52 protein-coding genes and 1 pseudogene are annotated in these 50108 nt (G+C 58.1%); 21 read left to right on the forward strand and 32 right to left on the reverse strand.

The window, feature by feature from the left end:
* The first annotated feature begins 102 nt into the window (after positions 1 to 102).
* Positions 103 to 438: pseudogene (locus UN63_RS17475) on the forward strand (bifunctional adenosylcobinamide kinase/adenosylcobinamide-phosphate guanylyltransferase).
* A gap of 193 nt (positions 439 to 631) precedes the next feature.
* Here the strand turns inward: UN63_RS17475 and dxs are convergent.
* Genes dxs through xseB form a run of 3 tightly spaced genes read right to left on the reverse strand, consistent with a single transcriptional unit; the run spans position 632 to position 3653 of the window.
* Positions 632 to 2497, reverse strand: coding sequence for a 1-deoxy-D-xylulose-5-phosphate synthase (gene dxs, locus UN63_RS10125; protein WP_104486641.1), 1866 nt, complete (start codon positions 2495 to 2497; stop codon positions 632 to 634).
* Positions 2498 to 2518: 21 nt separating this feature from the next.
* The gene (gene ispA / locus UN63_RS10130; protein ID WP_229793569.1) at positions 2519 to 3409 is read right to left on the reverse strand and encodes a (2E,6E)-farnesyl diphosphate synthase; all 891 of its coding nucleotides are present in this window, start codon (positions 3407 to 3409) and stop codon (positions 2519 to 2521) included.
* 1 nt (position 3410) lies between these two features.
* Positions 3411 to 3653 carry an exodeoxyribonuclease VII small subunit gene (gene xseB / locus UN63_RS10135; protein WP_181068224.1) on the reverse strand — a complete coding sequence of 81 codons (243 nt, stop codon included), beginning with the start codon at positions 3651 to 3653 and terminating at the stop codon, positions 3411 to 3413.
* Between the two features lie 317 nt (positions 3654 to 3970).
* Here xseB and thiI point away from each other — a divergent pair, with 317 nt between their 5' ends.
* On the forward strand, positions 3971 to 5419 hold the full coding sequence (gene thiI, locus UN63_RS10140) for a tRNA uracil 4-sulfurtransferase ThiI (protein ID WP_104486644.1): 1449 nt from the start codon (positions 3971 to 3973) through the stop codon (positions 5417 to 5419).
* A 273-nt stretch (positions 5420 to 5692) separates the two neighbouring features.
* Here the strand turns inward: thiI and UN63_RS10145 are convergent, their stop codons facing one another.
* A complete protein-coding gene (locus UN63_RS10145; protein ID WP_104486645.1) occupies positions 5693 to 6583 on the reverse strand; it encodes a ketopantoate reductase family protein in 891 nt (296 codons plus the stop codon).
* 127 nt (positions 6584 to 6710) lie between these two features.
* Here UN63_RS10145 and UN63_RS10150 point away from each other — a divergent pair, with 127 nt between their 5' ends.
* Complete coding sequence (locus UN63_RS10150) at positions 6711 to 7193, forward strand: YajQ family cyclic di-GMP-binding protein (RefSeq protein WP_104486646.1); 483 nt, start codon at positions 6711 to 6713, stop codon at positions 7191 to 7193.
* 197 nt (positions 7194 to 7390) lie between these two features.
* Here the strand turns inward: UN63_RS10150 and UN63_RS10155 are convergent, their stop codons facing one another.
* From UN63_RS10155 to UN63_RS10170, 4 genes are read right to left on the reverse strand one after another with little or no spacing between them, the layout of a single operon-like run.
* Complete coding sequence (locus UN63_RS10155; protein ID WP_425320322.1) at positions 7391 to 8764, reverse strand: AmpG family muropeptide MFS transporter; 1374 nt, start codon at positions 8762 to 8764, stop codon at positions 7391 to 7393.
* On the reverse strand, positions 8760 to 9329 hold the full coding sequence (locus UN63_RS10160; RefSeq protein ID WP_104486648.1) for a peptidylprolyl isomerase: 570 nt from the start codon (positions 9327 to 9329) through the stop codon (positions 8760 to 8762). Before UN63_RS10160 ends, UN63_RS10155 begins: the two co-directional genes overlap by 5 nt.
* On the reverse strand, positions 9330 to 9908 hold the full coding sequence (locus UN63_RS10165; protein WP_104486649.1) for a YajG family lipoprotein: 579 nt from the start codon (positions 9906 to 9908) through the stop codon (positions 9330 to 9332).
* 16 nt (positions 9909 to 9924) lie between these two features.
* Positions 9925 to 11070 carry a methyltransferase gene (locus UN63_RS10170; protein WP_104486650.1) on the reverse strand — a complete coding sequence of 382 codons (1146 nt, stop codon included), beginning with the start codon at positions 11068 to 11070 and terminating at the stop codon, positions 9925 to 9927.
* Positions 11071 to 11127: 57 nt separating this feature from the next.
* Here UN63_RS10170 and UN63_RS10175 point away from each other — a divergent pair, with 57 nt between their 5' ends.
* From UN63_RS10175 to dinB, 11 genes are all read left to right on the forward strand, one after another.
* The gene (locus tag UN63_RS10175) at positions 11128 to 11712 is read left to right on the forward strand and encodes an alpha-ketoglutarate-dependent dioxygenase AlkB family protein (protein ID WP_104486651.1); all 585 of its coding nucleotides are present in this window, start codon (positions 11128 to 11130) and stop codon (positions 11710 to 11712) included.
* Between the two features lie 61 nt (positions 11713 to 11773).
* The gene (locus UN63_RS10180) at positions 11774 to 12091 is read left to right on the forward strand and encodes a BolA family protein (protein WP_104486652.1); all 318 of its coding nucleotides are present in this window, start codon (positions 11774 to 11776) and stop codon (positions 12089 to 12091) included.
* 351 nt (positions 12092 to 12442) lie between these two features.
* Positions 12443 to 13786: a Na(+)-translocating NADH-quinone reductase subunit A gene (locus UN63_RS10185; protein WP_104486653.1), complete on the forward strand. Its 1344-nt coding sequence runs from the start codon at positions 12443 to 12445 to the stop codon at positions 13784 to 13786.
* Between the two features lie 3 nt (positions 13787 to 13789).
* Complete coding sequence (locus UN63_RS10190; protein WP_104486654.1) at positions 13790 to 15028, forward strand: NADH:ubiquinone reductase (Na(+)-transporting) subunit B; 1239 nt, start codon at positions 13790 to 13792, stop codon at positions 15026 to 15028.
* Positions 15021 to 15791 (forward strand): Na(+)-translocating NADH-quinone reductase subunit C, encoded by a 771-nt coding sequence (locus UN63_RS10195; RefSeq protein WP_104486655.1) that lies wholly within the window; start codon positions 15021 to 15023, stop codon positions 15789 to 15791. The genes UN63_RS10190 and UN63_RS10195 overlap by 8 nt, the downstream gene beginning before the upstream one ends.
* A complete protein-coding gene (locus UN63_RS10200) occupies positions 15784 to 16416 on the forward strand; it encodes an NADH:ubiquinone reductase (Na(+)-transporting) subunit D (protein WP_104486656.1) in 633 nt (210 codons plus the stop codon). Before UN63_RS10195 ends, UN63_RS10200 begins: the two co-directional genes overlap by 8 nt.
* Before the next feature lie 3 nt (positions 16417 to 16419).
* The gene (gene nqrE, locus UN63_RS10205; RefSeq protein ID WP_104486657.1) at positions 16420 to 17016 is read left to right on the forward strand and encodes an NADH:ubiquinone reductase (Na(+)-transporting) subunit E; all 597 of its coding nucleotides are present in this window, start codon (positions 16420 to 16422) and stop codon (positions 17014 to 17016) included.
* A 26-nt stretch (positions 17017 to 17042) separates the two neighbouring features.
* Positions 17043 to 18266: an NADH:ubiquinone reductase (Na(+)-transporting) subunit F gene (nqrF, locus tag UN63_RS10210; protein ID WP_104486658.1), complete on the forward strand. Its 1224-nt coding sequence runs from the start codon at positions 17043 to 17045 to the stop codon at positions 18264 to 18266.
* 6 nt (positions 18267 to 18272) lie between these two features.
* Entirely contained in the window at positions 18273 to 19307 is a 1035-nt protein-coding gene (locus tag UN63_RS10215; RefSeq protein WP_104486659.1) for an FAD:protein FMN transferase, read from the forward strand.
* Position 19308: 1 nt separating this feature from the next.
* Positions 19309 to 19533, forward strand: a complete 225-nt coding sequence (gene nqrM / locus UN63_RS10220) for a (Na+)-NQR maturation NqrM (protein WP_104486660.1) — start codon at positions 19309 to 19311, stop codon at positions 19531 to 19533.
* 109 nt (positions 19534 to 19642) lie between these two features.
* Entirely contained in the window at positions 19643 to 20698 is a 1056-nt protein-coding gene (gene dinB / locus UN63_RS10225) for a DNA polymerase IV (protein ID WP_104486661.1), read from the forward strand.
* A gap of 5 nt (positions 20699 to 20703) precedes the next feature.
* Here dinB and UN63_RS17085 read toward each other — a convergent pair whose 3' ends face one another.
* The 3 genes from UN63_RS17085 to UN63_RS10235 all read right to left on the reverse strand — a co-directional run bounded on the left by UN63_RS17085 (position 20704) and on the right by UN63_RS10235 (position 22954).
* On the reverse strand, positions 20704 to 20871 hold the full coding sequence (locus UN63_RS17085) for a hypothetical protein (RefSeq protein WP_181068225.1): 168 nt from the start codon (positions 20869 to 20871) through the stop codon (positions 20704 to 20706).
* Positions 20872 to 21000: 129 nt separating this feature from the next.
* Positions 21001 to 21342, reverse strand: coding sequence for a hypothetical protein (locus UN63_RS10230; RefSeq protein WP_104486662.1), 342 nt, complete (start codon positions 21340 to 21342; stop codon positions 21001 to 21003).
* A gap of 154 nt (positions 21343 to 21496) precedes the next feature.
* Positions 21497 to 22954: an aminoacyl-histidine dipeptidase gene (locus UN63_RS10235; protein ID WP_104486663.1), complete on the reverse strand. Its 1458-nt coding sequence runs from the start codon at positions 22952 to 22954 to the stop codon at positions 21497 to 21499.
* Between the two features lie 336 nt (positions 22955 to 23290).
* On the opposite strand from UN63_RS10235, the gene gpt reads away from it, so the two are divergent.
* From gpt to UN63_RS10265, 6 genes are all read left to right on the forward strand, one after another.
* The gene (gpt, locus tag UN63_RS10240) at positions 23291 to 23761 is read left to right on the forward strand and encodes a xanthine phosphoribosyltransferase (protein ID WP_104486664.1); all 471 of its coding nucleotides are present in this window, start codon (positions 23291 to 23293) and stop codon (positions 23759 to 23761) included.
* Positions 23762 to 23925: 164 nt separating this feature from the next.
* On the forward strand, positions 23926 to 24324 hold the full coding sequence (crl, locus tag UN63_RS10245) for a sigma factor-binding protein Crl (protein WP_104486665.1): 399 nt from the start codon (positions 23926 to 23928) through the stop codon (positions 24322 to 24324).
* Positions 24325 to 24438: 114 nt separating this feature from the next.
* The gene (proB, locus tag UN63_RS10250) at positions 24439 to 25542 is read left to right on the forward strand and encodes a glutamate 5-kinase (protein ID WP_104486666.1); all 1104 of its coding nucleotides are present in this window, start codon (positions 24439 to 24441) and stop codon (positions 25540 to 25542) included.
* An 8-nt stretch (positions 25543 to 25550) separates the two neighbouring features.
* A complete protein-coding gene (locus tag UN63_RS10255; protein ID WP_104486667.1) occupies positions 25551 to 26807 on the forward strand; it encodes a glutamate-5-semialdehyde dehydrogenase in 1257 nt (418 codons plus the stop codon).
* Between the two features lie 65 nt (positions 26808 to 26872).
* A complete protein-coding gene (locus UN63_RS10260; protein ID WP_104486668.1) occupies positions 26873 to 27301 on the forward strand; it encodes a hypothetical protein in 429 nt (142 codons plus the stop codon).
* Between the two features lie 196 nt (positions 27302 to 27497).
* Positions 27498 to 30071, forward strand: a complete 2574-nt coding sequence (locus UN63_RS10265) for a DUF2339 domain-containing protein (RefSeq protein ID WP_104486669.1) — start codon at positions 27498 to 27500, stop codon at positions 30069 to 30071.
* Positions 30072 to 30466: 395 nt separating this feature from the next.
* Here UN63_RS10265 and UN63_RS10270 read toward each other — a convergent pair whose 3' ends face one another.
* The 8 genes from UN63_RS10270 to UN63_RS10305 form a co-directional block, all read right to left on the reverse strand.
* On the reverse strand, positions 30467 to 31834 hold the full coding sequence (locus UN63_RS10270; RefSeq protein ID WP_219821132.1) for an FAD-dependent oxidoreductase: 1368 nt from the start codon (positions 31832 to 31834) through the stop codon (positions 30467 to 30469).
* A 348-nt stretch (positions 31835 to 32182) separates the two neighbouring features.
* The gene (locus UN63_RS10275; protein ID WP_229793568.1) at positions 32183 to 32701 is read right to left on the reverse strand and encodes a protein disulfide oxidoreductase; all 519 of its coding nucleotides are present in this window, start codon (positions 32699 to 32701) and stop codon (positions 32183 to 32185) included.
* Positions 32698 to 34746: a protein-disulfide reductase DsbD family protein gene (locus tag UN63_RS10280; protein ID WP_229793567.1), complete on the reverse strand. Its 2049-nt coding sequence runs from the start codon at positions 34744 to 34746 to the stop codon at positions 32698 to 32700. The genes UN63_RS10275 and UN63_RS10280 overlap by 4 nt, the downstream gene beginning before the upstream one ends.
* 52 nt (positions 34747 to 34798) lie before the next feature.
* Positions 34799 to 35176: a hypothetical protein gene (locus tag UN63_RS10285; protein ID WP_104486671.1), complete on the reverse strand. Its 378-nt coding sequence runs from the start codon at positions 35174 to 35176 to the stop codon at positions 34799 to 34801.
* A 20-nt stretch (positions 35177 to 35196) separates the two neighbouring features.
* Entirely contained in the window at positions 35197 to 35799 is a 603-nt protein-coding gene (locus tag UN63_RS10290) for a LysE family translocator (protein WP_104486672.1), read from the reverse strand.
* 193 nt (positions 35800 to 35992) lie between these two features.
* Positions 35993 to 36538: a YceB family lipoprotein gene (locus UN63_RS10295; RefSeq protein ID WP_104486673.1), complete on the reverse strand. Its 546-nt coding sequence runs from the start codon at positions 36536 to 36538 to the stop codon at positions 35993 to 35995.
* A 59-nt stretch (positions 36539 to 36597) separates the two neighbouring features.
* Entirely contained in the window at positions 36598 to 37035 is a 438-nt protein-coding gene (locus UN63_RS10300) for a YaiI/YqxD family protein (protein WP_104486674.1), read from the reverse strand.
* Positions 37035 to 37436 (reverse strand): DUF2750 domain-containing protein, encoded by a 402-nt coding sequence (locus UN63_RS10305; protein ID WP_104486675.1) that lies wholly within the window; start codon positions 37434 to 37436, stop codon positions 37035 to 37037. Before UN63_RS10305 ends, UN63_RS10300 begins: the two co-directional genes overlap by 1 nt.
* Positions 37437 to 37792: 356 nt before the next feature.
* Between UN63_RS10305 and aroG the strand changes: the two genes are divergently transcribed.
* Positions 37793 to 38848 carry a 3-deoxy-7-phosphoheptulonate synthase AroG gene (gene aroG / locus UN63_RS10310; protein WP_104486676.1) on the forward strand — a complete coding sequence of 352 codons (1056 nt, stop codon included), beginning with the start codon at positions 37793 to 37795 and terminating at the stop codon, positions 38846 to 38848.
* A gap of 99 nt (positions 38849 to 38947) precedes the next feature.
* Here aroG and lipA read toward each other — a convergent pair whose 3' ends face one another.
* From lipA to UN63_RS10375, 13 genes are all read right to left on the reverse strand, one after another.
* Positions 38948 to 39913 carry a lipoyl synthase gene (gene lipA, locus UN63_RS10315; RefSeq protein ID WP_104486677.1) on the reverse strand — a complete coding sequence of 322 codons (966 nt, stop codon included), beginning with the start codon at positions 39911 to 39913 and terminating at the stop codon, positions 38948 to 38950.
* Positions 39910 to 40563, reverse strand: a complete 654-nt coding sequence (lipB, locus tag UN63_RS10320; RefSeq protein WP_104486678.1) for a lipoyl(octanoyl) transferase LipB — start codon at positions 40561 to 40563, stop codon at positions 39910 to 39912. Before lipB ends, lipA begins: the two co-directional genes overlap by 4 nt.
* A 9-nt stretch (positions 40564 to 40572) precedes the next feature.
* The gene (gene ybeD, locus UN63_RS10325; protein WP_104486679.1) at positions 40573 to 40836 is read right to left on the reverse strand and encodes a DUF493 family protein YbeD; all 264 of its coding nucleotides are present in this window, start codon (positions 40834 to 40836) and stop codon (positions 40573 to 40575) included.
* Positions 40837 to 41017: 181 nt separating this feature from the next.
* Positions 41018 to 42184, reverse strand: coding sequence for a serine hydrolase (locus tag UN63_RS10330; RefSeq protein WP_373294606.1), 1167 nt, complete (start codon positions 42182 to 42184; stop codon positions 41018 to 41020).
* Between the two features lie 73 nt (positions 42185 to 42257).
* On the reverse strand, positions 42258 to 43085 hold the full coding sequence (locus UN63_RS10335) for a septal ring lytic transglycosylase RlpA family protein (RefSeq protein ID WP_104486681.1): 828 nt from the start codon (positions 43083 to 43085) through the stop codon (positions 42258 to 42260).
* Positions 43069 to 44040, reverse strand: coding sequence for a lytic murein transglycosylase B (mltB, locus tag UN63_RS10340; protein WP_104486682.1), 972 nt, complete (start codon positions 44038 to 44040; stop codon positions 43069 to 43071). Before mltB ends, UN63_RS10335 begins: the two co-directional genes overlap by 17 nt.
* Positions 44041 to 44052: 12 nt before the next feature.
* A complete protein-coding gene (gene rodA, locus UN63_RS10345) occupies positions 44053 to 45159 on the reverse strand; it encodes a rod shape-determining protein RodA (protein ID WP_104486683.1) in 1107 nt (368 codons plus the stop codon).
* Positions 45152 to 47044, reverse strand: a complete 1893-nt coding sequence (gene mrdA, locus UN63_RS10350; RefSeq protein ID WP_104486684.1) for a penicillin-binding protein 2 — start codon at positions 47042 to 47044, stop codon at positions 45152 to 45154. The genes rodA and mrdA overlap by 8 nt, the downstream gene beginning before the upstream one ends.
* Positions 47045 to 47046: 2 nt before the next feature.
* On the reverse strand, positions 47047 to 47517 hold the full coding sequence (gene rlmH / locus UN63_RS10355; RefSeq protein ID WP_104486685.1) for a 23S rRNA (pseudouridine(1915)-N(3))-methyltransferase RlmH: 471 nt from the start codon (positions 47515 to 47517) through the stop codon (positions 47047 to 47049).
* Complete coding sequence (gene rsfS, locus UN63_RS10360) at positions 47517 to 47858, reverse strand: ribosome silencing factor (RefSeq protein WP_104486686.1); 342 nt, start codon at positions 47856 to 47858, stop codon at positions 47517 to 47519. The genes rlmH and rsfS overlap by 1 nt, the downstream gene beginning before the upstream one ends.
* 34 nt (positions 47859 to 47892) lie before the next feature.
* Positions 47893 to 48540: a nicotinate-nucleotide adenylyltransferase gene (gene nadD, locus UN63_RS10365; protein WP_104486687.1), complete on the reverse strand. Its 648-nt coding sequence runs from the start codon at positions 48538 to 48540 to the stop codon at positions 47893 to 47895.
* The gene (holA, locus tag UN63_RS10370) at positions 48537 to 49559 is read right to left on the reverse strand and encodes a DNA polymerase III subunit delta (protein ID WP_104486688.1); all 1023 of its coding nucleotides are present in this window, start codon (positions 49557 to 49559) and stop codon (positions 48537 to 48539) included. The genes nadD and holA overlap by 4 nt, the downstream gene beginning before the upstream one ends.
* Positions 49559 to 50044 carry an LPS-assembly lipoprotein LptE gene (locus tag UN63_RS10375; protein WP_104486689.1) on the reverse strand — a complete coding sequence of 162 codons (486 nt, stop codon included), beginning with the start codon at positions 50042 to 50044 and terminating at the stop codon, positions 49559 to 49561. Before UN63_RS10375 ends, holA begins: the two co-directional genes overlap by 1 nt.
* Positions 50045 to 50108 lie beyond the last annotated feature (64 nt).

The raw sequence follows: 50108 nt of genomic DNA on the forward strand, positions 1-50108 counted from the left end.
CCGCCGCGCCCTCCCTGGCGCGGAGGGTCGGCGGAGCAGATCCCTTCATCCTCCTTGATGCCAGGGAGTCGCCTGTTGGCGTCGTCTATGTAGTGGCACACCATAGAGGCGCCTATCGCTCTTGCTGAAGCACTGGCTGAGCTGCAGGATTACGATGCGGTAATGATAGATTGCCTCACCCTGTGGCTGAGCAACTGTCTGCATCAAGGCAACTAGCCACAACAGCGGCAGGATTTTTTAAACGCGCTGGAAAGTTTTAACGGCGAGCTGATTATCGTGAGTAATGAAGTCGGCATGGGCATAGTACCCTTGGGCGAACTTTCGCGCCGCTTTGTCGATGAAAGCGGCTTCTTGCACCAGGCTGTGGCTGCGAGCTGCCAGCGGGTTATTTTTACTGCGGCAGGCTTGCCACTGGTAATGAAGGGCCCCGGTTTATAAACAGCATGTCTGTAGCCGTCGCTTTAGCCGACGGAGCCTGCGTAGCAGGCCTTTGTTCGCTTGCCAGCTTCTCTGGGCAAACAAAAAAGCGAAGCCGATTGCTTCGCTTTTTGGTCTGGAGTGCTATGCAGGAAGATTCCGGCTCAAGGCCGGAATGACGCATGTATTTTTCCGGAGTGACGTATGTTGAAACTCAGCGCTGCTGATATTCCCGGATGGACTTCACCATGCCGTTGGCATCCAGGCCCAGCTTGGCCAGTATCTGCTGCTGGCTGCCCTGTTCGACAAATACATCGGGCAGGCCCAGGTTCAGTACCGGCACCAGCTTCTTGTGGCGCATCAGGCACTCAACTACTGCCGAGCCGGCGCCGCCCATGATGGCGTTCTCTTCTACCGTTACCAGCAGCTCGTGATCGGCCTGCAATGACAACAGCAGGGCTTCATCCAGCGGCTTCACGAAGCGCATGTCCACCAGGGTGGCGTCCAGTTGCTCGGCGGCCGCTTCAGCCTCAGCCAGCAGGGTGCCAAAGTTCAGCATGGCGACTTTGCTGCCCGTACGAATCGTCCGGCCCTTGCCTAGTTCAAGTGCAGTCATCTGCTTCTGGATCTCGGCACCGCTGCCGTTGCCGCGCGGGTAACGCACCGCCGCTGGTCCCTGATGCTGGTAACCGGTGTAGAGCATCTGCCGACATTCATTTTCGTCCGCCGGCGTCATGATCACCATGTTGGGAATCGTGCGCATAAAGCTCAGATCGTAGGCACCCTGATGGGTGGGGCCGTCGGCACCGACGATGCCGGCCCTGTCGATGGCGAACAGCACGTCCAGGTTCTGCAAGGCGACGTCGTGGATCAGCTGATCGTAGGCTCGCTGCAGGAAGGTGGAGTAAATGGCCACCACCGGCTTTCTGCCTTCGATGGCCATGCCCGCAGCCAGGGTCACCGCGTGTTGTTCGGCGATGGCCACATCGAAATAGCGTTTGGGAAATTCCCGCGAAAAACGCACCAGCCCGGAGCCTTCGCGCATGGCCGGGGTAATGGCCATCAACTGCGGGCAGGCTTTGGCCATGTCACACAGCCAGTTACCGAAAATGGCGGAATAGCTGGGGCCGGAGGAGGGGGCCTTCGGCAGCACGCTTTCGGCCGGATCAAATTTGGGTACACCGTGGTAGCCGATGGGATCCTGCTCGGCTGGCAGATAGCCCTTGCCCTTGCGGGTCATGATATGCAGAAATTGCGGGCCCTTGAGCTTGCGCATGTTGCGCAGGGTCTCGACCAGAGTATTGATGTCGTGGCCGTCGATGGGGCCGACGTAATTGAAGCCGAATTCTTCAAACAAGGTGCCGGGAATGACCATGCCCTTGAGGTGCTCTTCGGTGCGACGGGCCAGCTCCTTCAGCGGTGGTAGTATTTCCAGCGCCTTCTTGCCGCCTTCGCGCAGGCTGCTGTACAGGGAGCCGGACATGATCCGCGCCAGGTGATTGTTGAGTGCGCCGACATTTTCCGAGATAGACATCTCGTTGTCGTTGAGGATCACCAGCATGTCTTTGTGAATGTCGCCGGCGTGGTTCAGGGCTTCGAACGCCATGCCGGCGGTAATGGCACCATCACCGATAATAGCGGCCACCTTGCGGCCTTGCTGCTCCTGGTCGGCGGCGATGGCCATGCCGAGCGCCGCCCCTATGCTGGTGCTGGAGTGACCGACACTCAGGGTGTCGTATTCGCTCTCGTCCCGCCAGGGAAAGGGATGCAGCCCCTGATACTGACGGATGCTGGCCATGCGTTCGCGCCGACCGGTGAGGATCTTGTGCGGATAGGCCTGATGGCCCACATCCCACACCAGGCGGTCGAAGGGGGTGTTATAGACGTAGTGCAGGGCCACGGTCAGCTCTACCACACCGAGGCCGGAGGCCAGATGGCCGCTGCTGCGGCTTACCGAGTGCAGCAGATAGGATCTCAGCTCGTCGCACAGGGCGGGCAGTCGCTCCTTGGGCAGGCTGCGCAGCTCATCGGGCAGGTTGGCCAGCGCCAGGGTCGGGTAATCGGCAATATTCAGACTCATAAGCTTATTATTGTCCTCGCCCTAGTAATCGCGTTTCACGATGTAATGAGCGAATGCTTCCAGTGTTTGAGTAGGATGGGAGATATCAGTCAGCGCCGACAACGCTTGCTGTAGTAATTCGTCCGCAAGCCCACGGGCGCCGTCGAGGCCGAGCAGGGCCGGGTAGGTGCTTTTTTGCTGCACCAGATCCTTGCCCTGGGTTTTGCCCAGGGTCTGGGTGTCGGCGGTGATATCCAGAATATCGTCCTGCACCTGAAACGCCAGGCCGATGGCCTCGGCATAACGGCTGAGCGCGGTCAGGTGCGCTTCCTCCATGTTCTCGGCACAGAGCGCACCCAGACGGACGGCGGCGCGGATGAGTGCCCCTGTCTTGTGACGGTGCAAACTTTCCAGGGTGTCGCGGTCTATGGCTTTGCCTTCGCACTGGATATCCAGCGCCTGGCCGCCGCACATGCCGTTATAGCCGCTGGCTCGGGCCAGCTCCTGCACCATGCGCAACTGGCGTTCGGCACTCAGGCCGTTCTGATGCCGGCTGATCAGCTCGAAGGCCAGCGCCTGCAGGGCGTCACCGGCCAGAATGGCGGTGGCCTCGTCAAAGGCTTTATGCACCGTGGGCTTGCCCCGGCGCAGGTCGTCGTTATCCATGGCCGGCAGATCGTCGTGGATCAGCGAATAGGCGTGAATGCATTCCACTGCGGCGGCGGCGGCGTCCAGCGCCGTGGCATTTGCCTGTCCCAGTACTTCGCCACTGGCATACACCAGCATGGGGCGCACTCTTTTACCGCCCTGCAGCAGGCCGTACTCCATGGCGGCTTTAAGCTCGGGGGCCAGGTGGTCGAGGCCGGAGATGGCCGTGATGAGTACTCGCTCTATACGCTCATGGTAGTGCTGCTGCAATTGAATAAACCCCACCTCAGCGCTCCTCCTGACCAGAAGTAAAGGCCACCAGCTGTTCATCATCCTGCAGCAGTACCTGTACTTGCTGTTCGGCCTGAGTCAGCCGTTGCTGGCCGGCGCGCACCAGTTGAATGCCCCGTTCGAAGGACTTGAGCGACTGTTCCAGGCTCAAGTCACCCTCTTCCAGCTGGTTTACCAGATTTTCCAGTTCTGCGAGGGCGCTTTCAAAATCCATATTTTCAGGTTTTTTGGTAGCCACGGGCATCCTCTGTAATTAGGCGGCAAAATGGGGGGCAATAGTACCATTGCCATCCCGCTTTTGGCGAAACATATAGACTTGGTTGACCGCCGGTCGTGCCTCGGTAAAACATGGGATAAGTGAGGCGTTAGGGGGAAAAACCACACTGAACACGGGGATTTCTGGATGCAGCTGTTTTCCACCTCACGCCTTACTCTTCCCGCCTCACCTCCTGGCAGCCGTCATTATTTGAGCAAAGTCCCGCCATTGTTGTGTATAATGCCGGGCTTTGTTTTTTGTTGTCTTATTTTTTTTGTTGTCCTAGGCGTACCGAATTTATGAAATTTATTATCAAGCTGCATCCAGAAATCACCATCAAGAGCAAGTCGGTGCGCCAGCGCATGAGCAAGATCTTGCAGAGCAATATTCGTAATGTGCTCAAGCCTCTGGATGAAAACATCAAGATCCGGTCCGACTGGGACAAGTTGATCGTACGTACCAATATTTTTACCGAATCTCACCGTCTGGCCCTGATCGAGTTATTGGCCTGTATTCCGGGTATTCAGTCGTTTCTGGAAGTGGTGGAGCATAAAGTTGAGTCACTGGACGAGATCCTGACCCTGACTCAGGAGATGTTTGGTGACCAGCTGGCCGGCAAGACCTTCTGCGTGCGCGCCAAGCGCCGTGGTCAGCAGTCGTTCAGCTCGCTGGATGTGGAGCGTTACGTGGGTGGCGGCCTGAATCAGCGTTGCGAAACCGGTGGGGTGAAGCTGAAAAATCCGGATATTCAGGTCAACCTGGAGCTGGACGGCGAACGCCTCTATCTGATCAGCCAGCAGCATGCGGGCCTGGGGGGCTACCCTATCGCCACCCAGGAAAGCGTGCTCAGCCTGATGTCCGGCGGTTACGACTCCGGGGTCTCGTCCTATCAGTTCATCAAGCGCGGCAGCCGGGTCCATTACTGCTTCTTCAACCTCGGTGGAGCGGAGCACGAGGCGGGCGTACGCGAGGTGGTGTACTACCTGTGGAAGAAATTCGGCTCATCGCACCGGGTCAAGTTTATCTCGGTTCCCTTCGAGGAAGTGGTCGGCGAAATACTGGAGAAGGTCGATAACGGCCATATGGGCGTAGTGCTGAAGCGGATGATGATGCGCGCTGGTGCCGCCGTGGCCGAGAAGCTGGCGATCAACGCCTTGGTCACCGGTGAGTCCATGGGCCAGGTGTCCAGCCAGACGGTCACCAACCTCAACGTGATCGACCGGGTTACCGATACCCTGATACTGCGACCGCTGATTGCCGCCGACAAGCAGGATATCATCGATATTGCCCGCAAGATTGGCACCGCCACCTATGCCGAAAAAATGCCGGAATATTGCGGTGTTATTTCTCAGAGCCCCACCATCAAGGCGAAGCTGGGCAAGGTGGAGCATGAAGAAACCAACTTCGATTTTGCCGTGCTCGACACGGCCATTCAGGCCGCCTTTGTGGAAGACGTGCGCAAGTTGGAACAGAAGTGGGAATTGCCGGAAGTGGAGTTCAGCCAGGGTGAGGATCTGGCCGAGGTGATCCTCGACATTCGCTCTCCGGAAGAAGAAGAAGAGGCGCCGCTGACAGTACCCGGTCATAAAGTCGTTACCATGCCGTTTTTCAAGCTGTCGAGCCAGTTTACCGAGCTGGATTCGGACAAGACCTATCTGTTGTATTGCGCCCGTGGGGTCATGAGCCGTTTGCAGGCTATCCATCTCAAGGAGCAGGGCTTCGATAACGTCAAGGTGTACAAGCCTTAACAGCAGCTTAAAGCGGTAAGCTATAAGTTGTAAGTAAAACAGAAAACGCTGACACCCCACCCAGCCTCCCCCTGGCGACACCCCGCTGTGTTGCCTGTTTCCCCACTGTTTAGGGGGAGGAGCAGAACGACGCCGATTTTTGAATCCGGTGCCGTTTTTCTCCCTCCCCTTTAACGCTGCATCAATAGAAGAGCCGTGGGGTGCAACGCAAGGGGAGGGTGGGGGGTGGGGTTTCTGTTGGTTCAATTGTCTCACCCCTCACACTCCCTCGTCTTATCCGCCCCGACGTTTTATTTCCTGATAAAGCTGGCTGCTGACCGGTACCGGCTGTGTGCCCGCATGGGCCAGGATATAACCGGTGATGTATTCATTCTCGGTTTTTCGGCCGTGGATAAGATCCTGGTGCATGGACGAATAATTAGTAGCGGTGAGTTCAATCACCTGCTGCAGACGTCGGCGGAAATCTTTTTGCTCCTCGGTGTCGCCGAGGTTCGCCATGACCTGAAACACCTCTTCACTCAGTTGTTCCAGCACATCGGCATAGCGGGGCTCCAGCAGCTGGCCGTTGTAGATATTGTTGCAGGCGGTCAGCGGGTTGATCACCGCATTAATGGCCAACTTGCGCCGCTGGTGTAGCGTAATGTCGTTACTCCACTCTGCATGCCCCAGCGCCGCCGCCAGCGGCTTGACCAGATGAGCCCAGGATTTGGCGGCTTCATTCTGCGGCCCCAGCCAGGTTTCGCCCTTGCCGGTATGACGCACCAGCCAGTCGCCTTCTTTCATGGCACCGTGGCTGCTGACGCCGGCAATCAGCGGGTTGTGGGGAAACAGTTCCTGTACCTGCTCTGCCACGCCCAGGCCATTATGAAACAGAATGATGGGCGTAGTGGTCGGCAGCCCTTGCAGCCCTTTTAATGCTTCCAGCACCTGATAGGCCTTGGTGAATACCAGTAGACACTCCACCTGCCGGGCCTGCTCGGGAAAGCGGGGCTGGCTCTGGATCAGCTCATGGCGACCACTGAGGGTGATCAGGTCCAGGCTGGGATGAAAATGGCCGCGGTGACGCGCCGACAACATGAAGCTGACCCGCTCGCCTCGCTGGCGCAGCAGACCTGCCATTACACAACCCAGGGCGCCAGCCCCGAGAATGGTCCATTCCGTCATCACTCTATCCCCTGAATTTTGTTATTATTACTCTTTGTTTGAGCCTATACGTTAGCCGTGAAGCGTCGTTGTTACCAGTGTGTTTTTTTGTCGCTACCGGTTAACAAAACCGTTTAAAGGAGTCAGGATGCCGTCTTTTGATATTGTGTCTGAAGTTGAGATGAATGAAGTGCGCAACGCGGTGGAAAACGCCAATCGGGAGCTGGATACTCGTTTCGATTTTCGCGGGGTCGAAGCCAGCTTCGAACTGAAAGACGAGAAGGTGAAACTGAGTGCCGATGCGGAGTTTCAGCTGCAGCAGATGCGGGATATGCTGCGGGGGGCCTTGATCAAGCGGGGCATCGACACCCGGGTGCTGGATCCGGGTAGCATAGTGCGCTCGGGCAAGCGTCATATTCAGGAGCTGGGTTTCATGCAGGGAATCGACAGCGCTCTCGCCAAGAAGCTGGTCAAGCAGATCAAGGACAGTAAAATCAAGGTGCAGGCGTCCATTCAGGGTGAGCAGCTGCGGGTTACCGGCAAGAAGCGTGACGATCTGCAGCAGGTGATGGCACTGCTGCGCCAGGGCGAGCAAGAGCAGCCGCTGCAGTTCAACAACTTCCGCGATTGATTGAATAGCGCCGAGCATTCGGCGCCCGGCACGAATACTGGCATATAGCACGAATGTAGTCGCGTGCTTTAGCCGCGAAATCCGGCAACGCCGGATCCCATGCACAGGTTCATCCCTGTACGATGAATAGAGCAGGGATGTGGCTACGCCACATTGCGAAGCTGAAGCATCGCCTACATCCGTGCAGTATGTTGGTCTTATAGGTTTTGTTGGGCGCTGGGCGCTGTTTTCCCCACCTTTCTGATCAACCACAGCACCGGCAGGCCGATGGCGGCGGAGCCGACAAAGAAGGTCGCATAGCCGTAGGCGTCCACCGCCATGCCCGAGAAGCCGGCCAGAAACTTGGGCAGCAGCATCATCACCGAGCTGAACAGCGCATACTGGGTGGCGGAAAAAGCTACGTTGGTCAGGCTGGACAGATAGGTGATAAAGGCGGCGGTGGCGATACCGGCACTGAGGTTGTCCAGCGAGATGATCAGCGTAAGCAGCCGCACATCCGGGCCCATCTGACTCATCAGCGCAAACATCAGGTTGGTGCCTGCCGCTAGTACCGCCCCCAGCATCAGGATGCGCAGGGTGCCGAAACGACTGACCATGATGCCACCCACAGCCGCACCCACCAGGGTCATGATGACCCCGTACACCTTGGTCACGGTGGCAATCTGCGACTTGCTGAAGCCCATGTCCACATAGAAGGGATTGGCCATGACGCCCATCACCACATCCGACACCCGGTAACAGGCGATCAACGCCAGTATCACCAGCGCCTGTCGGCCGAAGCGATGAAAGAACTCGGCAAAGGGCGCCACCACGGCACTGGCGAAAAAGGCCATCAGGCCGGCCAGAAAACGAGGGTAGCCTCTGTCTATCAGTTGCCGGCGATGGTCGGCCTGCTCCTGCTGTTGCTGGCGCAAGTCGACCTCGGGCTCGTGCAGCAGCAGGCAGGTGATCACCCCCACCAGCATAAAACCCATCATGCACAGGTAGGCGGCTTGCCAGCCGACGGGGTCGTAACCCAGATCGGAACCGGCCCAGGCGGCAATGGCCAGGGCACCGGCGCCGGCCATGATCATCGCCAGTCGGTAGCCGGTCATGTAGGCGGCGGCCAGAGCCCCCTGCAGCCGTTCCGGCGCGGACTCGATGCGATAGGCATCGATGACAATGTCTTGCGTTGCCGAGGCGAAGGCCACGGCCAGTGCAAAGAGCGCCAGATTAACCATCTGGGTGGTCGGATCGGAATAAGCCATGCCGGCCAGCGCCGCCATGATGATCAGCTGAGACAACAGCATCCAGCTGCGGCGACGCCCCATGCGGCGTGACAACCAGGGCAGGGGCAGGCGATCGACCAGCGGCGACCAGAGCCACTTTACCCCGTAGGCCAGGGCAACCCAGCTGAAAAAACCGATGCTGGTGCGGCTGACGCCGGCTTCTCGCAGCCAGAACGACAGGGTGCCGAACACCAGCAGCAGCGGTAGGCCGGAAGAAAAGCCCAAGGCACACAGGGTCAGCACCCGGCGCTCGGCATAGAGCGCCAGTTGCTGTGTCCATCTGCCTTTACTCAAGACGTTAATGCGCCGCTCCGGCGTCATCCAGTCGGCGAACCTGTTGCAATATTATGTCCTGCTCCGGCACGTCCCGCGCCCGCAGCTTGAGGTTCATGCCGGTAGGGACCTGCGCCATCTTCTGCAGCACCTGCTCGCCGTTTATCACCTTGCCAAACACGGTGTAACCGGCTTTGCGGCCGCCATCGAGTGAATGGTTGTCGCTGAGGTTGATATAAAACTGGCGGGTGGCGCTGTCGGGATCCTGGGTGCGGGCCATGGCGATGGTGCCGGTCAGGTTCGACAGGCCATTGCCGGACTCGTTGATCACGGGGGCGTAGGTCGGCAAGGATTCATGGTCGGTATTGAAGCCACCGCCCTGAACCACAAAGCCCGGGATCAGCCGGTGAAAAATACTGTTGTTATAGCTGCCGTCATCCACATAGCGCAGAAAATTGGCCACGGAGGCGGGCGCGGCGGTGTCGTTCAGCTCGACTTCCAGCGTGCCCAGGTTGGTGACCAGCTCGACGCGGGGGCCGGCCAGCGCAGAGCCGGCCATCAACAGCCCGGCGGCCAGCAAGATAAAACGCTTCATTTAGTTACCCCCGATAAATTGCTGTACGTCGCGGTCGGCCAGCATGTCCTGCATCAGTAGCGACAGCTGTTCGTTCAAGGCTTCTTTTACCTTGTCCAGCTCCGGATGCAGACGACCGGGAAACTCGGCCTGGGCGCTGCGGCGATACTGTTTGGTGATGGTGCGGCCATCGCGCTTCAGGGTCAGCTGTATGCGCAGCTGTTGCACCACGTCGTAGCTGATGTGACCGCGGATCACCCGGGCCAGCACTTCCTGCAGTTCCAGTTCTACCTGGGTGCGGGCGCCGTTCTCGATAAAGGCGCCCTGGGTGCTCAGGCCCTGAGCCAGCGCCTGTTCCATCTGTACCTTGAGGTTGTTGCTGGCGCCCACCACGACCGGGGCCTTGCCTTTTTGCTCTATCTGAATGATGTAGTCGTTCTTGCGGCCGTCCTGGCTGCTGAGCGACACCGGCTGACCCCGGTAAACGCCGCCATTGGTCTGTACCGTGGGGCTGACATCAACCGCGATGGGATAGTAGCTGGCGCAGGCAGTCAGGCTCAGGGCCAACATGCCGGTCATTAACCATTTGATTAATTTCATGAAAAAATCCTTTAATTCAGAGTTTAGTGGCTTTGAGAATAACGAATTTGCGGTTGGATGCCACCACCCGTTGATTACCGAACAGACGCTTCAGCTTCTGATGGTAATCAAGATGACGGTTGGCTACCAGCAGCAAGTGGCCGCCGTGGCGAAGTACCCGTTTGGCATCGACAAACATTTGCCAGGCGATATGGTCGGTAATGGCCTGTTGCTGGTGAAACGGCGGGTTGCACAGTATCAGATCGGCGCTGTCGGCGGCCACGCCGTCGAGACAGTTATTGACCATGAAGCGGGCTCGGGACTCGGCCTCGGGCAGGTTTTCGCTCACGTTGAGGCGGGCGCTGGCCATGGCCATATAAGACTCGTCCACGAAGGTGACCTGTGCTTCGGGGTTGCGCGCCAGGGCCATCAGCCCCAATACCCCGTTGCCGCAGCCCAGATCGATGATTCGTCCCGGGTAGTTGGCGGGCAGGTGCTCAAGCATGAAGCGGGCGCCGATATCGAGGCTGGCGCGAGAAAACACGTTAGCATGGTTGTGAATGGTAAAATCGGTGCCTTCCAGCGGCCACGACAGGGGGGCGGGTAGTGGCGTCGGGCGCTTGTCCGAGTCCGGCCGGCAGAAGATCAGCCGGGCCTTTTTTCTGGCCAGGCTGGTATGGGTTGGGCCGATATAGTGCTCGAACAGTTTAAGAGTCGAGCTGTGAATGTCTCTGGCCTTGGCGCCTGCTATAAGAAGGGTCTGCGGCCCCATTACCCGACTCAGGACGGCCAGCTGATATTCCAGCATGGCGTTGGTCTTGGGCAGCTTCATTAGCACCAGCCCCGGCGCCTGTTCGTCAGAACCTGGCCAGTCGGACAGGCTGTTCAGCGGCTGCCAGCCCGGCTCGAGGCTGTTGTCCCGGGCGTTGGCGGCCAGCGCCAGCTCGGAGACGCGCGAGTCGGTGAAGCTGCAGGGGCTGTGGTGATGCAGCGCCAGGGTGAGGGCGCCGAAACCGTCGTTGAGGATCAGCAGGGGAGCGCTCTGGTCCCACTCCCGAGTCATCAGCTCGGTTATGATATATTCATCGGCCGCATCCCAGGCTTGCAGGCTGTGCTGAACAGAGCGAGGGTAGCGCTGCAGCTGCAGCTCGCCACCCTGGGGTAGGGGAAGGTGGTGATTCATGATGCGATGGCCCGACAGAAAAAAGAGGCATTTTAGCAGCTAATAGAGGAAAGCAGTATGGAGCTGTGGGTCGAACCGCCCCAATGGATATCCCTGCCTCAGGGTCGGCTGCTGTGGTGGCCGGATGCCTTCCAGCCTGAGGCGGACGCCTGGTTCGGGCAGCTGCAGGCCGAGATCCCCTGGCAGCAGCACCGGCTGACATTGTTTGGGCGTGAACACGACGAACCCCGGCTGTCTTGCTGGATGGGGGAGGCGGCCTACCGTTATTCCGGCAAGACCCGTGAACCCGAAGCCTGGCATCCGCTGGTGAACGAGATTCGACAGCAGGTGCAGGGTATCTGTGAGCAGCCTTTCAACGGCGTCTTGCTCAACCTGTACCGTCATGGCCGGGACAGCATGGGCTGGCATGCAGACAACGAGCCCGAGCTGGGGCCAAACCCGGTCATTGCCTCGGTCAGCCTGGGCGCGACGCGGCGCTTCCTGTTACATCACCGAAACGGCGAGCGCCGCCAGCTGCAGCTGAGCCATGGCAGTCTGCTGGTGATGGCGGGCGAAATGCAGCATCATTGGCAGCATGCCTTGCCCAGAATCGGGGCCGCAGACACGGCACGCATCAACCTGACCTTTCGGTACTTGGTGTAGAGGAGTGAGGGGGATTACCCTCACGATTTTTGCGTTATTGTCATTTACTCAGGAGTTCCTTATGTCGATACAGAGCCTTATCGAAAGCAAGGTGCAGGCGGCACTGACGCCTGTGCATCTGGAAGTGATCAACGAAAGCTACATGCACCGGGTGGCACCGGGCTCCGAGACCCACTTCAAGCTGGTGGTGGTCAGCGAGCAGTTCGAAGGTCAGCGGCTGCTGGCCCGGCACCGGGCCCTGAATACGCTGCTGGCCGACGAACTGGCCGGCGGCGTGCATGCCCTGGCGCTGCATACCCTGACCCCCGCCGAGTGGCAGACGCGCCAGAGTGTGCTCGACAGCCCCGCCTGTCGCGGTAAGGGTGGCGTGTCGGCCTGACACGGATGTTATCCGCCATTGAGCGTTTTGTTACACCTTGAGTCGTGAACACCATGTGGTTGCCATGAGTGCCAGGCATAAAAATAACCGAATATCATGGTCTTATTTTTTTTGGCGAAACTTTGAACAACCTGGCTTTACCGAAAGAGACGGTAAATTTTGGTAATTGCCATGGCAGCCGCCGCGTTAAAAGTGCTAGAATTATGCGCCTTTTATATCGGGCTGGATGTTACCGGACTGTAGTCATGCTGTTTCAACACGATAGAGGCAGACCGGTAGCGACTCATCAGCATGTTGTCATGTCTGACATGGCAAGTACCTGTCTTCCCCTAACAAGTAGTGCAAGTGAGTATGATTACAATTAAAAAAGGACTGGACCTCCCGATTTCCGGGACCCCAGAGCAAGTAATCTACGATGGTCCTGCCATCAAACGTGTTGCTACGCTGGGCGAGGAGTTTGTGGGCATGCGCCCTACCATGCACGTCAAGGTAGAGGATCGTGTCAAAAAAGGTCAGGTGATCTTCGAAGACAAGAAGAACCCGGGCGTTAAGTTCACAGCTCCTGCCGGCGGCACCGTGGTTGAAATCAACCGTGGCGCCAAACGCGTACTGCAATCAGTCGTGATTGCGGTCGATGACAGCGAAGATCAGATTACTTTTTCAAAATACGCTTCTGCTGAACTTTCCAAACTGGAACCTGATACCGTTCGCGAACAGCTGGTTGAATCCGGCCTGTGGACGGCGCTGCGCACCCGCCCCTTCAGCAAGGTGCCGGCTATCGGTTCTACCCCACGCTCCATCTTCGTCACCGCCATGGACTCCAATCCATTGAGCGCGAACGCCGAGTTGATCATCAAGGAAAATGCCCAGGCATTTACCGATGGTCTGCAGGTGTTGAGCCGGTTGACCGAAGGTCAGGTGCATGTCTGTAAGGGCGAAGGCAGCCTGCCTCAGGCTCAGGCTGGTAACATCACCGAACAGGTGTTCGGTGGCGTGCATCCAGCCGGTCTGCCAGGCACCCACATTCACTTTATCGATCCTATCGTGCCCGGTAAGGTGGTCTGGTATATCAACTACCAGGATGTGATTGCCTTCGGCAAACTGTTCACCACCGGTGAGCTGTTTACCGATCGCGTTGTCGCCTTGGGTGGCCCCGTGGTACAGAAGCCTCGTCTGCTGCGTACCCGCATCGGTGCTTCTGTGAGCGAACTGACCACCGGTGAGCTGCAGGATGGTGAGAACCGTGTTATTTCCGGTTCTGTGCTGTACGGCACCACTGCCAATGGTCCTCATGCCTATCTGGGTCGTTATCACCTGCAGATATCGGTACTGGCCGAAGGTCGCGAAAAAGAATTTCTGGGCTGGCTTGCGCCGGGTGCCAATAAATTCTCTGTGACCCGCGCCTACCTGAGTCATTTGACCAAGGGTAAGCTGTTCGACCTGACCACCACCACCAACGGCTCTGCCCGTGCAATGGTACCCATCGGTAACTATGAGCGCATTATGCCGCTGGATATTCTGCCGACTCTGTTGCTGCGTGATCTGTTGTCCAACGATACCGAAAGCGCCCAGACCATGGGCTGCATGGAGCTGGATGAAGAAGATCTGGCACTGTGTACCTATGTGTGTCCGGGCAAATACGATTATGGCCAGGCCTTGCGCAAGTGTCTGACCACGATTGAGCTAGAGGGCTAAGTAATGAGCTTGAAACACACTCTGGAAAAGCTCGAGCACCATTTCGAGCCGGGTGGAAAATACGAGAAGTTTTACGCCCTGTATGAAGCGGTTGCCACCGTGCTCTATACCCCGGGCATGGTTACCCGCAACGCCTCTCATGTGCGCGACAGTATCGATCTGAAGCGCATCATGATCATGGTGTGGATGGCGACCTTTCCGGCCATGTTCTTCGGTATGTACAACTCAGGCGGGCAGACCATCAATGCCCTGATGAACATGTACAGCCCGGCTGATCTGGCGTCGGTCATCGACGGTAACTGGCGTTATGGTCTGGCACAGAGCCTGGGTGCAACCCTGGGTGACGGTGCCGGCTGGGGCAGCAAGATGCTGCTGGGCGCGACTTACTTCCTGCCTATCTACCTGACGGTGTTCATCGTCGGTGGTTTCTGGGAAGTGCTGTTCGCCACCGTACGCAAGCATGAAGTGAACGAAGGCTTCTTCGTGACCTCTGTGCTGTTCGCGCTGATTGTGCCCTCGACTCTGCCCCTGTGGCAGGCGGCGCTGGGTATTACCTTCGGCGTGGTGATGGCCAAGGAAATCTTCGGCGGCACCGGTAAAAACTTCCTCAACCCGGCTTTGGCCGGTCGTGCTTTCCTGTTCTTCGCCTATCCGGCCGAGATTTCAGGTGACACCGTCTGGACCGCCGTTGACGGCTTCTCCGGCGCTACCGCTCTGGGCCAGTGGGCTTCTGGTGGTCAGGCGGCGCTGATGGATGCCAACACCGGTTCCATGATCAGCTGGATGGATGCCTTTATCGGTAACATTCAGGGCTCGATTGGTGAAGTGTCTACCCTGGCGATTCTGCTGGGCGGCCTCTTCATCATCTACATGGGTATTGCCTCCTGGCGTATCGTGGCGGGCGTGATGATCGGCATGATTGCCACCGCAACCCTGTTCAACTTCCTCGGCTCCGATACCAACGCCATGTTCAGCATGCCCTGGTACTGGCACCTGGTGGTGGGCGGCTTTGCCTTCGGCATGATGTTTATGGCAACCGACCCGGTATCCGCTTCCTTTACCAATAAAGGTAAATGGTGGTACGGCGCCCTGATCGGCGTCATGGTGGTCTTGATCCGAGTGGTCAACCCGGCCTTCCCCGAAGGCATGATGCTGGCCATCCTGTTCGCCAACCTGTTCGCTCCCTTGTTTGACCACTTCGTGGTGCAGGCTAACATCAAACGGAGACTGGCTCGTGGCTAAGAAAGAATCTGTCGGCAGAACCTTTGCCGTAATCGGCGTCTTGTGTCTGGTGTGTTCTGTGGTGGTATCCGGTGCAGCAGTTTTGCTGAAACCGACCCAGCAGCGTAACCAGGCCCTGGACGTACAGACCAATATCGTCGACGTGGCGGGTCTGGGTCGTGCCAATGTGGCCGAAAACTACGAACGCTTCATCGATGCCCGCTTGTTGAACCTGGCTACCGGTGAGTTCTCGGACAAATCGGTACAAGGCTACAACCAGCGCAATGCCGCCAAGGATCCCGCGACCAGCGTCAAGCTGAGTCAGAGTGACGATCCGGCGAGCATTCGTCGCCGCGCCAATCTGGTGCCGGTATACATGGCCAAAGATGAAGACGGCAACCTGGACAGCATAATACTGCCCATTCATGGTCAGGGCCTCTGGTCTACCATGTACGCCTTCGTCGCCGTTGCACCCGATGGCAACACCATCAAGGGCATTACCTACTACGAGCAGGGTGAAACGCCCGGACTCGGCGGTGAGGTGGAAAACCCGAACTGGCGTGCCCAGTTTGTCGGCAAGAAGCTGTTTGATGAAAACGGCAAGCCGGCCCTGAAAGTGGTGAAAGGTGGCGCGCCCGAAGGTGCTCCTTCCAGTGTAGATGGCCTGTCTGGCGCTACCCTGACCTCCAACGGCGTGCAACACACCTTTGAATTCTGGCTGGGTGAGCAAGGCTTCGGTCCTTTCCTGGCGAAGGTTCGTAAAGGAGAGCTGAACAATGGCTGATAAAGCTGAAATGAAAAAGGTTCTGTTCGGACCTATCATCGGCAATAACCCCATTGCGTTGCAGGTGCTGGGCATCTGTTCCGCACTGGCGGTTACTTCACAGATGCAGACCGCATTCGTGATGTCACTGGCGGTAATCGCGGTAACGGCTTTCTCGAACCTGTTTATCTCGCTGGTGCGCAATCAGATCCCCAACTCGGTGCGAATTATCGCCCAGATGGCGATTATCGCCTCTCTGGTTATCGTGGTGGATCAGATCCTCAAGGCCTATGCCTACGAAATATCCAAGCAGCTGTCGGTATTTGTTGGTTTGATCATCACCAACTGTATCGTAATGGGTCGTGCCGAAGCCTATGCCATGAAGAGCCCGCCCATGATGTCCTTCCTGGACGGCATCGGTAACGGCCTGGGCTACGGCCTGATCCTGCTGGTGGTGGCGACCATCCGTGAACTGTTCGGTTCCGGCACCTGGTTCGGCATCGAAATACTGCCGCTGATCAAGAACGGTGGCTGGTATCAGGCCAACGGCCTGCTGCTGTTGCCCCCAAGCGCCTTCTTCATCATCGGTGGCATTATCTGGGTACTGCGTACCATGCGTCCGGAACAGGTGGAGGCGAAGGAGTAATAGATGGAACATTTTCTGAGTTTGTTTGTTCGTGCCGTCTTCATCGAAAACCTGGCTCTGGCCTTCTTCCTGGGGATGTGTACCTTCCTGGCGGTGTCCAAGAAGGTCAAGACCTCGTTCGGTCTGGGTGTAGCGGTTGTAGTGGTACTGACCATTGCGGTACCGGTCAATAACCTGATCTACAACTTCATCCTGAAAGACGGCGCCCTGGCCGAAGGGGTTGATCTGAGCTTCCTGAACTTCATTACCTTTATCGGGGTAATTGCGGCTCTGGTTCAGATCCTGGAGATGCTGCTGGACAAGTTTTTTCCTGCACTTTACAACGCGCTGGGTATCTTCCTGCCGTTGATTACCGTGAACTGCGCCATCTTCGGTGGTGTGTCGTTCATGGTGCAGCGGGACTACAACTTCGCCGAGTCCATCGTGTACGGCTTTGGCTCCGGTATTGGCTGGATGCTGGCAATCGTCTTGCTGGCCGGTCTGCGTGAGAAAATGAAGTATTCAGATGTACCTGACGGTCTGCGTGGCTTGGGGATCACCTTTGTCTCTGCCGGTCTGATGGCGCTTGGCTTCATGTCTTTCTCTGGCATATCCCTGTAAACCCAGTGATAGAAAAGGAATAATCGATGGAAATCATTCTAGGCGTGGTCATGTTCACCGTGATCGTGCTGGTCCTGGTAAGCATTATCCTGTTTGCCAAGTCCAAGCTGGTCGCGGAAGGGGATGTGACTATCAGCATCAACGGCGATCCCGACAAGGCGATCACCACGGGTGCCAGCGGCAAGCTGCTGGGCGCCCTGGCGGCCAACGGCATCTTCGTCTCTTCTGCCTGTGGCGGCGGCGGTACCTGTGGTCAGTGTCGGGTGCGCATCCTGGAGGGGGGCGGTGAAATACTGCCGACCGAACAGGATCACATCTCCAAGCGCGAGGCCCGTGAGGGCGAGCGTCTGTCTTGTCAGGTCAACGTCAAGCAGGACATGAATATCGAGCTGCCGGAAGAAGTATTCGGTATCAAGAAGTGGGACTGTGAAGTTATCTCCAACGATAACAAGGCCACCTTCATCAAGGAACTGAAGCTGAAGATCCCCAACGGCGAAAGCGTGCCTTTCCGTGCCGGTGGTTATATTCAGATTGAAGCGCCGGCTCACCACATCCAGTACAAAGACTTCGATGTGCCCGAGGAATACCGGGAAGACTGGGACAAGTTCAAGATCTTCGAGCTGGAGTCCAAGGTAGACGAGGAAACCATCCGCGCCTACTCCATGGCCAACTATCCGGAAGAAGAAGGCATCATCATGCTCAACGTGCGGATTGCGACCCCGCCGCCACGTAACTGGAGCGCGCCTCCGGGCAAGATGTCTTCCTACATCTGGTCCCTGAAGCCGGGTGACAAGGCCACCATTTCCGGTCCCTTTGGCGAGTTCTTCGCCAAGGACACCGACGCCGAGATGGTATTTATCGGCGGTGGTGCCGGTATGGCGCCGATGCGTTCGCACATCTTCGACCAGCTCAAGCGCCTGAACTCCAAGCGCAAGATCAGCTTCTGGTACGGTGCTCGTTCACGTCGTGAAATGTTCTACGTGGAAGACTTCGACGGTCTGCAGGAACAGTGTGATAACTTCAAGTGGCATGTTGCACTGAGTGACGCGCTGCCGGAAGACAACTGGACCGGCCACACCGGCTTTATCCATAACGTGCTGTATGAAAACTATCTGCGGGATCACGACGCGCCCGAAGACTGTGAATACTACATGTGTGGTCCGCCTGTGATGAACGCTGCCGTCATCAACATGCTCAAGGATTTGGGTGTGGAAGAAGACAACATTCTGCTGGATGACTTTGGTGGTTAAACACTGATGAGTTCTTATGTAATCAAATGGCTGGCCCCCCTGGGGCTGGCCTTTTTATTGGTCGCCTGTAAACCGGCGGTGGTCGAACATTCACAACAGCATCTGACCGGGAACACCATGGGCACCTACTACTCCATCAAGGTAGTGGATGTCGATGAATCCCGGGCCCATGCGCTGCAGACGGAAATCGATCGCCGTCTGGAACAGCTTAACGATCAGATGTCGACCTACCGGGAAGACTCGGAGCTGAGCCGCTTCAACCGGCATCAGGGGCCGGACCCTTTTCCTGTGTCTGCCGACACAGCCCGCGTGGTGACGGCGGCGTTGCAGCTGGGACGAATGACTGACGGTGTGCTGGACGTCACCGTCGGTCCGCTGGTCAACCTGTGGGGCTTCGGTCCCGACGCCAGGCCGAGCCGGATACCCAGTCTGCAGCTGCTGGCCGAGACCCGTGCTCGTACCGGACTGCAGTACCTGCGGGTGGGCATCGACAGTGAGGCGGAGTATCTGTACAAGCAGCTGCCCGAGCTTTACGTTGACCTGTCGTCCATCGCCAAGGGCTTCGGGGTGGACATGGTGTCCGAGTACCTGAGTGAAGAGGGGGTGACCGATCACTTGGTGGAAATCGGAGGCGAGGTGCGGCTCAGTGGTCTCAATAGTCACGGTCAGTCCTGGACCATAGCGGTGGAAAAACCGGGACCCGGTACCGGCTCGGTGCAACAGGTGATTGCGGTGGGCAACAGCAGCGTGGCGACCTCTGGCGACTATCGAAACTACTACGAACTGGACGGGCGACGGTTGTCTCATACCGTCAACCCGAAGACCGGCCAGCCCATTACCCATCAGCTGGCGTCGGTGACAGTGATTCATCCATCCTGTATGATCGCCGATGGATTGGCGACCGCGCTGACGGTCATGGGGCCTGAGCAGGCACTGGCGTTTGCCGAGCAACACCGGCTGGCGGTGTATCTGCTGACCAAGACGGAAGATGGCTTCAGAGTGGACATGACCAGCGCCTTCAAGAAGTATTCAAGAGGTTGATATGCTGTATTTTCTGATTACCTTCGCAGTCTTTGCCATGGTGATTTTCGCCATGGCCATCGGCTATATCGTGCAGCGAAAGACCATTGCCGGCTCCTGTGGCGGCCTGGGTGGTGTAGGCATAGAAAAAGCCTGTGACTGCCCGGATCCTTGCGAAAGCCGAAAGAAGAAAATGGCCAAGGAAGAAGCTCGCAGACAGATGCTGGGAGAAAACCGCATCATCTAACCCCCCGGGATTGGGGACTGGTGATTAGGGACTGGGGGCGCCGTGTTCGAGTCCCTATTCCCTATTCCCTATTTCCTATTCCCTATTCCCCAATCCCTGCTTTGTCCTTATGCGAAAAATCATTCATGTCGATATGGACTGCTTCTTTGCCGCGGTAGAGATGCGAGATCATCCCGAGTGGCGGGACATTCCGCTGGCCATCGGCGGCAGCGCCAGCCGGCGCGGAGTTATCGCCACCTGTAACTACCCGGCCCGGGCTTACGGCATTCGCTCGGCCATGGCCAGCCATCAGGCGCTGCAACGCTGCCCGCAGCTATTGCTGATCCCGGGCAACATGGCCGAATACAAGGCGGTATCACAGCAGATCCGGGAGATCTTTCATCGCTATACCGAGCTGGTCGAGCCCTTGTCACTGGATGAAGCCTATCTGGATGTGAGCGACAGCCCCTGGTTTGGCGGCAGTGCCACCCTGATAGCCGAAGATATTCGCCGGGCCATCAATGACGAGCTACAACTGACCGCCTCGGCCGGGGTGGCACCAAACAAGTTTCTGGCCAAAATCGCTTCGGAAGAAAACAAGCCGGACGGGCTCTTCGTGCTGCCGCCCGCGGCGGTGGCCGATTTTGTCCGTCAGTTGCCGCTGGCCAAGTTGCCCGGGGTGGGGCGCAAGACGGCGGAAAAGCTCTCCGCCCTGGGGCTGGAGCATTGCAGTCAGCTGCTTGAGATCGGCGAGGCGGAGCTGGCTCGTCGTTTTGGCAAGTTCGGCCGGCTGTTATGGCAGCGTGGCCAGGGTATCGACGAGCGGGAAGTGCAGACCGAGCGGGTAAGAAAGTCGGTGGGGGTCGAAACTACACTGGTGACCGATATTCATCAGCCGGAGCAGGGGGTACAGGTATTACTGCGGTTATGGCCCGAGCTGATACGACGTCTGGCCGGTCGCGCCATCAAGGGGATGTGCATCAAGCTGAAATTCGAGGACTTTACCCAGACCACCCTGTCGCGCCGTTGCGAGTTGCCACAACAGGCTCTGGCCGAACGACTGTGTGTCGAAGCCTGGGAGCGAGCGCGTGGACGAGGGGTTCGACTGGTGGGGGTGAGTGTCGAGCTCTGTCACGAGGAGCAGGAGCGTCAGGACGGGGGAGAACAACTGGGGTTTGACTGGTAGAGCTCTCAGTCCTGATCGTGCACTGATGAGGCGTTATCGGCACCGGTGGCGGTGGTTTTTTCCGGAGTTTCTTTGCCGCTTTGCGGGGGCTTGTTCAGGATGGTATCGGCAGAGGCGGCCCCGAGATATCCGGCACTCAGGGCGAGAAAAAGGGCAATAGAAGGTGTTTTCATCTTGGGCTCCTTATTAAGCTTTGATGTCTAACTACCTTAACACATTGAAATAGAATATAAAACCAGGCAGTAGCTTCTCAGTGGCAGGATCTGTCGTCAGAATTGCGCACAATTATATCCTTTTTTGTGTCATGGGTTATTGCCGTTCAGGTGATCTTCTTCAACGAACTGCCAGCCATGGTTGGTGGAAGGCGGTGCAGGCTGCGAAGCGGCAAGCGGTGGCGCTATGACCACGGTGGCATTGTTGGTTGCCGAACCGTCCAGCGCCGGGCTGTCACGGCCGTCATCCGGCGCCGTTGCTGCAACACGGCTTGGCGCTTCATTGCGTTTGTCGTTCTGAATACCGGGTGCCAGCTTGCGGGTTTCGTCCAGTACATCGCGACCAAAGTCGATGATGCCACTGAAGATATTACCGGCCATCGCCGGCGTGGCCAGCAAGGTCAGTAGCAGGTAAAAAGGGGCGCTTTTCATGGCGTATACCTCCGTTGAATTCTGCCCGAAAGCATAAGCCAAATTACGCCTCTTGAATACCTGATACGGTGTCCGACAGTCGGTTGCTGACGCTTTAAATCGTGAGGCGTGAGGGGCAAGACAAATATCTCCTCACGCCTATCTCCTCACGTAGTTACCGTTCAGGTATCTGCTTCAGTACTCGCACCAGTAACTGCCAGAAGCGGGACACCGCTTCTATGTGAACCCGTTCGTCCGGTGAGTGGGCGCCCTGAATCGTTGGCCCGAAAGAGACCATGTCCCACCCGGGGTAGACTGCCTTGAACAGGCCGCACTCCAGACCGGCGTGGATCACCTTGACCTCGGGCAGAACGTCAAACAGCTCCTTGTGAGTATCCAGCAGCAACTGCATCACGGCAGAGTCCGGATCCGGCTGCCAGCCGGGATAGGCGCCGTCGAAGTTGCATCGGGCGCCGGCCAGGCGAAACACGGCTGCCGTCATTTCGGCGACCCGGTTTCGGCCCTCATCGTTGAGCGAGCGGATCAGACATTGCACATGAATATGCTCAGGCCGGGTACCGATCACCCCGAGGTTGGTAGAGCTCTGCACCACGCCGTCCATGCTGCGGCTCATTTCCATGACCCCATGAGGGCAGGCGAGCAGGGCGTCACTCAGTCGCTGTTGCAGAGATGTGCTCATGACCCGTGCGGGCATCGTGGCCGGGGCCAGCTCAAGCCTGATGAAATCATCTATTCCGGCAAACTCGCACCGGTATTGCTGTTGGCGCCGTTCGAGTAACGCAGACAGGGTATCCATCGCGTCGGCAGGGAGCGTCAGCAGTGCCGAGGCCTCCCGTGCGATGGCATTGCGCAGGGTCCCGCCGTCGAGTTCGCTCAGTCGGAGCTCCGCATGCTGACTGATATCCATCAGCAGCTCGGCCAGCAGCTTGTTGGCGCTGGCCCGGCCCTGATGAATGTTGATGCCGGAATGGCCGCCACGCAGACCCGTGATGGTCAGGCGCAGGGCTTGATGTCCGGCCGGTACTGGCTCTGCCTCATAGGGCAGGGTGATATTGGCGTCCACCCCGCCGGCACAGCCCATGTAGACATCACCGTCCTGTTCTGAGTCGGTGTTGAGCAGAATATCGCCCTGCAACAGTCCCGGCGCCAAGCCAAAGGCGCCGGTCATACCGCTTTCTTCGTCGATGGTCAGCAGCACTTCCAGCGGGCCGTGCTGAACCTTGTCATCGGCCAGCACCGCCATACAGGCGGACAGACCGATGCCGTTATCAGCACCCAGGGTGGTGCCACGGGCGCGCACCCAGTCGCCATCGATATAAGGCTGTATCGGATCCGTCGTGAAGTTGTGGTCGGTATCGGCATTTGCCTGAGGCACCATGTCCATGTGGGCCTGCAATATCACCCCTTTACGTTTTTCCATGCCCGCGCTGGCGGCCTTTCGGATTATCAGATTGCCGACGGCGTCCTGCATTACGTCGAGCCCGCGTTCAACAGCCCAGTCGGCTATCCACTGGCGAAGTGCAGCCTCGTGACCGGACGGATGGGGAATGCTGCACAGGGTGTCGAAAAATTGCCACAGCAGGCGAGGGGAAAGCTGGCTAATCGGGGTCATGGCATACCTTGTTTATATATCAAAGGTTCAGATATCAACGGAAGCAAGCCGACAGCTTACCGCTCATGCGGTGTCGTTATCCATCCATTAACCATATCAAGGAGGAATACCGGTCCATGAGGGCTGCGGGCGGGTCTGCTGTTCAAGTAATGGCTAAGCAAGGACATTGCAATAAAAAGCTGTAACTCTGGTCAAGAATGGGAGGGATCTCTATAATGCGACCATTGTTTGCTCGTTGTTTGACTGAGGCTGGCCGAATCCTGGTGTGGTCTGAAAGAGGGCAGTGAGCAGCGGTGACCATCTTGTCTTGAAAGCTAACACCCAAAGGTTCTTTTTATGTCCAACAAATTCGTCGTCACCTGGGACTCATTTCAGCGCGAAACGCGTAAGCTGGCCGAGCGTCAGTTGCCTGCCAGTCAGTGGAAAGGGATTATCGCCGTTAGTCGTGGTGGTCTGGTACCGGCCGCCATCATGGCGCGGGAACTGGGGATCCGTCATGTAGATACCCTGTGCATTTCCAGCTACGACCACAATCAGCAGCGCTCTGATCTACAAGTGCTCAAACAGGCCGAAGGCGATGGAGAAGGCTTTCTGATCATCGACGATCTGGTGGACACCGGCAACACCGCCAGAGTCATCCGCGAGATGTATCCCAAAGCCAGGTTCATTACCGTGTTCGCCAAGCCAAAAGGCGAGCCACTGGTGGATGACTTTGAAGTCCGCGTTGGCCAGGATACCTGGATAGAACAGCCCTGGGACATGGGGGTAGTTTTTGCTCCGCCGCTGTGCGATCAGGACAAAGCGTAAAAAAAGGCTCCTCGGAGCCTTTTTTATTGGCTCTCGCAGCAGATGATGCCGCCTTTACGTGGTTTGGCGCCCAGTGCTGACGTTTTTTATGGCAAGGACCAAGGGCGGCCTTTACCCCCGTCCAAAAAAACGTTACATATAGGCAAGTTAACAGGGAGGTGCTCATGACCATAGACAAGGTTGCTCATCGTAAACTGGTACGCAAGTTCACCGCCATCGGTCCCTATCTGCGGGAGCTGAAGTCGAGTGAATCACAATATTTTTTCGACTGCCTGTCAGTCTGTGTCAGTGCCAAGGCGGAGCCGGAGGCGCGTGAGTTCTGGGGCTGGTGGCTGACACTGAGCACCGAAGACGGCCTGACTTTCGAGTTTCATTATCAGCTCGGCTTTTTCGATGCGAGCGGAGAGTGGCAACTGCGAGCCTTGCCCAAAAAGCACGAAGCCGAGGTTGCTCGCACGCTACGTGATTTTTACGATAAGCTGGGCGTTTGCTTGGACGGCTTGTCGCTCAGTGCTCGTCCTTCTCCCGCGTTGGGAAACAATCATCTGTTGAGCGTAGCCTGAGCCGACCATCTCTTGCGGCAATAGCCGCTATTATCCGTGGCCCGGATGCGCCTCATTTTATTATCTTGCCGGCTCTGCCGGCATTGCTGTTAGTAAGGAGCCGCAGGGCGTTCCATGAAAGGCAAAACCATTGTTGTAAAACTGGGCACCAGCGTGCTCACCGGCGGCACCCGTCACCTGGACAGGGCCCACATGGTAGAGCTGGTGCGTCAGTGCGCCAGCCTGCATCGGGCCGGCCATCAGATTATTGTGGTGACCTCGGCGGCCATTGCCGCCGGGCGTGAACATCTGGGCTTTCCCGAGCTGGCCGGCACCATGGCCAACAAACAGATGCTGGCCGCCGTAGGCCAGACCCAGCTGATCCAGACCTGGCAGTCACTGTTCAATCTTTATGGATTGCATGTGGGCCAGATCCTGCTGACCCGGGCCGATCTGGAAGACCGGGAACGTTATCTGAATGCCCGCGATACCCTGCGGGCCTTGCTTGATCACCGTATCATTCCAGTGATCAACGAAAATGATGCCGTGGCGACCAACGAGATCAAGGTCGGCGATAACGACAATTTATCGGCCCGGGCCGCCATTCTGGCCGAGGCGGACCTGTTGATCCTGCTGACCGATCAGAAGGGACTCTTTACCGCCGATCCCCGTAACGATCCCAAGGCGCAATTGATCGAAGAAGTACAAACCATAGACGACACCCTACGCAAACTGGCCGGTGGCAGCATCGGTGGTCTGGGCACCGGTGGCATGGCGACCAAGCTGCAGGCGGCGGATGTGGCCCGCCGCGCCGGCATCGATGTGGTGATTGCCACCGGCCAGGTGCCGGAAGTGATCGGCCGCCTGGCCGAGGGTGATCGCATCGGTACCCGTTTTCCCGCGTTGGCCACCCCGCTCGAAAGCCGCAAGCGCTGGATCCTGGCCGGTCCCCCTCCCCATGGCGAAATTCATATCGATGCCGGGGCGGTCAAGGCGGTGCGCGAGAAAGGCTCCAGCCTGTTGCCCAAGGGCATAGTACGCATAGAAGGCCGTTTTCGTCGTGGAGAGGCGGTGCGCATCGTCAATCCCGAAGGACGAGAGCTGGCGCGAGGCATCTGCCGTTACGATGCACTCGACCTGAATCGAATCAAAGGACAACACTCTGAGCAGATTGAATCGGTGCTCGGCTATGGCTACGGTAACGTGGCCATTCACCGCGACGATCTGGTGCTCTTGTAGGAGATAGTATGAATCTGGAACAGATGGGGCAGGCCGCGCGCGCTGCCGCCTATACCCTGGCTGAAACCTCAACCCGGGCCAAGAATCAGGCCCTGCTGGTGATGGCCGATGCCCTCGAGGCGGCTGCAGACGATATTCTGGCCGCCAACGCCAGGGATCTGGCCGCGGCCCGTGAGAGCGGTACCGGCGAGTCGATGCTGGATCGACTGATGCTGAATCCGGCGCGGATCAAGGCCATTGCCGACGATGTGCGCAATGTGGTGTCTCTGCCGGATCCGGTGGGCAGCGAGCTGGACTCCCGGGTGCTGGAAAACGGCATGCGGCTGTCGCGTCGCCGGGTACCGCTTGGCGTGGTGGGGGTGATTTATGAAGCACGCCCCAATGTCACCATCGACATTGCCGCCCTCTGTCTGAAAACCGGTAATGCCAGCATTCTGCGCGGCGGTCGGGAGACCTTTCATACCAATCAGGAATTGGTGAAGGTGATCCAGCAGGCGCTGGCGGCCAGCCAACTGCCGCCAGGCTGTGTGCAGTACATCAGTGAACCGGGCCGGGAGTGGGTTAGTGGCCTGCTCAAGCTCGACCAGTATGTGGACATGATCATTCCCCGCGGTGGTCCCGGCCTGCACCAGTTGTGCAAGGAGCAGGCGACCATACCGGTAATTATCGGTGGCTTCGGTATCGGCCATATCTTCGTTGATGACAGCGCCGATCTGGTGCGTGCCATCGAGGTTATCGATAACGCCAAGACCCAGCGTCCCAGCGTCTGTAATGCCATCGATACCCTGCTGGTACATCAGGCGGTGGCCGACGAATTCTTGCCGGTACTGAGCGAGCGCATGGCGGAAAAAGGCGTTGAGCTGGTCGCCGGGGCCGATGCGCTGACACTGCTGTCTTCAGGCCCGGCCAAAGCGCGTGCAGCCATCGACGGCGACTTCGATACCGAGTGGCTGGGGCTGACCCTGGGCGTAAAAATTGTGGCCGGTGTCGACGAGGCACTGGCGCATTTGCGCGAGCATAACGCCAGCCATTCCGATGCTATTCTCACCAGCAGCCTGAGTAATGCCGAGCGCTTTATCAACGGCGCGCCCTCGGCGGCGGTTTATGTTAATGCATCTACCCGCTTTACCGATGGCGCCCAGTTTGGCCTGGGTGCCGAGGTGGCAGTCTCGACTCAGAAGCTGCATGCCCGAGGCCCCATGGGTCTGGAAGAGCTGACCAGCTACAAGTGGATAGGCCAGGCGGATTACCTGATCCGCGACTAATTGCAAATTGCTGAACAGACAAGCCGACGGCCCTGGTCGCCGGTGCACGGTGAAGAGAGGATATTATGCCATCCAAGCTGTTGGACGCCCTGCTGCTGGCAATGCCATTGCCAGACACTCTTGAGTCGTGGCGGCAATATCTCAAGAGCCAGCTGCCTTATCCGGTACAGGGGGCACAGACGCTGTTTATCGGGGATCCTGCCCTGGTTATAGTGGCGTTTCAGCACGACAAGGCAGAAGTGCTGCTGCCAGCCATGCAGTGGCGTCATCACGATATTCATACGGTCAAGCCCCGTTCCCAGGGTGTAGTGGAGGCTCGTAATGGCAGTCTGGAACAGTTGCTGGCGCTGGTGGAGGACACCATAGCGCTGAGGCTGAAGTCGTTTCACGAATGCAGCAGCTGCGGCAAACGCTGCGCACCCGAGGTGCTGGGCTCCCTGCAGGGCGAACCCGTGTGTCGGGACTGTATCAAAGGTCGTCGGGTGCTGTTTTAAGCCAGCGTTGAGTTCAGTTTATGAACGAAAAAGGCCGCGCTCTTTAAGAGTGCGGCCTTTTGTTTAGCACAAGCCTGTGTGCGTTTTGGTGAGTAATAGTGACAAAGGCGATAGACTGGTCGTAATGCAGGCGTGGCTTGAAAGTGTCGGATTAATAGCATCGTGGCCGTTTACTTAATGGAAGAGGACGAAGGGCTTGGAAGTCATACTCATCATTTTGGGTGCAGGCATTGTGCTGCTTGTGCCGATAGGCTCGATTCTTGGATTTCTGGCTTACCAAAACCTGAATAAACAGGCCTTTCGCATTAACTCGCTGAGTCTTGAGGTTGCCGAGTTACGCCAGCAAATCAAGCACGATCTGCCCTCGGCTTCTTCGCAAGAGCAGGAGCCAGGTCCACAGGACCTTCGTCCGGCCGAGCCACATTCGCAAGATCTACAACCAGAACCAACTTGCCTCATAACGACCGCCGCAAAAAAACCGGAACATGCGCAAGCGAACGCGAACGATTGGTTTGCGCCTCGCGAGCCATCCCGACTGATGCTGGCACTAAAAGAAAACTGGATGGTGTGGCTCGGTGGTCTGAGTGTCGCGCTAGCCGGTATTTTCATGGTGCACTACTCGGTGAGTGAAGGCTTGATTGGTCCTGTGCTGCAATTATTGATTGCTCTCGCCAGTGGTTTAGGCTTGCACGCGGGGGCCGAGACGCTGCGCCGCCGCTATAACCGCAGTGATCAAATCTTCGCTGCTCTGGCCGGTGGTGGCAGCGTCACCTTGTACGCCGCCTTGCTGGCCGGCATTCATTATTACGAATTGATCGGGCCCTTATCCGGATTGTTGTTGCTTGCCATTGTCTCGCTGGCAACCATGGCGCTGGCCCGGCTGCATGGCCCTTTACTGGCCATCATGGGCTTGAGTGGCGCTTACGTGGTGCCGCTGCTGATCGCGAGCGACCACGGCAGTGTGGCGTTTGTGCTGGCCTACAGTTTTCTGATTACCTTCAGCTCGCTATTGCTGATGCGTTATGTGTTCCGCGATTGGCTCTGGTATGCCACCCTGGCCGGTGCCATGTTGTGGTGGCTGGCGGCTTTGTTTTCAGCAGATATAGGGCCATCAGTCCCCCTGTATTTGGCACTACTGTTGGTGATTTTTTCGATGTTGCCTCGCTTGGCAAAAATCGACTCATCCCGGCTGCGAGAGGCGTTTATCGCGCTATTGGCAGCTTGGGGCATGTCGGTAGCGGGGCAGTCCGCCGACCATCCCTTGTTCTTTAGCTGGTTACTGATCTTGCCGGTCGCTTTGCTGACGCCGCAAAGCCGTGGCGCACTCTGGTACCTGCCCTGGGGGGCGGTACTGGCGAGCGCAGCCGGTTGGTTGCTTTACATGGCGCATAACAGCATCGATTTTTTCCACTTGGCGCAACTACCCACAGGCCAACACAGTCGCTTTATTACTTATCTTGTTATATCGACCCTCATCTGCGCCAGTCTTGGGCTATGGCAGTGGCGGGCCGATAACAAGCGGCGCTGGGCGTCGTTCACCGTGCTCTCTCCGCTGGTGTGGTTGGTACTCGGCTGGCTGTTATTGCACGGGGTTGAAACCTCCACTGATTGGGCGCTGGCGGCGTTGTTGACTGGCACGGTTTACGGGGCGCTAACGTGGTGGATACAAGGGCATGTGCATTATCAGAACGGCAGGGTGTGGGCCACACTGGCCGCCCATCTCAGTTATTCGCTGGCGGTGGTGATGGCGTTTCGTGAGGCGACGCTGACGCTGGCGCTGGCGGTACAGTTTGTCAGCCTGGTCTGGCTGGCACGCCATTACCGTATGCCGGAGTTGTACCTGCTGTTGAAAGTGGTGTTGGCGGTGGTGGTGGTACGGCTAACATTCAATCCTTGGCTGCAAGGTTATGATGCAACGGTGCATTGGACTTTATGGACGTACGGCGGTGCCACCTTACTGGCGGCGATAGCCACTAAAATGGCCGACAGCAGTCATACCATTCGCCCCTGGCTGGAAGCGGCAACCCTGCACCTGCTGGTGTTGTTTCTCGGGGCGGAGTTACGTTACTGGCTCTACGATGGCGATATTTTTAGCCACGAGTACAGCTTTATTGAAGCCACCGTGAACATGCTGCTGTGGGGCGGGCTCAGTATTACCTATATGATCCGCGCCAAAGCGAGCCTACAGCTGACCTGGCTATACCGGTGGTGCGCATTGATCTTGTTGGGTCTGTCTAGCGTCAGCTATCTTGTCTTGGTTATCTTGTATAACCCCTTGTGGAACCTGGGTAATGTGAGTGACACGCCCATATTCAACATGTTGCTACCCGCCTACGGCGGCCCGGTGTTGCTGGCGTTGGCACTCAGCCGGTTCCCACTGCTTGCCCCAAAACTATGGGTATGGGGTGTGGCCGCGGTTGCCTTGATGCTGTTCACCGGGCTGGAAATACGCCAGCTCTGGCAGGGCAGCGATATGTCATTATCGTCCGGTATGTCCAGCGGCGAGCTGTACACTTACTCCGTAGTGGGCATGCTGTACGCCATCGCCGCGATTATTTATGCCACCAAGAAGAGCTATCCGCTGTTCTATAAAGCCGGCATGGTGTTGCTGGGCTTGGTCATCGCCAAGATTTTCCTGATCGACATGGATGGCCTGCAAGGGCTGTGGCGAGTGGCCGCCTTTATGGGGCTGGGTCTGGCATTATTAGGGCTGGCCTGGGTGCATCAGAAAGTGCAGCGGGCCTCTGGCCAAATCGAGGCGGGCAGCTGATGGTCGTTCGTCAACGAAACAGGGTATTACAAAAAGCCGCGCTCTTAAGGCGCGGATTTTTGCTTGCTATTGCTAACGAATGGTTGTTATACCAATCCCCGTAATGATCTGGTCATATTGAGGCCCCAGACCAGAGGTAACACAGCCGTCTCCCTCGACACGCCATATGACATGACACTCGCTGTGTTTTGCTTGTCATTGTGTCACCTGTATATCTGATGAGGCGATGATATCACCTCTGAACAGGTGGCCATTTTAAGTGTGCCACTACACACATGACAGGGAAGTCATGTGTTGAGCGTCACAGGGAGGTGCTTGAGCGAGTCGGCGAAGCGGGCCCTTTGTCCGGGATTGATATCGCAGTCAAAAAGATAGAATGTTTAATGTGAAGGGTATTATGCATCTTTATTCTTCAGGCACCGGCCTCTCGGCTCATCACCCTCATGGAGCACAACGTCGGAATGCAGGAATTCAGCCGCCTCTGCTGAATCTGTCACTTTGGCAGCACTGCGTTCTAACATGGCTGATTCAAACCCGGTTAACACGCTTTGCCTTATTCCCGCTGTTCGCCATTGCGATAGAGGCCTACATCCTTTGAAGATCCCCCGAGCCAACGCCAGTGCATCCAGCAGCGCCTGATTTGCACCCTGGCCTTTGAAGGGGCTCATAGGGTGAGCCGCATCGCCAATCAGCGTTACTGGCCCACATTTCTCCAACAATGCCGGCTCGAGTAATTCTCGGTCATACACGGGATAGCCAGACACCTGAGCCTCCTGAGTTGCCGCTAAAATCTGCGGAATGGGGGAGTGCCACTGAGTTCGTCGACAGGCTTCTGCCTTGAGTGCGTGAGCGCCTTGAGCACTCAACGCCTTGGCTTCTGCTTCTGGCATGGGGAAGCTAAGTTGCCACATCACCGAGTCTGCGTCATAAGGCATGATGTAAATACGTTCATTGCCATTGGCAGTTTGAAATACCGTGGCCGAGTCCAGCAAGGCACTATCAACCCCTTCGAGAGCACTCAAGGGGCAAATACCTAATATCACCACACAACCCAGGTAATGCAGAGGGTTTATATCCTCACCGATCAGTAACTTGCGCACGGCACTTCGAATACCATCGGCGCCAACGACCAGGTCCGCCTTGGCGTATTTGATCTCGCCGTCTACCTGAAAGCGCAGTTCAACGCTTTCATCCTCAGCTTCTTTAAAGTCGACTAACTGGTGGCCCCATTGCACCGCACCATGTCCACCCAGTTGTTCCAGTAGCGCCAGGCGCAAAGACTGGCGGGCGATATGTACATTGGTACGCTTGGGCGCTGTTTTCGCATCTGAGTGCTGCCACTTTCTCACTCCCCATTCAGCGATCACTTTCCCATCTGTGGTATGAACGAGATGGGTGGTGGAAATGACTCCTGCTGCCAACGAGAAAATACCCAATCCCTCGATCGCTTTACTCGCTTGTTGCAAGGTGAGCCCGTAGCCCTGAGATCGAGTATTGAAGCCGCTATCACGCTCATAAAGGGTAAAAGGGATACCGCGGTGCAAACAGGCCACCGCCAGTGCAACGCCACCGATACCGCCACCGATAATAGCCACGTTGGGATAGTTTTCCGTATCCGCTACCGGAGGATGATCCGCTGCAATCAGCCCGGATCCGCCACAGTTCAAGCATAAAGACAGGTGACCCTTGGGTCGAACGGGCGCCGCGCCTTCGCTGCCGCTTTTTTCAAATTGCTCGACGGCCTTCTGGTAGCTTAGGCGCACTTTTTTGCGGATCTTCTGGCTGTTTTTGCCTCGTCCCTGACATTTAGGGCAAGTCGTCCAGCTAGCCCCTTCTTTATGTAACCCGATTTTGACTGCCCCTATGAAGGAAAAACGTAGTCGATAGCATTGATGCCAAGCCTAATAATAAAGCAGTGCCGGGGATTCCCGTTACTTTTATCGAACGATTCGCAGTGGGCTGAAAAGATGAGTGTCAAATCCTCAAGCGATCTGGTGCAGGCAATCCTGCTGCCTCTGACTTCAAGCCCGCAGCTAGCAGCTCATATGTAAAAAAGCCGCGTTTTAACAAGCGCGGCTTTTTGGTTTTGCTTTATCGAATAGCTGTTGAGCTTAGCCCATCAAACGCGCCAACCATAACCGTGCAACCATGCCGGGTAGGATGGTGATGCCGGCGGTGGCGAAACGCAGCTGGCCTTTATGCGCCACCATCAGGGTGGGCGTCACGCTGATACCCAGGGTTTGCCCCAGCCGGTGATCCTCATCGTTGACCACGCTAAAATCGTAGCCTTTATCGCGAACATAACCGGCTACCTTGGCATCATGCCCCGAGGCCAGCGCGATACTGACGACCGGAGTATTTACCATATCCACCATGGGCGACACCACGCGGCATACGCCGCACCAGGTGGCCCACACGTATACCAATACCGGTTCATCCTGGCTGAGCTCCTTCAGATCCAGGACCTCACCGTTTAAGGTGGTCATGGCGCCCAGTGCGGCGATGTCGGTGGGCAAGTCCTTGCTGCGCCAAAGGTCTACCGCCGTGACCACGACCATGATCATCAGCAGGTAAAGTAACCCTTTGCCTGCTTTTTTACCTGCGCTGTTATTTTTACTTACTGCCATCATTTAGCCTCATCCAGTGCACCAATCACCTTATTGCTGGTCAGTAATACCTCCAGCGCCTTGCCCTGAGGCAGGCCGGGGCCGAACACCTGGTTGAAGGGAATACCGGCGCGCTGGTTGGCATGCAGATAATCGGTAATGGCGGCATCGGGGCGGGTCCAGTCGCCGCGCATCAGTACCATGTCGTCTGCCTGCAGTGCCGAATAGACAGGATCGCGCAGCGTTACGCCTATTTTGTTGGCTTGGCAGGTGATGCACCAGTCGGCGGTGATGTCCACGAACACCCGCTTGCCGGCGGCCACTTCGCGCTCGATTTGCGCCGGATCCAGCGGTTGCCAGTTCAGTTCATCCTTGACCGGACTGACCCAGTGAGACTGAGTGAGCAGGGCGGTGATGCCGCCGGCGGCGCCCAGCAGCATCAGGCCAGCCAGGCTGAACACCAGACCCCGGGCGCCATAGTGACGCAGCAGTGACCCTATCGGCAGCACGATCAGCAGGATGGCCAGCGCCAGGGTGACGATGCCGCCCAGAGTATATTGCAGCAGCGACAGCAGCCAGAGGCTGGTGGCGAGCAGCATCAGGCCGAACAGCCACTTCACCTTGACCATCCAGGCGCCGGGCCTGGGCAGGGCGCCAATGACGCCGGGGAACAGCGCCAGCAGCAGCCAGGGCAGCGCCATGCCCAGCCCCAGACCGGTGAAGATGGCAATCAGCACCAGCGGCGAGGACGCCAGCGCCACCGCCACCGCGGTACCGAGGAAGGGGGCGCTGCAGGGAGTGGCGAGCAGGGTGGCGAACATGCCCTGCAACAGATGGCCGCCGTTGCCGTGACCGGGGCGGGTCGCCAGCCAGGTACTCATGGCAGTGGGCAGGTGCAGCTCGAACAGCCCGAACAGGTTAAGCGAGAACAGGGCGGTAACCAGCAGCATGAAGCCGATAAAACCCGGCTGCTGGAATTGTATACCCCAGCCGAGCTGGGCGCCGGACCAGGTCAGGGCCAGCATGAAGCCCGCCAGTGCCCAGAACGACAGCATGATGCCAAGTGCGGACCATAGCAGGGGGCGACGTACCTCGGATCGAGAACGGTGTCCCAGCAGCAGGCTGTTTAGCTTGAGCCCCAGCACCGGCAACACGCAGGGCATGATGTTGAGGATGAGACCGCCGAGCAGGGCATAGAGCAGTACCAGTCCCAGCGGTGGCATGCTGGCCGCCAACGGAGCCAGGGTGCCGCGAGTGATGGCTCCGGCCAGCTCTTCTGCCAGCCCCTCGTCGATGGCGGTGATCACCACCACCTGGTCCTCCAGGTTCAGCTCCGGATACCAGCTGCCGACCTTGAACCGGGCTTCCAGCCGGGTGTCGCTCACCGTCAGTTGCGGCTGGCTGAAGATGCTGCTGCCGAGCTCGTCGACGTATACCGCCGGTTGCTGCCATCCTCGGGGGTTAGTCAGGCTGATGTTGAGTTGTTTGGCGGTCGGGTCCCAGACCAGTGACTCGGCCTGTACCAGGCTCGCCGGACGGGGTACTCGTGATACCGCCTGCTGATATTGATGATTCAGGTTTTCGTCGGCGAGCAGCTGCAGCTCCAGCGGCAGTTGAAGCCGGTATTCGGTGAGCACGCAGATGGTAGTGCAGCTGGGCAGGGTCAGGCTAGCATCGAAGGTGGTTGCCTTCCCGGCCTCGGCTGGGGTCAGCTGCAGCGGAAAGTCGACCTCATGGTGATAGCCCTGGGTTTCGACCCCGAGCAGGGAGAAGCGCTCGGGAATGGGCCACTGCCAGTTGACCGACAGAAGATTGTCGGATGACTGCCAGTCCAGCCGGGGCGCGATACCGCCTTCGCCGGGGGAGCGCCAGTAGGTTTTCCAGTCGTCTTGCAGGCGAACCTGTAATAGCGCCGGATAATGGTTATTGGCCGCGTCATAGGGGCCGGTCTGTATCAGCCGCACCTGCACCGGGGGGTGCTCGGGTGCCTGCAGCCAGCCGGTGTCGGCGGCCTGCAGCGGCAAGGATGCCGATAACAGCAGGATAAAAAAGCTAAAAATTCTGATCACGAATAGAGTCTCCGGTGGATTAACGCAAGCTTACAAGATGGCGGCGTTAATCTCATTCCCGGAATACGCACAGCACCAGGTGTCGCCGTCGACCGGCATAAGGTTGTGGTGGGGGTAACAGGCGGCAGTACCAGCCGGTGCGGGGCACCAGCAGCCAGAGAGACAATAACAGCAGCAAGGTGGCCAGTATCGGCTCCAGCTGATTCCAGACCTTGCTCAACAGCTGTTCCGACAAACTGCACTGGTGGCTCTGGCTGTCGGCGCTCGACGGCTTGTCAGCGGGCGACTGGCTGTTATCGAACGGCAGAGCGGCGTCGGTCATATGGACCGAGGCAGGGCAGGAAGAAATAAGTCCAAGCCGCTGGCTCAGGCACAGACTGATGACGAACAGTGCCAGCAGCAGGGCCAGCCAGCCGGGTTGGCGTGACATCAGCCGACGGCCAGCCTCTGTTAACCGACTGCCAGCCACAGCGCCACTCCCAGCATCAGACTGCCGGCGATACGGTTCATCAGCTTGACCTTGCCCTTTTGCTGCAGCACCCGGCTCAGGGTGCGTCCGCCGCTGGCATAGAGCAGCATGCAGATGAACTCCAGCGAGAGGATAATCGACACCAGCATCAGCAGTTGGCCGGCGAGGGGGGCCTGATTGTCGATAAAGGGGGGCAGCAGGGCGATGAAAAAGGCCCAGCCCTTGGGATTGGCGATGGCGGTGATGAAGCCCTGGCTGATGAGGGTGCGGGCCGGAATATGGCGCGGGCCGGCATCCATCGGGTTCAGGGCCAGCTTGCCCCGGGACCGCCATAGCTGAATGCCGAGCCAGGCCAGATAGAGGCCGCCGCCGTACTTGAGCAGCTGAAACAGCTGGGGGTATTGCAGCATGACGGCGGCCACACCGACCACCGCCAGACAGGCCACCAGACCTACGCCGACCAGTTCGCCGACCATCATCCACAGGGTGCGGCGCACCCCGACCGTCATGCCCAGCGACAGCGCCAGGGTCATGCACATGCCCGGCGTGACCGAGACGAAGAAAAATGTGGGGATAAACACCATCAAGACTGCGGAGCTAATAGCACACCTACCTATGATTCTGGCTTGGGTTATACATGTTATCCGCCATTGTAGGTCAAATGCCGGACAACAGGCTATGGCTATTTGGGAGGCAGAGAAGGGCGAGGTGTGAGTAGACCGGAGGAAAAGGTAATTCCCTCATTCCTCGCCAGATTCGCAACTAAATTGGTGAGTATCAGTCGCCGAAGCGGGGGCTGAAAACAAGTCGTCCGGGGGCGATATCCATGGCCACCGGAGCCTTGCTCAGCCAGCTGTAGCGGCTGTCGTCGAGCCGGTAGACCGGCTGGTTTTCCAGTACCGAACGCAGCAGTTGCATCATGCCGGCCGAAGCGGCGGTCATGTCACCCTTGTAGCCGAAGGCATCGACTTTGCTCTGTAGCAGCTTGAGGTCACGCAGAAAAATCGCATTCTGCTGTCGGTCGTAGACCGGACGGCCCTCGATGGCCAGATCCAGCTGGGCCGGGAAACGGGCTATCAGGGCATTGATGGCGGTTTCGCCCTGCAGGTTGAGGCGCACCACGTCCCGGTTGTCGGGACCAATCTGCAAGTCCAGCTTGTCGACCCGGGTCTCTACCAGGCCCTGAGTGAAGCGCGGTGCCTGTTGTTCCAGCAGGGTATAAAGTGATTTTTCAATATCGCTTTCCGACACGCTGTACTGGCTGAGCCCAGCGCAGGCGCTCAGCAGCAAGGTACTCAACAGGATAAGAACGGGCTTGAACATGGCATACCTCGGTTTTAAAAGACAGGTGAGGAGTGAAGGGGGACTCACCCCTCACGGTTTCAACGTAACAGCTGATCAAGCTGGTTGGCGAAGGTCTGACGGTCGGCGGGGCTCAGGGTGGGCGGTCCACCGGTGTGCACGCCGCTGGAACGCATGGTATCCATGAAGTCGCGCATGGTCAGCTTGGCCCTGATAGTGCCTTTGTCGTACCGTTCTCCGCGCGGGCTCAGCACCCGGGCGTCTTTTGCCAGTGCCTCGGCCGCCAGTGGAATATCGGCGGTGATCAGAATTTCTCCGGGCTGGATGCGGGCCACGATTTCATCATCGGCCACGTCGAAGCCCTTGGGCACCTGCAGCTGTTTGATCAGGTTTGAGGCCGGCAACGGCAGCGAATGATTGGCTACCATGGTCAGCGGCGTCTGAGTACGTTCGGCGGCGCGAAACAGAATATCGCGGATCACCTTGGGGCAGGCATCCGCATCTACCCAGATGTGCATCAGTTATGTCGACCCGGTTTTTTCTTGCGGTCGATGGCTTCTTGTACGTCACGGGGCTCGACCACGACACCGGTGGCGTCGGGGGTGGGGAACACGGCGACCATCAGCTCGTCGTCTTCCATACCGGGTACCCAGCGGCTCTGCCACACTTTGAGGCTGATGGCCTCGGGCTTGCACTGGCTCCAGTCGTCTACCGCCCATTCCTTGGCATATTCTGCGTGGGGCCACACCGGGATGCAGTCTTCGTCATCATCCGAGGTCAGCATCATGCAGCCGTGCTCATCGGTCAGAATCCAGATTTCGTCGTGCTCGCACACCCGGCTAATGAAATGGTTGAAACGCTCGTCGTCACGCATGGTCTGGACGGCGGCCTTGTCTGCATCGGTCAGGGTATAGCTCATTATTTATCTCATACAGGGAATCTGGTTGCATGTTCACACCCCGGGCCCTGTTTTGTCCAGTTAATCGCAATAAGTTAATCGCAACAAAATGAGGGCGAGCGGCGTGAGGTGCGGGGGGCCGAGCCACACAAAAGAGGCTGATGGCAGCTGTTGGCCTGCGCCTGTTTTTGTCCGCATTCGTTGGCGACAAGAGACAAGCAAGAGCAAGAGTGTACTCTTTATTCCTTATGTCTCTAATAAATTACCGCCATTGGGCAATTGAGCGTTTACAGCCTGCCCCTGCTCGGGATAGATTGAAAACCAGTCTTTTTCGATAAAAACGAGCCAAGGGCTCGGAATTGTAAGCAGGGTTGCTCATGCATTTTCAAACCGACGATATTCGCATTAATCAAATCAAGGAACTGTTGCCGCCGATAGCGGTGCTGGAAAAATATCCGGCCACCGATACCGCGTCGTCTACCGTGTTCGAATCACGCCAGGCCATTCACCGCATGCTGGTGGGTGAAGATGATCGCCTGCTGGTGGTGATTGGACCTTGCTCCATTCACGACACCGAGGCCGCCATCGAGTATGGCAAACGGCTCAAGGCGTTGCGAGATCATTATGCGGACCGGCTGGAAATCGTGATGCGAGTCTATTTTGAAAAGCCACGCACCACCGTCGGCTGGAAGGGGCTGATTAACGACCCTTATCTGGATAACAGCTTTCAGATTAACGACGGCCTGCGCATCGGTCGCAAGCTGCTGCTGGATCTCAACGATCTGGGCCTGCCGACTGCCAGCGAGTTTCTCGACATGATCACGCCCCAGTATCTGGCGGATCTGATGAGCTGGGGCGCCATCGGCGCCCGCACCACAGAATCTCAGGTGCACCGTGAACTGGCTTCCGGTCTGTCCTGCCCGGTGGGATTCAAGAACGGTACCGACGGTACCATCAAGGTGGCGGCCGATGCCATCGGCGCGGCCAGCGCCTCGCACCACTTTCTGTCGGTGACCAAGCTGGGCCATTCCGCCATCGTTGCCACTGCCGGCAATCCGGACTGTCATATCATTCTGCGTGGTGGCAAGGAGCCCAATTACAGCGCCGATCATGTGGCCACAGTTTGCGCGGGGCTGGAAAAGGCCAATTTGCCGCAGAAGCTGATGATCGATTTCAGCCATGCCAACAGCAGCAAGCAGTACCAGCGTCAGATGGTGGTGTGCGACGATGTCTGCAGCCAGCTGGCCGCCGGTGAGCAGGCCATCATGGGCGTCATGGTAGAAAGTCACCTGGTGGAAGGCCGTCAGGATCTGGAAGAAGGTGGCGAGCTGACCTACGGTCAGAGCATTACCGACGCCTGCATCGGCTGGGAAGATACCGAAGCCTTGCTGGCGCAACTGGCCGACGCGGTCACCGCCCGCCGCCAGAGTTAAAAGCGTGAGGAGTGAACGGAAAACTGTGAGGGGTGAGGGGTAAATAGAAACGTGAAAAAAAGGAGCCTTGCGGCTCCTTTTTGATGCAGGACGGGGTGGTTATTTGATTTCCACGCCCTGGGCCTGCAGATCCGCGTGGTAGGACGAGCGGACGAAGGGGCCACAGGCGGCGTGGCTGAAACCGATGCTATCGGCGAGCACTTTCAGCTCGTCAAACTCGGCCGGTGGCACGTAGCGCTTCACCGGCAGGTGGTGGCGGCTCGGCTGCAGGTACTGGCCCAGCGTCAGCATGGTGACGTTGTGGGCGCGCAGGTCCTTGAGTACCTCTGCGATTTCTTCGTTGGTCTCGCCCAGACCCATCATCACACCGGACTTGGTGGCCACCTGGGGGTGCATTTCCTTGAAGCGGCGCAGCAGCTCCAGCGACCATTTGTAATCGGCGCCGGGACGGGCAACACGATACAGGCGCGGGGCGGTTTCCAGGTTGTGGTTGAACACGTCCGGCGGGGTATCCTTGAAGATTTCCAGCGCGGTATCCATGCGGCCACGGAAGTCCGGAGTCAGAATTTCGATCTTGGTGTTCGGGCTCTGCTCGCGGATGGCGCGGATACAGTCGACGAAGTGCTGGGCACCGCCGTCACGCAGGTCGTCCCGGTCCACAGAGGTAATGACCACGTACTTGAGACCCAGTTCCCTGATGGTCTTGGCCAGCTTGCCCGGCTCTTCCGGATCCACCGCCAGCGGGCGGCCGTGGGCCACGTCGCAGAAGGGGCAACGGCGAGTACAGATGGCGCCGAGGATCATGAAGGTAGCGGTACCGTGGTTGAAGCACTCCGGCAGGTTGGGGCAGGACGCCTCTTCACAGACCGAATGCAGATTGTTCTCGCGCATGATGTTCTTCAGGTTCTGTATGCGCTGATTACTGGGAGGAAGCTTGATCTTCATCCACTCCGGCTTGCGCAACACTTCCTCGTCTGCCTCCGGCATATACTTGACCGGGATCAGGGCCATCTTGTCGGCATCACGCAATTTTACGCCGGGCTCTACGCGTACAGGCTTATTCATAATTTCAGTTTCTCTGTGGTGTAGTAGAGATGTTGATAACCAAGCTGCTCTGCCAGCAAGGGTACCAGTCGGGACTGAGCTTCTTCAAGGCTCTGGGGGCCGCCCAGGGCACAACACTGGGTCATGGCCATGCCGGCGTAACCGCAGGGGTTGATCCGCAGAAAAGGGGTCAGGTCCATATTGACGTTAAGCGCCAGTCCATGAAAAGAGCAGCCTCGGCGCACCCGCAGTCCGAGGGAGGCAATCTTGCTGTCCCCCACATAGACGCCGGGGGCATCGGGCTTGGCATAGGCTTCAATCTGATAATCGGCAAGCAGGTTGACGATGGCGCTTTCCATGCCGGTCACCAGGGGACGAACGCCGAGTTTCTTGCGGCGTACATCAACCAGCAGATACAGCACCAGCTGGCCGGGTCCATGATAGGTAACCTGGCCGCCGCGGTCGGTCTGTACCAGCGGAATATCGCCAACATTGAGAATATGCTCGGCCTTACCGGCCTGCCCCTGGGTGAACACCGGCAGGTGCTCGACCAGCCAGAACTCATCCTGGGTGTCTTCGTCCCGCTTGTCGGTAAACGTCTGCATGGTATGCCAGACGTGTTCGTAGGAGGCCTGTCCCCAGTGCCTGACGGTAAGCTTATCCTGCGGCATCACTATGTCCTAGAGTACGTACTTGACCAGATCCAGTTCACCCAGTTGCTGGTACAGCAATTCTACCTGTTCCTTGCTGTGCACCGTCACTTGAACGGTCACGGCATGGTAAGTGCCTTTGCTGCTGGGACGAACCTGGGGGCTGTAATCACCGGGGATATGCTGTTGCAGCACTTCCACCACCATATCGGGCAGGCGCTCATCGGCCAGGCCCAGGATCTTGAAGGGGAAACGGCAGGGAAAATCGAGCAACTCATCAAATTTGGTATTCATGGCAACCTTTACAACATTCGGTATTCGGGGCTGATGGAAACTGTTCCATAACCTATGTCACATTTTTATCATAAAATTGCCGGTTTCGAAACCGGCAAGTTATCTGGGTGGGGAAGGACTGTGATGAAAAAGCCGGAAGAGCATCTCTTCCGGCTTGCGGCTTACCCGACCCTGATGATGATCAGTTGAACAGGTCCTGAACCAGCAGCTTGATGTAGTCGATCAGGCGGCTGAAGATGCCACCCTGCTCGACTTCTTCCAGCGCGACCAGCGGCATGGTCATCACGTCTTTGCCATCCAGTTTCAGGTGCAGGGTGCCGACTTGTTCGCCTTTCGCCAGCGGGGCCTTCAGCGCCTTGTCGAGGGTAAAGTCGGCTTCCAGGCTCTGGGCCTGACCGCGGGGAATGGTCACCGCAACCGTCTTGTCGACGCCGAGGGCGACGGTGTCCTTGTCTCCCATCCAGATCCGCTGATCCATCAGCTTGCTGCCCGCCTCATAGGGGGTCAGGGTCTGATAGAAGCGAAAGCCATAGGTCAGCAGTTTCTTGCTTTCGGAGGCGCGCATCCGTTCGTTCGACGCACCCATTACCACGGCAATCAGGCGCATCTCTTCCTTGGTGGCGGAAGACACCAGGTTGTAGCCTACGGCCTCAACGTGGCCGGTCTTGATGCCGTCGACATTCAGAGACTGATCCCACAACAGGGAGTTACGGTTGTGCTGGGTAATGCCATTGAAGGTAAAGGATTTTTCGGCATAGATTTTGTATTCTTCCGGCACATCACGGATCAGCGCCTGACCCAGCAGCGCCATGTCGTAAGCGGTGGTATACATGTCATCGCTGTGCAGACCGTGCGGGGTCACGAAGTGACTGTTGTTCATGCCCAGTCGGGCCGCCCAGCCATTCATCAGATCGGCAAAGGAATTGACGCTGCCGGCCAGATGTTCGGCCACGGCTACGGTGGCATCGTTACCGGACTGAATGATGATGCCCCGGTTCAGCTGATCGATGCTGACCTGCTTGCCCACTTCCAGAAACATCACCGACGAGCCGGGGAAATGCTGTGCCCAGGCCGCTTCGCTGATGGTGACCATGTCGTCCCGCTTGACCTTACCTTCCTGCAGCGCCTGACCCAGTATGTAGGAGGTCATCATCTTGGTCAGGCTGGCTGGCGGCAGTTTTTCGTCGGCCTGGTGCGACACCAGTACCTGGCCGCTGGCATAGTCCATCAGCACATAGGATTTGGCAGCAATGGCCGGTGGCTCCGGGATCATGGGACCCTGGGTTTGTGCCTGAGTGGTAAAGGACACAAAAGCGGCGAGTAATAAGGAGGGGAGAGTGTTAACCATACGCATAACGTCTGCTGGGTCCCTGTGTAAATAGGCATTGGCTGCCGGTGTAAGGTGAATTAAAACTGGCCTGTCAGTTCAGAAAATAGGCCTGTGCATACCCTTCGGCAATCAGCCGGGTCAGGGTGTTTTCTGTTTTGTTCGCCGGAATGGGGCCCATCTGCAGGCGATACCACTCAGACTGGCGCTCCACTCGGGCGGGGAAACCATACTCCTTGCTCAGGCGGGCAGCAAGTTCCTTGGCTTTATCGGCAGAGCGGGTGGCCAGCAACTGAATATGTTTACCCTCGGTGGTCTTTGCCAGACGGGTTTCCTTACCGTTGGGAGCGACCTTGATCAGCTCGATTTTCACCGGCGCCGTGCCGGTATTGAGCATGCCCAGCTTGTAGGCGGCGGCATAGGATACATCGAGTACCCGATCGTCGTGGAAGGGGCCGCGATCATTGACGCGTACTACCACCTGTTTGCCGTTTTCCTTGTTGGTGACGCGCACGAAGGAAGGCAGCGGCAGATTCTTGTGGGCGGCGGTCATGGTATACATATCATATACCTCGCCGTTGGAGGTGTGGTAGCCATGAAACTTGGCGCCATACCAGGAGGCCATGCCTTCATCCTGATAGTTTTCCACCTCCTGCCATACCTCGTAATCCTGGCCCCAGACGTTGTAATTCTTGTTGCCCTGGCGGGTATAGGGCTCATAACGCGGCACCGCGTCCTTGACGTGATCCAGGTTGGGGGCCACGCCGGGCGGCTTGTCCTGACGCAGGGCATAACGGCCGCCGGCGGTTTCCCGATCGTAGGCATCGTCCCGGGTCTGATCCTGGCCTTGCTCGGGTTGAGAGCTGCAGGCGGCAAGCATCAGTGCCGCCAGCGGCAAGAGGGATTTAGAGAGACTGTTCATAGGCCTGCTTAAGCTGCTCACTGAGTTGATAGACCGCCATGGCGTACAAGGGGCTGCGATTATAGCGGGTAATCACGTAAAAGTTATGCCGTACCACCCAATATTCCGGGCCATCGACGCCGTCCAGGCGGATCAGCTTGACCGGGGTGCCTGCATCCAGCTCCTGATCCACCACCACACCGGCGGCCACCAGCTCGGCCCAGTTGTGACTCAGCTCCAGGGCCGGGCTCAGCAAGGCGTCCGCGGCCTCGGTATCGGTTACCAAGGCCGGATAGGCGACATCGTCACCCAGTTGCCATTTGTGTTCATGAAAGTAGTTGGCGACGCTGCCGATGGCATCCACCGGCTGAAACAGGTTGCGCTCGCCGTCACCGTCGAAGTCGACCGCATAATGGCGGTAGCTGGAAGAAATAAACTGCCCCATGCCCATGGCGCCGGCGTAGGAGCCTTTCTGCTCGTCGAGTGCCCAGCCCTGCTCTTTGGCCAGTTGCAGGTAATTGGCGAACTCGGAGCGGAAGAACTCGCCCCGGGGCGGGTAGCTAAAGCCCAGGGTATAGAGCGCATCCAGCACCTTGTGACTGCCCATGTGGGTACCGTAGAAGGTTTCCACCCCTATGATGGCGGTGATGATTTGTGCCGGCACCTGGAGTTCCTGCTCGGCCCGGGCCAGCAGCTCGGCGTGCTGCTGCCAGAATTCGACACCCTGCTGCAGGCGCTTCTCGGTCAGAAAGATGGGTCTGTACTGGTGCCAGGGTTTGGCTTCTGCCGGACGGGTCATGGCATCGATGATCGATTGCTGATAGGTGGCCTGAGCCATGGCGTCACTCAGCTCGGCGACGGGCAATTCGAACTTGCCGGCCAGCTCGTCAAGCCAGAGTTGTTGTTCCGGATTCATCTGTGCGGCCGTTACCGAGGTAGTGAACAGCAAGGCGGCAGAAACAAGGGCAAGACGCATTCGATAATCCTTTTATTTGGCCAACAGGCGCTTATGAGTATGCACGGACATCAGGATGCCAAATCCGGCCATCAGTGTCACCATGGAGGTACCGCCGTAACTGATCAGGGGTAATGGCACTCCCACCACCGGCAGCAGACCGCTGACCATGCCGATGTTGACGAACACATACACGAAAAAGGTCAGGGTCAGGGCGCCGCCGAGCAGACGGGGAAAGGCCCCCTGGGCCTGCATCGAGATATAAAGGCCGCGCCAGATGATAAACAGATAGAGCAGCATCAGCAGGCAGACGCCAACCAGACCGAACTCTTCGCTCAAGACCGCAAAAATAAAGTCCGTATGGCGTTCGGGCAAGAATTCCAGCTGCGACTGGGTGCCTTGCAGCCAGCCCTTGCCCCAGAGTCCGCCAGAGCCGATGGCGATCTTGGACTGGATGATATGATAACCGGCGCCAAGAGGGTCACTTTCCGGGTTGATCAGAGTCAGAACCCGTCGTTTCTGATAGTCGTGCATCAGAAAAAACCACAGGGCCGGCAGAAAGGCGGCGATGGCGGTCACGGCGGCCAGGATCAGCCGCCAGGACATGCCGGCCAGAAAAATGACGAAAAAGCCGGAGGCCGCCACCAGCAGGGAGGTGCCCAGATCCGGCTGCTTGGCGATCATCAGGGTGGGGAGCAGCACCAGCCCCAGGGCGATGAACACATGCAGCAGGCTGGGTGGTAGCGGATAGCGGCTGATGTAGGCGGCGATCGTCATCGGCATCACCAGCTTCATGATCTCCGAGGGCTGGAAGCGAAAAGAGCCCAGCTCCAGCCAGCGTTGTGCGCCCTTGCCGATATCGCCGACCAGCAGCACCAGCACCAGCAGTATCACCCCCAGCAGGAACACCGGTGGCGCCCAGCGGGCATAAAAGCCGGGAGGCAGTTGCGCCAGCCCCATCATCACCACCAGTGACAGGCCGATACGCATACTCTGGCGAGTAAGCGAGTCCATGCTTTCACCGGAGGCGGAATAGAGAATGGCCGTGCTGGCTCCGAGCAGGATCAGCAGTGCCAACAGCAGGGGCCAGTCCAGGTGCAGTATTTCCCACAAGGGGCGACGGCGCTGGCGTTTATTCATTATCCTGTTCCTCGCCTTCTGTTTCCTGGAGTAGCTCGGGGATCATGTAGAGATCGAGCAGGGAGCGGGCCACGGGGGCGGCGTGGGAACTGCCGCCACCGACGTTTTCCAATACCACCGACACCACAACCTCCGGATTTTCAAAGGGAGCGAAGGCCACGAACAGGGCGTTGTCGCGCAGATGCTCCCTGGTGCTGGCGTGATCGTACTGCTGGTTTTCGGCCAGGCTGAATACCTGGGCGGTGCCGGACTTGCCGCCCGCCTTGTAGGGCGTATCGGCAAAGGCCCGGCGGGCGGTGCCCTCTCTGCCGTTGATCACCCGGTACATGCCGGCCAAGCCCACATCCCAGAAGCTTTCCTGTTTCAGTTTTATGGGGGCACTTTTGCTGACCGGCATCGAGATCATGCCCTCGGGCCCCTTGATGCCGTGCAGCAGGCGGGGGTGAACGGTTTCTCCGTGATCCACCATGATGGCGATGGACCGGGCCAGTTGCAGCGGGGTGGCGGTCCAGTAGCCCTGACCTATACCTATCGAGATGGTGTCTCCCTGATACCAGGGTTGCTTGTGGCGTGCCTGTTTCCAGTCACGGGAAGGCATGGTACCGCTGGCCTCTTCGTGCAGATCTATTCCGGAAAACTGCCCGAAGCCGAAGCGGGTCATATAGTCATTGATGTTGTCTATGCCGACCCGATAGGCCAGATCATAGAAAAAGGTATCGGCCGAGATTTCTATGGCCCGGTACACGTCCATCCAGCCGTGGCCCCAGCGGCGCCAGTCGCGGAATTTGCGCTTGGTATTGGGGATCTGGAAAAAGGGGCCGCCGAAGTAACGGGTGCTGGGAGTAATGGCACCTTCGTTCAGCCCCATGACCGACATCATCGGTTTGACGGTAGAGGCGGGGGCGTAAATGCCCTGGCTGGCTCTGTTGATCAGCGGGCGGTCCGGGTTGTTCAGCAATTCACGGTACTCGGGGCCGCTGATGCCGTGCACGAAAAGATTGGGGTCATAGCTGGGGCTGGAAATCAGCGCCAGTACCTTGCCGTCTTTCGGGGTCATGATGACGGCGGCACCCCGGCGATTGGCCATCAGTTTCTGCGCTTGTTCCTGCAGCGCCACATCCACGTTGAGATAGATATCGCTACCCGGTATCGGGGGCTGATACTTTAGGGTGCGGATCACCCGGCCGCGGTTGTTGACCTCGACTTCCTGATAACCGGCCTGACCGTGTAGCAAGTCCTCATAGTAGCGCTCCACGCCCAGTTTGCCGATATCCCGGGTGGCGGCGTAGTTGGTCAGTTTGTTGTCTTCCCGCAGGCGGGCCACGTCTCTGTCGTTGATGCGGGCCACATAGCCGATCACGTGGGTGAAGGTATCCCGGAAGGGATAAAAGCGCTTGAGGTAGGCCTCTATGGTGGCGCCCGGATACTTGTGCTGATTGATGCTGAACAGGGCGACCTGCTCTTCGCTCAGGCGATTGACGAGTACTACGGGGTTGAAACGGCGCTGGCGACGTACCTCGGCCAGAAAGCGGGCTTTGACCTCGGGATCGAGGTCGAGCAGACCTATCAGCTCGTCGACGGTGGCGTCCAGATCATGGGATTGTTCGGGAGTGATTTCCAGGCTGTAGATGGGGCGATTTTCCGCCAGTAGTACGCCGTTGCGATCGTAGATCAGGCCCCGGGTTGGCGCTATGGGCACCACCTTGATGCGGTTGTCGTTGGAGCGGGTCTGATAAATCTGATGTTCGTTGATCTGCAGATGGTAAAGATTGGCAAGCAACACCCCCATCAGCAGCACTATGCCCATAAACGCAATCACTGCCCGGCGCCAGTACAGGGATGATTCGGCGCCATGATCGCGCATCTTTACCCGGCCTTTTGCCATTATTACTCTCGGTGATAGGGGTGGTTGTTATTGATGCTCCAGGCGCGATACAGGCTTTCTGCCGCCACTACCCGCACCAGCGGATGAGGCAGCGTCAGCGGCGATAAAGACCAGGATTGTTCGGCGGCGGCCTTGCAGGCAGGCGACAGCCCTTCGGGGCCGCCGATCAGGATGGCGACATCCCTGCCATCGAGCTGCCAGCGGGTCAGCTCGCCGGACACTTGCTCTGTGGTCCAGGGACGACCCGGAATATCGAGGGTGACGATGCGCGCCGATTTGGAAACGGCGGCCAGCATCTGCTCACCTTCCTTGTGCAGGATGCGCTCGATATCGGCATTCTTGCCGCGTTTACCGGCAGGGATCTCGACAAGCTCGAGCGGCAGATCCCGAGGGAAACGCCGCTGATATTCCTGAAAACCGGCGGTTATCCAGGTCGGCATCTTGGTGCCGACCGCCACCAGTTGCAATTTCATCAGGCCACGACTCCGACGCTATTGCCACCCCAGAGTTTTTCGAGCTGGTAAAAGTCGCGGGTTTCTTCCTGCATCACGTGCACGATGGCGTCACCCAGGTCGACCAGCACCCACTCTCCGGCGTCCAGGCCGTCTACACACATCAGGTGCAGGCCGGCGTGCTTGGACTCGGTGGCCAGATGCTCGGCGATGGAGTTTACATGGCGGCTGGAGTTACCGGAGCAGATGATCATGCAGTCGGTGATGGTGGACTTGCCAGTGACATCCAGAACCTGAATATCGCGGGCTTTGAGATCATCGAGCTTGTCGACGATAAAGGTATGCAGTTCTTGACCTTGCAAGGGGGCTTTCTCCTCAATTCAAAATGACGGCGGATTATAACACGGGCCTCTTATAGAGTCCCTCATCTCGAATATAGTCCGCGACCGGGTCAGGCAACAAATATTGTGGATTGTTCCCGGCCCGGATGCATTCACGTATCCGGGTTGAGGATATATCGAGTTGCGGGTTGTCGATCAGGTAAATACAGCCGGCCGGGCGGCGATGTAATAGCTCGCTGTCCCGGGTGCCTTGGGCCTGATACAGCGCTTCGATGGCCGGGTTGAAGTCGGGTGTCCATCCTGGTCTGTGACTAACCACCAGGTGGGCATGGTCGAGCAGTTCCTGCCAGCGATGCCAGCGGTCGAGGCTGCACAGGGAGTCCATGCCCATCAGAAAGCACAGGGGGATATGGGGGTGTTCCTGGCGCAGTTCGATCAGGGTCTCGACGGTGTAGGAGGGGCGGTCGCGTCTGAGCTCCCGGTCGTCCACGGTCAGCCCCGGGGTCTGTGCCGTGGCTAGCCGGACCATGGCCAGCCGGTGCTCCGGCGCGCTGTCGGGCGTGGCTCTGTGGGGCGGAATATAGTTGGGCAGCAGCCGCACCTCGGCCAGCTCCAGTCGCTCCAGAACATGAATGGCGGGGCGCAGGTGGCCGACATGAATGGGATCGAAGGTGCCGCCCAGCAGGCCGATGGCTTTTTTCATGGAGTTATTGTCATGGGGCGGTCGTCGAGAAAGCCGACACACAGGCTGTACAGCCAGCGCCAGGCCTCGTCGTCATCAAACACGGCCACGGCCCGGTCGGCGGCGGCGAGCATGGACTGCAACTGCTGCAGCTTGGGCATCGGCAGCCGGCCAAGGGCCGCCTGCATCATTGGCTGTCGGCTGGACCAGACATGCAGGGCCCCGGCCAGCTGATGAAACGACTGACCACCCTGCAACCCCAGCTTAAGTTGTTGCAGGGTACTCAGCTCCCGGGCCAGCAGATGGCACAACATACCGGCTTCTACCCCTTCCTGGCGTAGTTGCAACAGGATGCGGCAGGCCCGTTTGACCTTGCCCTGCAACAGGGGGTCGAACAGCTGGAAGGGGTTGAACTGATGATGAGGCTGTACCTGTTGCTGCAACAGCGACAGTGTCAGTGGTTGCGGCAGCTGCTGCAGGGCCAGTTTTTCGATCTCGCCCGCCACCGCCAATAGGTTGCCCTCGAAGGCATAGGCCAGCCAGTGCAGGGCCTCGGGTTCGGCTTTCATGCCATGTTGGTGCAAGCGCTGTGTAAGCCAGCGAGGAAAGTGCCGGGCATCCGGGGTGACGACCGGCACCTGGGGGCCCGCCGCCGTCAGCGCCTTGAACCAGGCACTCTTCTGCTGTTGCTGATTCAGCCGGGGGCCGGTGATCAGCAGAAGCAAGTCGCCGTGGCACTGGGCCAGCAATTCGCGCAACCGGTCCGAGCTTGTCTTGTCGAGCTTGTCCGGCAGGTGCAGCTCGATGATCTGCCGCTGGCTGAACAGGCTCATGGACTGGCTGGCCGCGAAGATATCGTCCCAGTCCAGTCCCTCGTCGGCATCGAAGCGGTGACGCTCGTCGAACCCCTGAGTGCGGGCGGCCTGGCGAAAGGTGTCCAGCGCCTCCTGTTTCAGCAGCGGCTCGTCACCATAAATGAAATAGCAGGGTGCCAGCCCGGCCTGCAGATGTTGCGGCAGCTGTTCCGGGTAGAGGCGCATCAGAACGACAGGCGATTGAGCTGGCGCACGATTTGCGAGGCAGCCTCGAATTCCATCTGCTCGCGCAGTTGCTGCTGTTCGCGGCCAGATGCCAGTGCCTGCTCGGATTTATCGAGGAAGCTGCGGTTGAAGGTGACGTTGAACACCTGACGCGGCTGTTCGGGCATGTCCAGGGTAAAGCGGGTGCCGAAGCGGGTGGCGTATTCGAGCGCATCGGCCCGGGCGTTGACCGAGGCGACGCTGTTGCCCTGGCCCAGCGCCGATATGGTCAGCACAGGGGTGAGCGCGTCGGGCTCGACCAGTTGCACACCGGCGCGTTGCAGCCGGGCGGCGACCAGCCGATAAAACTGGGTCTTGTCGTCGCCGACCAGTGCCAGCCGCTGCAGCTCGGGGGCCAGATTATCGCCACCCCTGAGCTGAAAGCCACAACCGGCCAGCAACAGCGTCAGCACAATCAGCGTGGTTGCCTTGATTCGAGTGAGCATGAAAACTCCTTTAAAAAACAGCGTTAAGCTGTGAGCCATAAGCTAAACAAAAAGTACAACACCC

Origin of the sequence: Oceanisphaera arctica (assembly GCF_002936955.1) — a bacterium.
GTDB classification, from domain to species: Bacteria; Pseudomonadota; Gammaproteobacteria; order Enterobacterales; family Aeromonadaceae; genus Oceanimonas; species Oceanimonas arctica.

Excerpts from the sequence above, each read along its gene's own strand:
- dxs (WP_104486641.1), bottom strand. The coding sequence starts at position 2,497 with ATGAGTCTGAATATTGCCGATTACCCGACCCTGGCGCTGGCCAACCTG.
- thiI (WP_104486644.1), top strand. The coding sequence starts at position 3,971 with ATGAAATTTATTATCAAGCTGCATCCAGAAATCACCATCAAGAGCAAG.
- UN63_RS10145 (WP_104486645.1), bottom strand. The coding sequence starts at position 6,583 with ATGACGGAATGGACCATTCTCGGGGCTGGCGCCCTGGGTTGTGTAATG.
- UN63_RS10150 (WP_104486646.1), top strand. The coding sequence starts at position 6,711 with ATGCCGTCTTTTGATATTGTGTCTGAAGTTGAGATGAATGAAGTGCGC.
- UN63_RS10160 (WP_104486648.1), bottom strand. The coding sequence starts at position 9,329 with ATGAAGCGTTTTATCTTGCTGGCCGCCGGGCTGTTGATGGCCGGCTCT.
- UN63_RS10165 (WP_104486649.1), bottom strand. The coding sequence starts at position 9,908 with ATGAAATTAATCAAATGGTTAATGACCGGCATGTTGGCCCTGAGCCTG.
- UN63_RS10170 (WP_104486650.1), bottom strand. The coding sequence starts at position 11,070 with ATGAATCACCACCTTCCCCTACCCCAGGGTGGCGAGCTGCAGCTGCAG.
- UN63_RS10175 (WP_104486651.1), top strand. The coding sequence starts at position 11,128 with ATGGAGCTGTGGGTCGAACCGCCCCAATGGATATCCCTGCCTCAGGGT.
- UN63_RS10180 (WP_104486652.1), top strand. The coding sequence starts at position 11,774 with ATGTCGATACAGAGCCTTATCGAAAGCAAGGTGCAGGCGGCACTGACG.
- UN63_RS10185 (WP_104486653.1), top strand. The coding sequence starts at position 12,443 with ATGATTACAATTAAAAAAGGACTGGACCTCCCGATTTCCGGGACCCCA.
- UN63_RS10190 (WP_104486654.1), top strand. The coding sequence starts at position 13,790 with ATGAGCTTGAAACACACTCTGGAAAAGCTCGAGCACCATTTCGAGCCG.
- UN63_RS10200 (WP_104486656.1), top strand. The coding sequence starts at position 15,784 with ATGGCTGATAAAGCTGAAATGAAAAAGGTTCTGTTCGGACCTATCATC.
- nqrE (WP_104486657.1), top strand. The coding sequence starts at position 16,420 with ATGGAACATTTTCTGAGTTTGTTTGTTCGTGCCGTCTTCATCGAAAAC.
- nqrF (WP_104486658.1), top strand. The coding sequence starts at position 17,043 with ATGGAAATCATTCTAGGCGTGGTCATGTTCACCGTGATCGTGCTGGTC.
- UN63_RS10215 (WP_104486659.1), top strand. The coding sequence starts at position 18,273 with ATGAGTTCTTATGTAATCAAATGGCTGGCCCCCCTGGGGCTGGCCTTT.
- nqrM (WP_104486660.1), top strand. The coding sequence starts at position 19,309 with ATGCTGTATTTTCTGATTACCTTCGCAGTCTTTGCCATGGTGATTTTC.
- dinB (WP_104486661.1), top strand. The coding sequence starts at position 19,643 with ATGCGAAAAATCATTCATGTCGATATGGACTGCTTCTTTGCCGCGGTA.
- UN63_RS17085 (WP_181068225.1), bottom strand. The coding sequence starts at position 20,871 with ATGAAAACACCTTCTATTGCCCTTTTTCTCGCCCTGAGTGCCGGATAT.
- UN63_RS10230 (WP_104486662.1), bottom strand. The coding sequence starts at position 21,342 with ATGAAAAGCGCCCCTTTTTACCTGCTACTGACCTTGCTGGCCACGCCG.
- UN63_RS10235 (WP_104486663.1), bottom strand. The coding sequence starts at position 22,954 with ATGACCCCGATTAGCCAGCTTTCCCCTCGCCTGCTGTGGCAATTTTTC.
- gpt (WP_104486664.1), top strand. The coding sequence starts at position 23,291 with ATGTCCAACAAATTCGTCGTCACCTGGGACTCATTTCAGCGCGAAACG.
- crl (WP_104486665.1), top strand. The coding sequence starts at position 23,926 with ATGACCATAGACAAGGTTGCTCATCGTAAACTGGTACGCAAGTTCACC.
- proB (WP_104486666.1), top strand. The coding sequence starts at position 24,439 with ATGAAAGGCAAAACCATTGTTGTAAAACTGGGCACCAGCGTGCTCACC.
- UN63_RS10255 (WP_104486667.1), top strand. The coding sequence starts at position 25,551 with ATGAATCTGGAACAGATGGGGCAGGCCGCGCGCGCTGCCGCCTATACC.
- UN63_RS10260 (WP_104486668.1), top strand. The coding sequence starts at position 26,873 with ATGCCATCCAAGCTGTTGGACGCCCTGCTGCTGGCAATGCCATTGCCA.
- UN63_RS10275 (WP_229793568.1), bottom strand. The coding sequence starts at position 32,701 with ATGATGGCAGTAAGTAAAAATAACAGCGCAGGTAAAAAAGCAGGCAAA.
- UN63_RS10285 (WP_104486671.1), bottom strand. The coding sequence starts at position 35,176 with ATGTCACGCCAACCCGGCTGGCTGGCCCTGCTGCTGGCACTGTTCGTC.
- UN63_RS10290 (WP_104486672.1), bottom strand. The coding sequence starts at position 35,799 with ATGGTGTTTATCCCCACATTTTTCTTCGTCTCGGTCACGCCGGGCATG.
- UN63_RS10295 (WP_104486673.1), bottom strand. The coding sequence starts at position 36,538 with ATGTTCAAGCCCGTTCTTATCCTGTTGAGTACCTTGCTGCTGAGCGCC.
- UN63_RS10300 (WP_104486674.1), bottom strand. The coding sequence starts at position 37,035 with ATGCACATCTGGGTAGATGCGGATGCCTGCCCCAAGGTGATCCGCGAT.
- UN63_RS10305 (WP_104486675.1), bottom strand. The coding sequence starts at position 37,436 with ATGAGCTATACCCTGACCGATGCAGACAAGGCCGCCGTCCAGACCATG.
- aroG (WP_104486676.1), top strand. The coding sequence starts at position 37,793 with ATGCATTTTCAAACCGACGATATTCGCATTAATCAAATCAAGGAACTG.
- lipA (WP_104486677.1), bottom strand. The coding sequence starts at position 39,913 with ATGAATAAGCCTGTACGCGTAGAGCCCGGCGTAAAATTGCGTGATGCC.
- lipB (WP_104486678.1), bottom strand. The coding sequence starts at position 40,563 with ATGCCGCAGGATAAGCTTACCGTCAGGCACTGGGGACAGGCCTCCTAC.
- ybeD (WP_104486679.1), bottom strand. The coding sequence starts at position 40,836 with ATGAATACCAAATTTGATGAGTTGCTCGATTTTCCCTGCCGTTTCCCC.
- UN63_RS10330 (WP_373294606.1), bottom strand. The coding sequence starts at position 42,184 with ATGGTTAACACTCTCCCCTCCTTATTACTCGCCGCTTTTGTGTCCTTT.
- UN63_RS10335 (WP_104486681.1), bottom strand. The coding sequence starts at position 43,085 with ATGAACAGTCTCTCTAAATCCCTCTTGCCGCTGGCGGCACTGATGCTT.
- mltB (WP_104486682.1), bottom strand. The coding sequence starts at position 44,040 with ATGCGTCTTGCCCTTGTTTCTGCCGCCTTGCTGTTCACTACCTCGGTA.
- rodA (WP_104486683.1), bottom strand. The coding sequence starts at position 45,159 with ATGAATAAACGCCAGCGCCGTCGCCCCTTGTGGGAAATACTGCACCTG.
- mrdA (WP_104486684.1), bottom strand. The coding sequence starts at position 47,044 with ATGGCAAAAGGCCGGGTAAAGATGCGCGATCATGGCGCCGAATCATCC.
- rlmH (WP_104486685.1), bottom strand. The coding sequence starts at position 47,517 with ATGAAATTGCAACTGGTGGCGGTCGGCACCAAGATGCCGACCTGGATA.
- nadD (WP_104486687.1), bottom strand. The coding sequence starts at position 48,540 with ATGAAAAAAGCCATCGGCCTGCTGGGCGGCACCTTCGATCCCATTCAT.
- holA (WP_104486688.1), bottom strand. The coding sequence starts at position 49,559 with ATGCGCCTCTACCCGGAACAGCTGCCGCAACATCTGCAGGCCGGGCTG.
- UN63_RS10375 (WP_104486689.1), bottom strand. The coding sequence starts at position 50,044 with ATGCTCACTCGAATCAAGGCAACCACGCTGATTGTGCTGACGCTGTTG.